The organism is Nocardioides luteus, assembly GCF_000960475.2.
Classification (GTDB): Bacteria; Actinomycetota; Actinomycetes; order Propionibacteriales; family Nocardioidaceae; genus Nocardioides; species Nocardioides luteus_A.
Window position 1 is genome coordinate 54,724 of the sequence record NZ_JZDQ02000014.1, and the last position, 55,140, is coordinate 109,863.

General features: G+C 70.1%; 55 protein-coding genes and 1 riboswitch (2 of these 56 cut by a window edge). Of the genes, 26 read left to right on the plus strand and 29 right to left on the minus strand.

Annotated elements, in window-relative coordinates; translation table 11 throughout:
* Positions 1 to 423 carry the 5' portion of a cell division ATP-binding protein FtsE gene (gene ftsE, locus UG56_RS11610; protein WP_045548285.1) on the minus strand. Its footprint begins 267 nt before the window's first position, so 423 of the gene's 690 nt are visible here — the first part of the coding sequence; the start codon lies at positions 421 to 423; its stop codon lies beyond the left edge, outside the window.
* Positions 424 to 497: 74 nt separating this feature from the next.
* On the opposite strand from ftsE, the gene UG56_RS11615 reads away from it, so the two are divergent.
* A complete protein-coding gene (locus UG56_RS11615) occupies positions 498 to 1,115 on the plus strand; it encodes a hypothetical protein (RefSeq protein WP_045548286.1) in 618 nt (205 codons plus the stop codon).
* Between the two features lie 213 nt (positions 1,116 to 1,328).
* Here the strand turns inward: UG56_RS11615 and UG56_RS11620 are convergent, their stop codons facing one another.
* The 7 genes from UG56_RS11620 to UG56_RS11650 form a co-directional block, all read right to left on the minus strand.
* Positions 1,329 to 2,030, minus strand: coding sequence for an alpha/beta fold hydrolase (locus UG56_RS11620; RefSeq protein WP_045548287.1), 702 nt, complete (start codon positions 2,028 to 2,030; stop codon positions 1,329 to 1,331).
* 4 nt (positions 2,031 to 2,034) lie between these two features.
* Positions 2,035 to 3,153 carry a peptide chain release factor 2 gene (gene prfB, locus UG56_RS11625; protein ID WP_045548288.1) on the minus strand — a complete coding sequence of 373 codons (1,119 nt, stop codon included), beginning with the start codon at positions 3,151 to 3,153 and terminating at the stop codon, positions 2,035 to 2,037.
* Positions 3,154 to 3,297: 144 nt separating this feature from the next.
* Positions 3,298 to 4,113, minus strand: coding sequence for a C40 family peptidase (locus tag UG56_RS29030; RefSeq protein ID WP_052693434.1), 816 nt, complete (start codon positions 4,111 to 4,113; stop codon positions 3,298 to 3,300).
* A gap of 2 nt (positions 4,114 to 4,115) precedes the next feature.
* Positions 4,116 to 4,290, minus strand: a riboswitch (cyclic di-AMP (ydaO/yuaA leader).
* 270 nt (positions 4,291 to 4,560) lie between these two features.
* Positions 4,561 to 5,241, minus strand: coding sequence for a response regulator transcription factor (locus tag UG56_RS11635; RefSeq protein ID WP_045548289.1), 681 nt, complete (start codon positions 5,239 to 5,241; stop codon positions 4,561 to 4,563).
* A gap of 14 nt (positions 5,242 to 5,255) precedes the next feature.
* Complete coding sequence (gene ligD / locus UG56_RS11640; RefSeq protein WP_045548290.1) at positions 5,256 to 6,173, minus strand: non-homologous end-joining DNA ligase; 918 nt, start codon at positions 6,171 to 6,173, stop codon at positions 5,256 to 5,258.
* Positions 6,173 to 7,153, minus strand: a complete 981-nt coding sequence (locus tag UG56_RS11645) for an ATP-dependent DNA ligase (protein WP_045548291.1) — start codon at positions 7,151 to 7,153, stop codon at positions 6,173 to 6,175. The genes ligD and UG56_RS11645 overlap by 1 nt, the downstream gene beginning before the upstream one ends.
* Before the next feature lie 54 nt (positions 7,154 to 7,207).
* Positions 7,208 to 7,714, minus strand: a complete 507-nt coding sequence (locus tag UG56_RS11650) for a hypothetical protein (protein ID WP_045548292.1) — start codon at positions 7,712 to 7,714, stop codon at positions 7,208 to 7,210.
* 292 nt (positions 7,715 to 8,006) lie between these two features.
* Between UG56_RS11650 and ku the strand changes: the two genes are divergently transcribed.
* From ku to kynA, 7 genes are all read left to right on the plus strand, one after another.
* A complete protein-coding gene (gene ku, locus UG56_RS11655; protein WP_045548293.1) occupies positions 8,007 to 8,852 on the plus strand; it encodes a non-homologous end joining protein Ku in 846 nt (281 codons plus the stop codon).
* 138 nt (positions 8,853 to 8,990) lie between these two features.
* The gene (locus tag UG56_RS11660) at positions 8,991 to 9,350 is read left to right on the plus strand and encodes a YciI family protein (RefSeq protein ID WP_045548294.1); all 360 of its coding nucleotides are present in this window, start codon (positions 8,991 to 8,993) and stop codon (positions 9,348 to 9,350) included.
* The gene (locus UG56_RS11665) at positions 9,347 to 10,651 is read left to right on the plus strand and encodes an RNA polymerase sigma factor (protein ID WP_045548295.1); all 1,305 of its coding nucleotides are present in this window, start codon (positions 9,347 to 9,349) and stop codon (positions 10,649 to 10,651) included. Before UG56_RS11660 ends, UG56_RS11665 begins: the two co-directional genes overlap by 4 nt.
* An 8-nt stretch (positions 10,652 to 10,659) precedes the next feature.
* A complete protein-coding gene (locus UG56_RS11670; RefSeq protein WP_045548312.1) occupies positions 10,660 to 11,475 on the plus strand; it encodes an alpha/beta fold hydrolase in 816 nt (271 codons plus the stop codon).
* A 160-nt stretch (positions 11,476 to 11,635) separates the two neighbouring features.
* A complete protein-coding gene (kynB, locus tag UG56_RS11675; protein WP_045548296.1) occupies positions 11,636 to 12,268 on the plus strand; it encodes an arylformamidase in 633 nt (210 codons plus the stop codon).
* Positions 12,265 to 13,521 (plus strand): kynureninase, encoded by a 1,257-nt coding sequence (kynU, locus tag UG56_RS11680; RefSeq protein ID WP_045548297.1) that lies wholly within the window; start codon positions 12,265 to 12,267, stop codon positions 13,519 to 13,521. Before kynB ends, kynU begins: the two co-directional genes overlap by 4 nt.
* A complete protein-coding gene (kynA, locus tag UG56_RS11685) occupies positions 13,518 to 14,318 on the plus strand; it encodes a tryptophan 2,3-dioxygenase (RefSeq protein ID WP_045548298.1) in 801 nt (266 codons plus the stop codon). The genes kynU and kynA overlap by 4 nt, the downstream gene beginning before the upstream one ends.
* A 111-nt stretch (positions 14,319 to 14,429) precedes the next feature.
* Here the strand turns inward: kynA and UG56_RS11690 are convergent, their stop codons facing one another.
* The 3 genes from UG56_RS11690 to UG56_RS11700 form a co-directional block, all read right to left on the minus strand.
* Positions 14,430 to 15,350 carry a methylenetetrahydrofolate reductase gene (locus UG56_RS11690; protein WP_045548299.1) on the minus strand — a complete coding sequence of 307 codons (921 nt, stop codon included), beginning with the start codon at positions 15,348 to 15,350 and terminating at the stop codon, positions 14,430 to 14,432.
* Between the two features lie 207 nt (positions 15,351 to 15,557).
* Positions 15,558 to 16,466, minus strand: coding sequence for an HpcH/HpaI aldolase/citrate lyase family protein (locus UG56_RS11695; RefSeq protein ID WP_045548300.1), 909 nt, complete (start codon positions 16,464 to 16,466; stop codon positions 15,558 to 15,560).
* 130 nt (positions 16,467 to 16,596) lie between these two features.
* The gene (locus UG56_RS11700; RefSeq protein ID WP_045548301.1) at positions 16,597 to 17,175 is read right to left on the minus strand and encodes an ArsR/SmtB family transcription factor; all 579 of its coding nucleotides are present in this window, start codon (positions 17,173 to 17,175) and stop codon (positions 16,597 to 16,599) included.
* A gap of 82 nt (positions 17,176 to 17,257) precedes the next feature.
* On the opposite strand from UG56_RS11700, the gene UG56_RS11705 reads away from it, so the two are divergent.
* Both UG56_RS11705 and UG56_RS11710 read left to right on the plus strand, forming a co-directional pair.
* Positions 17,258 to 18,559 (plus strand): MFS transporter, encoded by a 1,302-nt coding sequence (locus UG56_RS11705; RefSeq protein WP_045548302.1) that lies wholly within the window; start codon positions 17,258 to 17,260, stop codon positions 18,557 to 18,559.
* A 55-nt stretch (positions 18,560 to 18,614) separates the two neighbouring features.
* On the plus strand, positions 18,615 to 20,678 hold the full coding sequence (locus UG56_RS11710) for an MSCRAMM family protein (RefSeq protein WP_052693437.1): 2,064 nt from the start codon (positions 18,615 to 18,617) through the stop codon (positions 20,676 to 20,678).
* Here UG56_RS11710 and UG56_RS11715 read toward each other — a convergent pair.
* Positions 20,638 to 24,588 (minus strand): NAD-glutamate dehydrogenase, encoded by a 3,951-nt coding sequence (locus UG56_RS11715; RefSeq protein WP_256206571.1) that lies wholly within the window; start codon positions 24,586 to 24,588, stop codon positions 20,638 to 20,640. The two genes, UG56_RS11710 and UG56_RS11715, sit on opposite strands and share 41 nt — an antisense overlap.
* A gap of 184 nt (positions 24,589 to 24,772) precedes the next feature.
* On the opposite strand from UG56_RS11715, the gene UG56_RS11720 reads away from it, so the two are divergent.
* From UG56_RS11720 to UG56_RS11730, 3 genes are all read left to right on the plus strand, one after another.
* Entirely contained in the window at positions 24,773 to 25,246 is a 474-nt protein-coding gene (locus tag UG56_RS11720; protein ID WP_045548303.1) for a DUF2505 domain-containing protein, read from the plus strand.
* A gap of 50 nt (positions 25,247 to 25,296) precedes the next feature.
* Complete coding sequence (locus UG56_RS11725; RefSeq protein ID WP_045548304.1) at positions 25,297 to 25,773, plus strand: DUF2505 domain-containing protein; 477 nt, start codon at positions 25,297 to 25,299, stop codon at positions 25,771 to 25,773.
* Between the two features lie 127 nt (positions 25,774 to 25,900).
* Positions 25,901 to 27,487 (plus strand): lysyl oxidase family protein, encoded by a 1,587-nt coding sequence (locus UG56_RS11730; protein ID WP_045548305.1) that lies wholly within the window; start codon positions 25,901 to 25,903, stop codon positions 27,485 to 27,487.
* A gap of 24 nt (positions 27,488 to 27,511) precedes the next feature.
* Here the strand turns inward: UG56_RS11730 and UG56_RS11735 are convergent, their stop codons facing one another.
* Together UG56_RS11735 and UG56_RS11740 are read right to left on the minus strand one after the other, a co-directional pair.
* Positions 27,512 to 27,853 (minus strand): DUF6912 family protein, encoded by a 342-nt coding sequence (locus UG56_RS11735; protein WP_045548306.1) that lies wholly within the window; start codon positions 27,851 to 27,853, stop codon positions 27,512 to 27,514.
* A 4-nt stretch (positions 27,854 to 27,857) separates the two neighbouring features.
* Entirely contained in the window at positions 27,858 to 29,324 is a 1,467-nt protein-coding gene (locus UG56_RS11740) for a wax ester/triacylglycerol synthase family O-acyltransferase (RefSeq protein WP_045548307.1), read from the minus strand.
* A gap of 78 nt (positions 29,325 to 29,402) precedes the next feature.
* On the opposite strand from UG56_RS11740, the gene UG56_RS11745 reads away from it, so the two are divergent.
* From UG56_RS11745 to UG56_RS11755, 3 genes are all read left to right on the plus strand, one after another.
* Positions 29,403 to 29,777 carry a hypothetical protein gene (locus UG56_RS11745; protein WP_052693441.1) on the plus strand — a complete coding sequence of 125 codons (375 nt, stop codon included), beginning with the start codon at positions 29,403 to 29,405 and terminating at the stop codon, positions 29,775 to 29,777.
* Positions 29,774 to 31,102 (plus strand): hypothetical protein, encoded by a 1,329-nt coding sequence (locus UG56_RS11750; RefSeq protein ID WP_045548308.1) that lies wholly within the window; start codon positions 29,774 to 29,776, stop codon positions 31,100 to 31,102. Before UG56_RS11745 ends, UG56_RS11750 begins: the two co-directional genes overlap by 4 nt.
* A 123-nt stretch (positions 31,103 to 31,225) precedes the next feature.
* Complete coding sequence (locus UG56_RS11755) at positions 31,226 to 31,486, plus strand: helix-turn-helix domain-containing protein (protein WP_045548309.1); 261 nt, start codon at positions 31,226 to 31,228, stop codon at positions 31,484 to 31,486.
* 127 nt (positions 31,487 to 31,613) lie between these two features.
* Here the strand turns inward: UG56_RS11755 and UG56_RS11760 are convergent, their stop codons facing one another.
* The 3 genes from UG56_RS11760 to sigE all read right to left on the minus strand — a co-directional run bounded on the left by UG56_RS11760 (position 31,614) and on the right by sigE (position 34,169).
* A complete protein-coding gene (locus tag UG56_RS11760) occupies positions 31,614 to 32,939 on the minus strand; it encodes a S1C family serine protease (RefSeq protein WP_143055005.1) in 1,326 nt (441 codons plus the stop codon).
* A 175-nt stretch (positions 32,940 to 33,114) separates the two neighbouring features.
* The gene (locus tag UG56_RS11765; protein WP_052694229.1) at positions 33,115 to 33,573 is read right to left on the minus strand and encodes a hypothetical protein; all 459 of its coding nucleotides are present in this window, start codon (positions 33,571 to 33,573) and stop codon (positions 33,115 to 33,117) included.
* A complete protein-coding gene (gene sigE / locus UG56_RS11770) occupies positions 33,570 to 34,169 on the minus strand; it encodes an RNA polymerase sigma factor SigE (RefSeq protein ID WP_045551873.1) in 600 nt (199 codons plus the stop codon). The genes UG56_RS11765 and sigE overlap by 4 nt, the downstream gene beginning before the upstream one ends.
* Before the next feature lie 175 nt (positions 34,170 to 34,344).
* Between sigE and UG56_RS11775 the strand changes: the two genes are divergently transcribed.
* On the plus strand, positions 34,345 to 34,980 hold the full coding sequence (locus UG56_RS11775; RefSeq protein ID WP_045551874.1) for an O-methyltransferase: 636 nt from the start codon (positions 34,345 to 34,347) through the stop codon (positions 34,978 to 34,980).
* A 153-nt stretch (positions 34,981 to 35,133) separates the two neighbouring features.
* Here the strand turns inward: UG56_RS11775 and UG56_RS11780 are convergent, their stop codons facing one another.
* The 6 genes from UG56_RS11780 to dapE all read right to left on the minus strand — a co-directional run bounded on the left by UG56_RS11780 (position 35,134) and on the right by dapE (position 40,914).
* Entirely contained in the window at positions 35,134 to 36,666 is a 1,533-nt protein-coding gene (locus tag UG56_RS11780; protein ID WP_045551875.1) for a leucyl aminopeptidase family protein, read from the minus strand.
* A complete protein-coding gene (locus tag UG56_RS11785) occupies positions 36,667 to 36,840 on the minus strand; it encodes a DUF3117 domain-containing protein (RefSeq protein ID WP_008358749.1) in 174 nt (57 codons plus the stop codon).
* Between the two features lie 145 nt (positions 36,841 to 36,985).
* Complete coding sequence (locus UG56_RS11790) at positions 36,986 to 38,755, minus strand: hypothetical protein (protein WP_071327039.1); 1,770 nt, start codon at positions 38,753 to 38,755, stop codon at positions 36,986 to 36,988.
* Between the two features lie 15 nt (positions 38,756 to 38,770).
* Positions 38,771 to 39,109, minus strand: coding sequence for a DivIVA domain-containing protein (locus tag UG56_RS11795; protein WP_052693368.1), 339 nt, complete (start codon positions 39,107 to 39,109; stop codon positions 38,771 to 38,773).
* Positions 39,110 to 39,112: 3 nt separating this feature from the next.
* On the minus strand, positions 39,113 to 39,832 hold the full coding sequence (locus UG56_RS11800) for a TIGR00730 family Rossman fold protein (RefSeq protein WP_045548016.1): 720 nt from the start codon (positions 39,830 to 39,832) through the stop codon (positions 39,113 to 39,115).
* Positions 39,829 to 40,914 (minus strand): succinyl-diaminopimelate desuccinylase, encoded by a 1,086-nt coding sequence (gene dapE, locus UG56_RS11805; RefSeq protein ID WP_084100965.1) that lies wholly within the window; start codon positions 40,912 to 40,914, stop codon positions 39,829 to 39,831. The genes UG56_RS11800 and dapE overlap by 4 nt, the downstream gene beginning before the upstream one ends.
* Before the next feature lie 122 nt (positions 40,915 to 41,036).
* Between dapE and metX the strand changes: the two genes are divergently transcribed.
* The 6 genes from metX to UG56_RS11835 all read left to right on the plus strand — a co-directional run bounded on the left by metX (position 41,037) and on the right by UG56_RS11835 (position 46,334).
* On the plus strand, positions 41,037 to 42,116 hold the full coding sequence (metX, locus tag UG56_RS11810) for a homoserine O-acetyltransferase MetX (RefSeq protein ID WP_045548015.1): 1,080 nt from the start codon (positions 41,037 to 41,039) through the stop codon (positions 42,114 to 42,116).
* The gene (locus tag UG56_RS11815; protein ID WP_045548014.1) at positions 42,109 to 43,401 is read left to right on the plus strand and encodes an O-acetylhomoserine aminocarboxypropyltransferase/cysteine synthase family protein; all 1,293 of its coding nucleotides are present in this window, start codon (positions 42,109 to 42,111) and stop codon (positions 43,399 to 43,401) included. The genes metX and UG56_RS11815 overlap by 8 nt, the downstream gene beginning before the upstream one ends.
* Complete coding sequence (locus tag UG56_RS11820; RefSeq protein ID WP_045548013.1) at positions 43,401 to 43,895, plus strand: CoA-binding protein; 495 nt, start codon at positions 43,401 to 43,403, stop codon at positions 43,893 to 43,895. Before UG56_RS11815 ends, UG56_RS11820 begins: the two co-directional genes overlap by 1 nt.
* A gap of 72 nt (positions 43,896 to 43,967) precedes the next feature.
* A complete protein-coding gene (locus UG56_RS11825; RefSeq protein WP_045548012.1) occupies positions 43,968 to 44,489 on the plus strand; it encodes an OsmC family protein in 522 nt (173 codons plus the stop codon).
* A gap of 49 nt (positions 44,490 to 44,538) precedes the next feature.
* Positions 44,539 to 45,093, plus strand: coding sequence for an OsmC family protein (locus tag UG56_RS11830; protein WP_045548011.1), 555 nt, complete (start codon positions 44,539 to 44,541; stop codon positions 45,091 to 45,093).
* Positions 45,093 to 46,334 carry an NAD(P)-binding domain-containing protein gene (locus UG56_RS11835; RefSeq protein WP_045548010.1) on the plus strand — a complete coding sequence of 414 codons (1,242 nt, stop codon included), beginning with the start codon at positions 45,093 to 45,095 and terminating at the stop codon, positions 46,332 to 46,334. The genes UG56_RS11830 and UG56_RS11835 overlap by 1 nt, the downstream gene beginning before the upstream one ends.
* A gap of 107 nt (positions 46,335 to 46,441) precedes the next feature.
* On the opposite strand, the gene UG56_RS11840 is transcribed toward UG56_RS11835, so the two are convergent.
* The gene (locus UG56_RS11840) at positions 46,442 to 47,212 is read right to left on the minus strand and encodes a TetR/AcrR family transcriptional regulator (protein ID WP_045548009.1); all 771 of its coding nucleotides are present in this window, start codon (positions 47,210 to 47,212) and stop codon (positions 46,442 to 46,444) included.
* A 99-nt stretch (positions 47,213 to 47,311) separates the two neighbouring features.
* Here UG56_RS11840 and UG56_RS11845 point away from each other — a divergent pair, with 99 nt between their 5' ends.
* Genes UG56_RS11845 through UG56_RS11855 form a run of 3 tightly spaced genes read left to right on the plus strand, consistent with a single transcriptional unit; the run spans position 47,312 to position 49,505 of the window.
* Positions 47,312 to 47,767 (plus strand): nitroreductase/quinone reductase family protein, encoded by a 456-nt coding sequence (locus UG56_RS11845; RefSeq protein ID WP_045548008.1) that lies wholly within the window; start codon positions 47,312 to 47,314, stop codon positions 47,765 to 47,767.
* Positions 47,764 to 48,708, plus strand: coding sequence for a daunorubicin resistance protein DrrA family ABC transporter ATP-binding protein (locus tag UG56_RS11850; RefSeq protein WP_045548007.1), 945 nt, complete (start codon positions 47,764 to 47,766; stop codon positions 48,706 to 48,708). Before UG56_RS11845 ends, UG56_RS11850 begins: the two co-directional genes overlap by 4 nt.
* Positions 48,705 to 49,505, plus strand: coding sequence for an ABC transporter permease (locus tag UG56_RS11855; RefSeq protein WP_045548006.1), 801 nt, complete (start codon positions 48,705 to 48,707; stop codon positions 49,503 to 49,505). Before UG56_RS11850 ends, UG56_RS11855 begins: the two co-directional genes overlap by 4 nt.
* A gap of 63 nt (positions 49,506 to 49,568) precedes the next feature.
* Here the strand turns inward: UG56_RS11855 and UG56_RS11860 are convergent, their stop codons facing one another.
* From UG56_RS11860 to UG56_RS11880, 5 genes are all read right to left on the minus strand, one after another.
* Positions 49,569 to 50,045 carry a hypothetical protein gene (locus UG56_RS11860; protein WP_045548005.1) on the minus strand — a complete coding sequence of 159 codons (477 nt, stop codon included), beginning with the start codon at positions 50,043 to 50,045 and terminating at the stop codon, positions 49,569 to 49,571.
* An 81-nt stretch (positions 50,046 to 50,126) separates the two neighbouring features.
* Positions 50,127 to 50,807 (minus strand): class I SAM-dependent methyltransferase, encoded by a 681-nt coding sequence (locus UG56_RS11865; protein ID WP_045548004.1) that lies wholly within the window; start codon positions 50,805 to 50,807, stop codon positions 50,127 to 50,129.
* Between the two features lie 87 nt (positions 50,808 to 50,894).
* On the minus strand, positions 50,895 to 51,188 hold the full coding sequence (locus tag UG56_RS11870; RefSeq protein ID WP_045548003.1) for a hypothetical protein: 294 nt from the start codon (positions 51,186 to 51,188) through the stop codon (positions 50,895 to 50,897).
* Positions 51,189 to 51,283: 95 nt separating this feature from the next.
* Positions 51,284 to 54,607 (minus strand): isoleucine--tRNA ligase, encoded by a 3,324-nt coding sequence (gene ileS / locus UG56_RS11875; RefSeq protein ID WP_442756963.1) that lies wholly within the window; start codon positions 54,605 to 54,607, stop codon positions 51,284 to 51,286.
* Between the two features lie 149 nt (positions 54,608 to 54,756).
* Positions 54,757 to 55,140 carry the 3' portion of a GNAT family N-acetyltransferase gene (locus tag UG56_RS11880; RefSeq protein ID WP_045548001.1) on the minus strand. 78 nt of this gene lie beyond the right edge of the window, so 384 of the gene's 462 nt are visible here — the last part of the coding sequence; its start codon lies beyond the right edge, outside the window; the stop codon is at positions 54,757 to 54,759.

Sequence of the window (55,140 nt, forward strand, 5' to 3'; positions counted from 1 at the left end):
GCCGGAGAGCTCGTCGGGCATCCGGTCGCCCTTGCCGTCGAGGCCGACCAGCTCGAGCGTCTCCGGGACACGCTGCCGGATCTCGCGGTTGGAGTGGCCGGTCACCTGCATCGCGAAGGCGACGTTCTCGGCGACGGTCTTGTTGGCCAGGAGGCGGAAGTCCTGGAAGATCGTGCCGACCTGGCGGCGCAGCCGCGGCACCTTCCAGCCGGCGAGCCGGTTGATCTCCTTGCCCGCGACATAGACGCGACCGGTGGTCGGCCGCTGCTCGCGCAGCATCAGCTTGAGGGCGGTCGACTTCCCCGAGCCGGACTGGCCCACGAGGAAGACGAACTCCCCCTTCTGGATGTCGATCGAAAGGCTGTTGAGGGCGGGTCGCGCCTGCCCTGGATAGGCCTTGCTGACCTTCTCGAAGCGGATCACCGGACCGAGGGTAGTGCAACGGTGGTGGGCTCAGCACTTCGGCTCGGAGATACCTGCCCCTGTACTCTGACGGCGTGCGCTCTGCTGTCCGGATCCTCATCGGTGCCGTAGTCCTCACCGCGATCGCGGTCGGGGTCGGCGTGCTCACCCTGAAAGACGACAAGCCGGAGACGCCCAAGGTCAAGGGCGACCTGAGCACCGCTGACACCACCACGATGCACGTACGCCGCGGCGCATTCTGCGACCGGGTCCCGACCGCGGACGCGACCGAGGCGCTCGGCGGCGCGGCGAGCGAGAAGAAGGCCTACGGCGACGGAGACCAGACCGCCATCTCGAGCGGGGTCAGCGACGTCGCCCAGGAGTACGGCTGCATCTGGACCGGGCCGGAGGGCTCGGCCACCTCCGCCCGCGCCTGGGTCTTCGCCCCGCCGGTCACCCTCGACTGGGCCACCCAGATGACCAAGAGCGTGCCCAAGGGCTGCAAGGCCGCGCCGACCCCGGCGTACGGGAAGCCGTCGGTCGCCCTCACCTGCACCGACGCGAAGAAGCAGCCGAAGGTGGCCTTCCGTGGACTCTTCGGTGACGCCTGGCTCTCCTGCGAGCTCACCGGCAAGGTCGGCGAGGCGACCGCGACGCTCCAGAAGCGTGCCTCCCGCTGGTGCCTGGTGGCCGTCACCGCGGCCGGCGCCTGACGCCCGCCGACGTCGGCTCGAGCCTGGACCCGGCGCGTCATTTGCACCGACGCAAAGTCTAGTGCTTTAATCGACTTAGTCGCTCGGGTTGGGTAGGCACCTCACCGGGCGGCGCGCGCCGCCGCGGGCACTGAGTCAGAGCAGAGCCGGCTGGCGAGAGCGGGTGGGGTCCTTAGGGATGGGGATCCCACCCGCGACGCGGACGCGTCGCATTCAGCACAGCGACGCGAGCCACGCGAGGACGGTGTCGGCGAACTCCTGCGGCTGGTTGCGGTGCACGAAGTGGCCGACGTCGAAGTGGACCAGGTCCGCCTCCGGGATCCGGAGGGCGGCCTTCTCGAGGTCGGCCCGCGGGATGTGGCTGTTGCCGCCGCCGGCCACGATCAGGGTCGGCATGGACAGCAGCTCGAGCTGCTCCCACATCCAGGCGTCGTACGTCGTGGCCTCGACGAGCAGGGTGGCGATGCACTCCCAGTCGTGGGGCATCGGCCGGGCCGGGTGCCCGGGCCGCCTGCGGCTGCGGGGCGCGGGCGGCACGACGTCCTCGATGACCAGCCGGGAGACCAGGTCGGGCCGGTGCATCGCGACCAGGAGAGCGACGTTGCCGCCCGTCGAGTGCCCGACGAGCACGGCGCCGGAGATCTCGAGCGCGTCCATCGCGACGATGACGTCGTCGGCGATCAGCCGGTGGGAGTAGTCCGAGGCCCAGTCCGAGTCCCCGTGGCCACGCAGGTCGAAGGCGTGGACCCGGTGGTCGACCGCGAACGGCGGGACCACCCCCTGCCACCCCTTCGCGCTGCCTCCGAGCTCGTGCAACAGCACCATCGGCACCCCGTCCTCGGGGCCGTGGACGTCATAGGCGTACGCCGCCCCGCGGCCCGGGAGTGGAAGCCTGGTGCGCGTCCGCGCAACCATCGGCTCAGTTCTGCTCGGCCTTCTCGGCCCCACGGCGCCAACGGATGCCGGCCTCCAGGAAACCGTCGATGTCGCCGTCGAAGACCGCCTGCGGGTTGCCGACCTCGTAGCTCGTACGCAGGTCCTTGACGATCTGGTAGGGGTTGAGGACGTAGTTGCGCATCTGGTCGCCCCAGGACGCGGCGACGTCGCCCTTGAGCTCCTTGAGCTGCGCCTCCTCCTCGGCCTTCTTCAGCGCGAGCAGCTTGGCCTTGAGGACGATCATCGCGGCGGCCTTGTTCTGCAGCTGCGACTTCTCGTTCTGGCAGGAGACGACGGTGCCGGTGGGGATGTGGGTCAGCCGGACCGCCGAGTCGGTGGTGTTGACGGACTGACCGCCGGGGCCCGAGGAGCGGTAGACGTCGACCTTGATGTCGTTCTCGTCGATCTCGATCTCGTCGGTCTGCTCCAGCACGGGCACGACCTCGACCGCGGCGAAGGAGGTCTGCCGGCGGCCCTGGTTGTCGAAGGGGCTGATCCGCACCAGGCGGTGGGTGCCGGCCTCGACGGAGAGGGTGCCGTAGGCGTAGGGGGCGTGGATCGCGAAGGTGGCGGACTTGAGCCCGGCCTCCTCGGCGTAGGAGGTGTCGAAGACCTCGACCGGGTACTTGTTGCGCTCGGCCCAGCGGACGTACATCCGCATCAGCATCTCGGCGAAGTCGGCGGCGTCGACGCCACCGGCGCCGGAGCGGATCGTGACCAGGGCCTCGCGGGAGTCGTACTCCCCCGAGAGCAGGGTGCGGATCTCCAGGCTCTCGACGGCCTTCTTGACCCGGCCCAGCTCGGCCTCGGACTCGGCGAGCGTGTCGGCGTCGCCCTCCTCCTGGGCCATTTCGACCATCAGCTCGAGGTCCTCGATGCGGGTGTGGAGCTCGGTGAACTTGTTGAGCTCACCCTGCAGGAGGGAGAGACGTCCGGTGACCCGGGTGGCGTTGTCCTGATCGTCCCAGAGGTCGGGCGCGGCGACCTGCTCGCCGAGGTCGGCGATCTCCTTGCGCATCGCGTCCAGGTCCAGCACCTGGCCGATGGTCTGCATCGTTGCCTGGAGCTGCTTGATCTCGGTGTCGAATTCGGGGCCTGCCACGTCTTACAGGTTACTTGACCGATGGTGCGCCACCCGATTCGCCGACCCCCTCCAGATATGCGCTCGCCCTCCGGCGGGGGTACCGGAGGGCGAGCGCCAGGGGGATATGTGGGGGTCAGCCCGCCGGAGCGGGCCCCGAGAACCTCAGGCCTGGTGAGTCGAGCCGGCGAACCAGCCGTCCCAGGCAGCCTCTTCGCGGACGCTTGCGCCCGGCTTGGGGGCGTGCAGCATGATCGCCTGACCGTTCTCCCAGCGCAAGAAGATGCCGACGTGGTAGACGGGGCTACCGAAGAACATCAGGTCGCCGCGCTGGATCTGGTCGTTCGGGATCGTCGGCAGCGCAGCGGCCTGGTCCCGCGAGACCCGCGGAAGCTCGATGCCGGCGGCGGCGAAGGCGTACTGCGTCAGGCCGGAGCAGTCGAACGCGCTCGGGCCGGTGGCACCCCAGACGTACGGGTCGCCGATCTGCTGCGAGGCGACGCTGATCGCCCGGTCGATCTTGCCCTGCCGGCTCGCGGCGTAGGCCCTGGCCTCTGCCTCGGCCTTCTTCTTCGCCTCGGCGGCCTTCTTGGCGGCGATCGCGGCCTTGCGCTTCGCCTCGGCCGCTCTGAGGGCCGCCGCGGCCTTGCGCTGCTGCACCTCGACAGCCGTCTCCAGTTGCTTGATGTCGGTGAGCATCGCCGCAGGGGTGGCCGAGACCTCCAGGGTCGGAGCCTCCACCACGGTGGCCGCCTCGACGGTCGACTCGACGGTGGTCGTCTCGTGGGAGACGGGAGCGGCGTTGGCGGCGGGGACCGCCACCAGGGCCCCGGCGGCGATGCCACCGGCGAGGGTGATGCGGCCGGCGAGCTTGCCGTGGCCGCTGAGCGATCCTGCGATCGTCCGGACGATGGAGACGTTCGGCGCCCGGAACGGACGCGCCGTGCCTCGATGGGCAGGACGGGATACGGACTTGGACATGCGTGAGTTCCTTCCCACGCCTGCGAGGTGAGCTGTCGGGTTCGGGCTAGAAGGTTGCCCGGCCATCGAGCGATGGCTTCACCCCAAGCGACCGTCCGAGTTAGTCGCGTGGAACTTGGGTCCCCCGCTCCTGTCCCATACGTACTGCTGAGTGTGAGGGGTAAGGGGGTTCAGTAGTAGGGGCCGGCGTCCGGAGGGACAGGATTCGGCGTGTACCGGGGCCGGTCGTGCGTTGTGCACAGCTCAACCAAGGTGACATGCGAGCTGGGACGGATCCAATCCCGAATGCCCGCATCTCGAGCACATTCCGCGTGGTTACGCGTGTTTTTGCCGTCGTTTGTGAGTCATCTCACGCAATGAACGGCCGGATTTCGCCGTGTCGGACTTGCGGTTAGGCCCCCGCTTCGAGTCGGCGGTGCCTACTCCCCGGCTTCCAGCCGGCTGTGCCTACTCTCCGGCTTCCAGCCGGAACCCGACGCCACGGACCGCGACGACCTTCTCCTGCACACCGGCGGCCTCGAGCTTCTGGCGCAGGCGGCCGACGGTGACGTCGAGGGTCTTGGTCGATCCGTACCAGTTCTCGTCCCAGACCTCGGCCATCAGTCGGTCACGGGAGACGACCTTGTCGCGGGAGGCGGCCAGGACGGCGAGGAGCGCGAACTCCTTGCCGGTCAGCGTGACCTCGCGCTCGCCGGCGTAGACCCGGTGGGCCGCGACGTCGATGCGCAGCGCGTCGTCGTCGGCGCCGGCCTCGACCGGACCCGAGCGGCGCAGCAGGGCGCGGACCCGGGCCTGGAGGACGGCCAGTGCGAACGGCTTGGCCAGGTAGTCGTCGGCACCCGCGTCGAGCCCGACCACCAGGTCGATCTCGGCGTCACGGGCGGTGAGGATCATGATCCCGCCCTCGTAGCCGTTGTCACGCGCGGCCTTGCAGACCTCGAGCCCGTCCATGTCGGGAAGGCCCAGGTCGAGCAGCACGAGCTCGGCCTCGTACGGGGGCGCGAGCAGCTCCAGCGCCTTCTTGCCGGAGTCGACCCAGGTGACGTCGTAACCCTCTCGCTGGAGCGTGCGCACCAGCGGGGCGGCGATGTCCTCTTGGTCTTCTACGACGAGCACGGAGTTAGACATGGAGAGAACAATAGTTAGAGGCCTGTAGCCCTTGTGAAGAGATCCCCCGATTCTGACACCCGCGTGACCACATCGTTAGGTCCGAGCTGATCGATCCCGAGCGGATCCTCGGCTCCCTCCTCGACCTCCTCCCAGGTGACCGGGGCCGCGACCTTCGGGATGTCCTTGCCCCGCAGCGAGTAGGGGCAGATGGTCGTCTTCGACCCCGAGTTCTGCGACCAGTCCAGGAAAACCTTGCCTGACCTGCGGCTTTTGGTCATCGTCGCGGTCACCTTGCTCGGGTTGGCCTTCTGGAGGCTCTCGGCGATCTCCTTGGCCAGGGCCGTGGCGACGTCGGGCTCGACGGGCTCGGGAAGCGGGGCGTACATGTGCAGGCCCTTGCTGCCGCTGAGCACCGGCGCTGCGGCCAGGCCGTGCTCGCCCAGCGCGTCGCGCACCAGCAGTGCCACCTGGCAGCACTCCTGGAGCCCGGCCGGCTCGCCGGGGTCGAGGTCGATCACGATCCGGTTCGCGCCGGCCGGGGTGCCGTCGGCACCGACGGTCCACTGGTGGACGTGCAGCTCCAGCGCGGAGAGGTTGGCGGCCCAGGTGAGCGCCGCGAGGCCGTCGAGGATGGGAAAGGTGAGGGTGCCTTCCCGGTGCTCGGCCGTGCGCGACCCGGTGGTCGGGACGGTGACCGTGCGGACCCAGCTCGGGGTGCCGGCCGGGGCGTTCTTCTCGAAGAACGACATGTCGCCGACGCCATGGGGCCAGCGGATCCTCGTCACCGCGCGGTCCTGGAGCTGCGGGAGCAGCACCGGTGCGACCTGGGCGTAGTAGTTGAGCACCTCCCCCTTCGTCATGCCGGTGCGCGGATAGAGGACCTTGCTGAGGCTGGTCAGGGTCAGGACCCGGCCGTCCACCTCGACGCGTACCTCTTCTCGTTCGACCATCACAGATCCTTCGGCTCGATGTCCTCGCGGATGCCGATGAAGCTCGGCTGCCGCAGCCGGCCCTTGTAGCTCGCTGCCGCGACCGCGGTGCCGTGGGTCTCCACCTCGACGACGAGGAGGGGGTCGACCCAGTGCGTGCCGCGCGCGTCCAGCGACGGCACTCCCCCGTCGGGGTCGACGTCGGGCCCGGCGAAGGGGTTCCGGCCGGTCTCGCGGAGCAGCTCCCCGAGCCGCTGGGCCCGCTTGCCGGTGATGCCGCTGCCGACCCGGCCGCGATAGATCAGCCCGTCGGGCGTCGGCTGCCCGACGAGCAGCGCGCCGAGACGCTCGGTGCCGCCCTCGGTGCCGACCTCCGGTCGCCAGCCGCCGACCACGAGCGAGGCCCGGTAGCGATGGGCCAGCTTCACCCAGTCCTTGCTCCGCTCCCCCGGCCGGTAGCGGCTGTTGCGGCGCTTCGACACGATCCCCTCCAGCCCCTGAGCGCGGGTCACCTCGTGGAGCATCCGGCCGTCGTCGTACGTCGGGGGCACCTGCCAGCTCGCGAGCTCGCCGCTCTCGAAGAGGTCCTCGAGGATCCGGCGTCGTGAGGCCCACGGCTCCTCGATGAGCAGGTCGCCGTCGAGCCGGAGGAGATCAAAGACCATGTACGTCGCCGGGATCCGCTCCGCGAACCGCGCCGCCCGGCGGACGTCGCGGTTGTGCATCCGGTCCATGAGCACCCGGAAGTCGGGCAGGCCGGCGTCGTTGAGCGCGATCACCTCGCCGTCCACGACGATGTCCCGCTCGGGGCCCGTCGCGATCTCGGGCCAGGCGGGGGTGGCGTCGTTGTCGTTGCGCGTGGTCAGCCGGGTCTGCGTACGTCCCTGCTCGGACTCCCCGATGAGCCGGATGCCGTCCCACTTGACCTCATGGACCCACTCGTCCCCCGGTGGCACGTGGGTGCCGGGGGTGGCCAGCATGGGCCGCAGCATCGAGGGCATGGACCCCATCCTGCCCCTACCGAGACCGTGAGCCGGGCAGATCCAGCCCGATCATCACGGCCAGTCGACGTCCACACGGCATGCTCGTGGGGCGTGCGGAAGCGTCAGCACCGCACCGTAGTCCCACCCGTAGGTGGTCAGCTCCAGACGGACCAGGTCGTCACCGGACCCCCTGAGCAGAACGGCCTCCATCCGGCTCGGCTCGACCTCATCGGAGCCTTCGACGAGACCCTCTGACCTGACCCGCCAGCCGATCGTCTCGAGGCGATCGACCAGGTGCCCGAACTCCGAGCGCGCCACCTTGCCGGGCCCGTTCTCGGCGGCAGCAGGGTCATACGGCCCGTCCCAGTAGATGCCTGCCTCCGGTTGATGAACCGTCTGTACCGAGTCGTCATAGAGGCAACCGAGGACTCCGGAATCCTCGGTGAGCGTGGTGCCCACCGGCGCCTGAACCGCCATCACCTGGTCAGACCACGGCTCCAGGTCCTTCATCACCTGCTTCTCCACGGCCTGATCGACCAGATACTCCCTCGGCGCGATCAGCCACGAGATCGCAGCCACTGCTCCCACCATCAACGCGCAGTAGGCGACCCCGACGACAACGACGACGATTACGACGCTCCGGACAGTCACGAGGACAACTTCATCGGCCACTCCCCCGCATGTGCGCGGAAGTGGCAGAGCATTTCGTCGATGACGACGTCAGATCCGCACATGTGCACCGTTCTCGCGACCTTCAACCGGATCGTGCCCGTCGCGGGGCAGCGGCCTCGTCCCGGGGGAATGATCTTCCCCAAATTCGGATACCGGCAGATACTGGCTTATCAGATGCCATTTGATGAGGGGATTCACGATGCGTGCGATCTGGAAGGGCGCGGTCTCGTTCGGGCTGGTCAGCGTGCCCGTGAAGCTCTACTCGGCCACGGAGTCCCACGACGTCTCGTTCCGTCAGGTGCACAAGGCCGACGGCGGCCGGATCCGCTATCAGCGGATCTGCTCGATCGACGGCGAGGAGGTGCCCTACTCCGAGATCGCGAAGGGCTACGAGACCGAGGACGGCGAGATGGTCGTGCTCACCGACGACGACTTCGCCAACCTGCCGACGACCTCCTCGCGCGAGATCGCGGTGGAGAAGTTCGTGCCGAGCGACCAGATCGACCCGATGCTCTTCGAGAAGAGCTACTACCTCGAGCCGGAGAACACCGGGATCAAGCCCTACGCCCTGCTGCGCCAGGCGCTGCTCGAGGCCGATCGGGTCGCCCTGGTCACCGTCGCGCTGCGCCAGCGCACCACGGTCGCGGCGCTGCGCGTGCGGCCGACCGAGAACGGTGACGTGATCGTCCTGCAGACGATGATGTGGCCCGACGAGATCCGCGTGCCCGACTTCAAGGTCGAGGCCGGCGAGATCAAGGACTCCGAGATCAAGATGGCCAACATGCTCGTCGAGACGCTCGCGGGCGACTTCCATCCGGAGGAGTTCTCCGACGACTACGCCGACGCCGTCGAGGAGATGGTGAAGGCCAAGATCGAGGGTGGCGAGGTCGAGCGGACGCCCACCTCCACGAAGACCTCCGGCGAGGTCGTCGACCTGCTCGCCGCCCTGCAGCGCTCCGTCGCCGCGGCGAAGAAGTCGCGCGGCGAGGAGGTCCCCGAGGAGGCCGAGGAGAAGAAGCCGAAGAAGAAGTCCAAGGCGTCCTAGGCGACCGGAGCGAGGACGACGGCCGCTGCGACACGTACGGAAATATTCTGGTGCGGCCGTGTCGAAAGCGGCAGGCTCTTCTCGACGCGTAGGCGACGACGCGCAACGGACGCGCCGCCGACCCGCTAGGAGAAGCAGATGCGCTACATGATGTTCGTGAAGATGGCCCCCGACGCCGGACCGCCCCCGGCGGCCCTGATCGAGGCGGTGGAGGCCGAGATCAAGCAGCAGTACGCCGACGGCATCCTGCTCGACGCCGACGGGCTCGGTCCCGCCGTGGAGATCCGGCTGACCGCCGGCGAGGTGACCCACATCGATGGGCCCTTCGCCGAGGCGAAGGAGGTCGCGGGCGGGTTCTCGCTCTTCGAGGTCCGCTCGCAGGACGAGGCGATCGAGCTCGGGCGCCGGATGATCCAGCTCCACGAGGAGCTCTGGCCCGGCCAGGACGTGGCCGTGGAGATGCGGCCGCTGTTCGGGCCGCCGACGCCGGCTGAATGACCTCGACGACCGAAGACGCGATCGTCGCGGTCTGGCGCAACGAGTCCGTACGTCTCCTCGCCGGCCTGGCGCGGATGACGCACGACCTCGACCTGGCCGAGGACCTCGCTCAAGATGCCCTCGTCGCGGCCCTGGAGCAGTGGCCGCACGAGGGCATCCCTCGCAACCCCGGAGCATGGCTGATGTCGATCGCGAAGCGGCGCGCGATCGACGGGTTCCGCCGCGACGAGGTGCTGCGCCGCAAGGTCGCGCTGCTCGGACACGAACTGGAGGAGGGTGAGATGCCTGACCTGGCTGCCGCGGTCGATCACATCGAGGACGATGTGCTCCGACTGATGTTCCTCTCCTGCCATCCGACGCTCGCCCCCGACTCCCGCACGGTGCTGACGCTGCGGCTCGTGGGCGGGCTGACGACCGCCGAGATCGCCCGGGCCTACTTCGCCAAGGAGTCGGCCGTCGGGCAGCGGATCTCGCGGGCCAAGCGCACCCTGGCCGAGGTCGGGGCGTCGTTCGAGCTTCCCGTGGGCGAGGAGCGGGCAGCTCGGATGCGCGAGGTGATGCAGACGATCTATCTGGTCTTCAACGAGGGCTACGCGGCGACCTCGGGACCGTCGTGGACCCGCCCCGAGCTGTGCCTGGAGGCGATGCGGCTGGCCCGGATGCTGGCCGCGCAGGCCCCGGGCGACCCCGAGGCGCAGGCCCTGCAGGGGCTGCTGGAGATCCAGGGATCGCGGCTCGCGGCCCGGGCCGACGCCGACGGTCACCCGGTGCTGCTCGAGGACCAGGACCGGACCCGTTGGGACCAGCTGCTGCTCCGACGCGGTCTGGCCGCGGTCGATCGCGCCACCGCGCTGGCCTCCTCCGGCACTCCCGGCGGGAGCTATCTGGTGCAGGCGATGATCGCCGCCTGCCACGGTCGTGCCCGGCGGGCCGAGGACACCGACTGGGCCGAGATCGCGCGCCTCTACGACATGCTCGCCTCCGGGGTGCCGGGGCCGGTGATCGAGGTCAACCGGGCCGTCGCGCACGGGCGTGCCTTCGGTCCCGACGCCGGGCTGGCGATCCTCACGGCCATCCCCGAGGGCGCGCTGCCCGGGTCGCACCTGCGTGCCGGCGTACGGGGTGACCTGCTGGAGCGCGCCGGCCGACACCTCGAGGCCGCGGCAGCGTTCGACGAGGCGGCCTCGCTGACCGGCAACGCCGGGGAACGTGAGCTTCTCGAGAAACGTGCGGCCGCGTGTCGAAGAGCCGAGGCCTCGTCCGACGCGTCAGTATCTCGACGACCACCGCGACAGAAGTGAGCGACACGATGACCAAGACCACCACCTCCGCCGACGGCACCACGATCGCCTACGACGTCACCGGCAGCGGCCCTGCGCTGATCCTGGTCGACGGTGCGATGTGCTACCGCGACTTCGGGCCGTCGAAGGAGCTGGCCGACGCGCTCTCGGACCGCTTCACCGTCTACCGCTACGACCGCCGCGGCCGAGGCGACAGCAACATCGCCAAGCCCGCGGCCGCCGGCACGACGGAGGCGGTCGAGCAGGAGGTCGCCGACCTCGGTGCGGTGATCGAGGCGGCCGGCGGGCACGCCCACCTGCTGGGCCAGAGCTCGGGCGCGTTCCTCGCGCTGGAGGCCGCGCGGGCCGGGCTGCCGATCGACAAGATCGTCGCCTACGAGGCTCCGCTCATCCTCGACGACACCCACCGTCCCAACGACGCCGACCTGGCCCAGCAGGTCGAGAAGCTGGTCGAGAAGGGCAAGCGGGCCGCCGCGGTCGAGCTCTTCCTGCGCACCGTCGGGATGCCGCTGGTCGCGGTCAAGATCATGCGCCTGACCCCGGCCTTCAAGAAGCTCACCCCGGTCGCGCACACGCTGGCCTACGACCTCGGCATGTGCGTGCCGTTCCAGCAGGGAGTCCCCCTGCCGGGCGGCTACTTCAAGAACGTGTCGGTGCCCGTGCTGTCGGCGGCGGGCAGCAAGAGCCCGGCCTACATGACCAACGCTCAACAGGCGATCGCCAAGGCCGTCCCGGACGGCCGCTACGTCGTCCTCGACGGGCAGAACCACATGGTCAAGGCGTCGGCCCTGGCGCCGGTCGCGGCGGAGTTCTTCACCGCCTGACCTCCGCCGAGTCGGCGCATCCTGACCTGATCCAGCGCCGAGCCGGCTCGTCATGACGCGCCGACTCGGCAGGATGATCGGTCACGATGCGCCGACTCGACGGGATGTCTTGTCACGACGCGCCGAGTCGACGGAAAATCGGGTCATCTAGGCTCGGAGCATGGCGCAACTGTGGGACATCTCACCACCCGTACACGCGGCCTCGCCGGTCTTCCCCGGCGACCACGCGACCGAGGTCGGCTGGACGTTCCGGATCGGACCGGGCTGCCCGGTCAACGTCGCCGAGTTCTCGGTGTCGGCCCACGTCGGCGCGCATGCGGACGCGCCGCTGCACTTCACCGACGGCGGCACCCCGGCCGGCGAGATGCCGCTGGAGCCGTTCCTCGGTCCGTGCCGGGTGATCGACGTGTCCGGGGTGCGCCCGCTGGTCACCGTCGACCACGTCGACGTCACCGACCTGCCGCCGCGCGTGCTCTTCCGGACGTACGCCACCCAGCCGACGACGTGGGACGACGACTTCTGCGCCATCGACCCTGCGCTGATCGAGCTCCTGGCCGCGCACGGGGTCCGGCTGGTCGGCACCGACGCTGCCAGCCTCGACCCGTCCACCTCCAAGGATCTGCCGGCACACTTCGCGACCCACCGTCACGACGTACGCATCCTGGAGAACCTGCTGCTCGACGAGGTGCCCGCGGGCGACTACGAGCTGATCGCCCTCCCCCTCAAGCTCACCACCGCCGACGCCGCGCCCGTACGGGCCGTGCTGAGGCCGATCAAGGAGATCAACGCATGAACCGCGACGACGCCGTCGCTCTCGACCAGGCCGACCCGCTGGCCCCGCTGCGGGACCTCTTCGACCTGCCGGAGGGGACGATCTACCTCGACGGCAACTCGCTCGGGGCGCTCCCCCGCGCCACCGCCGGCCGGGTGGCCGAGGTGGTCACCCAGGAGTGGGGCCAGGGGCTGATCGAGTCGTGGAACACCGCCTCCTGGATCACCCTGCCCCAGCGCGTCGGCGACAAGATCGCCCGGATCATCGGGGCGGGCGACGGCGAGGTCGTGGTCGCCGACTCGACCTCGCTCAACGTCTACAAGGTGCTCGCCTCGGCCCTCTCGATCGCCGCTGCCGACTCCCCCGGCCGCCGGATCGTGGTCAGCGAGCGCAGCAACTTCCCGACCGACCTCTACATCGCCTCCTCGCTGTGCCGCGACCGCGGCTACGAGCTGGTGCTGGTCGACTCCCCGTCCGAGATCGAGGGGCTGCTGGATCGGACCGCCGTGCTGATGTTGACCGAGGTCAACTACCGCACCGGGTTCCTGCACGACATGGCCGCGGTGACGGCCGGCGCCCACGAGCACGGTGTGCTGGCGGTCTGGGACCTGTGCCACTCCGCAGGCGCGGTGCCCGTCGACCTTCGTGGCGCCGATGCCGACTTCGCGATCGGCTGTGGCTACAAGTTCCTCAACGGCGGCCCCGGCTCGCCGGCGTTCCTGTGGGTCAACCCGCGCCACGTCGACCGGTTCGAGCAGCCGCTGTCGGGCTGGATGGGGCACGCGGCGCCCTTCGAGATGTCGCCGGGCTACCGGCCGGCCGAGGGAGTCTCGCGCTATCTGTCCGGCACCCCGGCCGTCATCGGCATCTCCGCCCTGGAGTGCGGGGTCGACACGCTGCTGGCGTCCGAGGCGTACGGCGGGATCGAGGCGCTCCGGGAGAAGTCGCTCGCGCTGACCCGGCTCTTCGCCGACCTCGTCGCCTCCCGGCTTCCCGGGTTCACGATCGAGTCGCCGCTCGACGACGCCCGGCGCGGCAGCCAGCTGTCGCTCAGCTTCGGCGAGGACGGTGCGTACGCGATCGTGCAGGCGCTCATCGAACGCGGTGTCGTGGGCGACTTCCGCGCAGGAGAGCCGGACATCCTGCGCTTCGGCGTCACCCCGCTCTACACCCGCTATGTCGACGTGTGGGATGCCGTCGACCACCTGGTCTCGGTGATGGACGACGACGAATGGCGCGACGAGCGCTTCTGGACCCGAGGAGCAGTGACATGAGCACCACGCACGATCTTCCGATGGACTACTCCGACTACCTCCACCTGCCGGAGGTGCTCGGCGCGCAGCACCCGCTCTCGGGCGACCACAACGAGATGCTCTTCATCGTGCAGCACCAGGCGATGGAGCTGTGGATGCGGCTCGCGCTGCACGAGCTGACCGAGGCGCAGCGGCTGCTCGCCGAGGACGCCGTACGTCCCGCGTTCAAGGGCCTGGCCCGGGTCTCCCGGATCATGGAGCAGCTCGTGCACGCCTGGGACGTCCTCTCGACGCTGACCCCGACCGAGTACGACAAGTTCCGCCCCTACCTGGCCACCGGCTCGGGCTTCCAGTCGTGGCAGTACCGCTGCATCGAGTTCGCCCTCGGCAACAAGGCCGCCTACACGCTCCGGGTGCACGAGGGACGGCCGCACGAGCAGGACGTGCTGGCTGCGTACGGGCGTCCGTCGCTCTACGACGAGTCGCTGCGGCTGCTGGCCCGGCGCGGCTTCGACATCCCGGCCGACCATCTCGACCGGGACTGGAAGCAGGAGTACGCCGCCTCCGAGGCCGTCGAGGCCGCCTGGGGCGAGGTCTACCGCGACCCCGAGAAGCACTGGGACCTCTACGAGCTCGGCGAGGAGCTCACCGACCTGGAGACCGCCTTCCGGGTCTGGCGGTTCCGGCACGTGACCACCGTCGAGCGGATCATCGGCTTCAAGCCCGGCACCGGCGGGACCTCGGGGGTCTCCTACCTGCGCAAGCAGCTCGACATCATCCTGTTCCCCGAGCTGTGGGCGATGCGTACGGGGCTGTGAGTCGGGGTGGATGCTCACCGAGGTAACTCGGCGAGCGCGCACTGCCCTCGCGGAACTCCACGAGAGCAGTGACTGTTGACCGAGGTAACTCGGTCAGCATCCCGCCCGCCCTCAGCGCTCCAGCTTGTCGCGGAGCCGTTCGGCGAGACGTACGGAGGCCTCGATCTCGACCTTGCGGATCGAGACGGACTCGATGTTGATGCCGAACGGCACGCCAAGCTGGCGGCAGAAGGACATCAGCTCGATCGCGGTCGCCTCGGCCTGCTCGAGCGAGGCGTCGAGGGTGTCGGTGGCGTGGCGCAGCTCGTTCTCGATCCAGCGCGGCACGTCGACGCCGAGCCAGCGGAGGAACTCCAGCGTCTTCATCGACCCGCACACCGAGAAGGTGAACACGATCGGCACCGGCTGCAGGCCGCGGGTCTCGCACTCGTAGCGGTAGTCGGAGACGAGGTTCTTGGCGGCGTTGACGTCGTAGACCACCTGGCTCACGAAGTAGGAGCAGCCCGCCTCCTGCTTGGCGATCAGCCGAAGGTGCTCGTCGCCCTTGGCCGTGTGCCGCTCGGGGATCGCGACGGCGCCGAGGAGCAGGTCGGGGTTGGTCTCCCGCCGGATCTCCTGGGCGCGGCGCAGGCTGGTGGCGACCCGCTTCTCGCCCGAGGAGGCACCGACGAAGACCGAGAGCGCCTTGGCCGGGTCCTGGGTCTTGACCCAGTCACGCAGCGTCGGCTCCTCGTACTTCCCGGTGGCGCGGTAGACCACGGCCGGCACGTCGAGGCCGGCGAGGTTGCGCTCCAGGAACTCGGCGGGATCGAGGGTGCGTACGAACGGGAACGGCCGCTCCTCGGGATTGCGGTCGGACTCGTCGTCGATGTCGTAGAGGATCAGCCCGTCGACCTCGAGCGGCCGGATCCGCTCGAGCGTGACCTCCGCGATCTGCTGCACCCGCTCCGGGTCCGTCGTCACCCGCGGCGGGGTGACCGCGAAAAGCAGAATCTCACCGGCACGGTCCCTGATGCGCTGCTGCAGATCCACGGTCTCAACGCTAGCCGAGGGTGCGGTGACCCGGCGCGCCTGTCCAGCACAACGCCGAGCCGGCGCAGATGTCCCAGCTCAGAACGCCGAGTCGGCGCATCTGCCCCAACGGCATGGGACAGATGCGCCGGCTGGGCCTGATCTTGCGGGACATCAGCGCCGACTCGGCGCGGATATCTGGGGCAGACGTGCCGAGTCGGCGTCAGATCAGTAGACGCTCGGGCCCGAGGCGGGGGCGTCGTAGCTCTCGGTGTCCGGCTTGATCTTGAACAGCTCCGCACGGCGCTTGATCGTCTCGGCGCGAGCCAGGCGCGGCTTGTCGCTGCCGTCACGGATGACGCGGCCGCCCTCCTCGAACTTGTGCAGGAACTCGTAGGCCCAGGTCACGTCCGACGGGGACGGGCTGAACGACTCGTTGATCACCGCGGGCTGCTCGAGGTCGAGGCAGAGCTTGCCGGTCATCCCCATCGCGACGCCGTCGGCACCCTGCTCGCGGAGCAGCGGGTGGCTGCTGCCGACCGTCGGGCCGTCGATCGGGCCGGGCAGGTTGCCGATCCGCGAGGCCAGGACGAGCTTGGTGCGCGGGTAGGCCATCGCGAGCGGGTCGTTCTCCGCGCCGGTGTCGCGGCGGTAGTCGCCGGAGCCGAACGCGAGCCGGTAGGCACCGCGGGCGCGGGCGATCGTGGCGGCGTCCTCGATGCCGAGCGCCGACTCGAGCAGCGGGATCACCGGGGTCGACCCGCCGAGCCGCTGGAAGGTGTCGGTCACCTGGTCGGGCGACTCGGTCTTCGCGAGCATCACGCCGGCGAGCGTCTCGATCCCGGCGAGCGCCGCGAGGTCCTCGCTCCAGTCCTCGGTGGTCCAGTCGTTGATGCGTACCCAGGCGCGGCCGCCGCCCTTGAGCCAGGCGGTCACGTTCTCGCGCGCCTGCCCCTTGAGCGAGGTGTCGATCGCGTCCTCCATGTCGAGGATGATCTGGTCGGCGCGGCTCAGCTGTGCGTCGTCGAAGATCTCCGTACGCATCGCGGAGACCAGCAGCCAGGACCTGGCGTTGTGACCTTCGACTCGGTTGGCTTCGCGCACCTCGCGCTTCTCGGCGATCTGGCTCGTGCTCATCGTTCGTCTATCTCCCTACTGGCGTCCTGGGCTGGGCGCGATTTGGACGGTAAACCAACGCGCTGGTGACTCGCGAGTAGGAAGCCTGCGGGCGGAGGGGGTTGAGACGAAACCCACATCCGGCCTGGTCCTAGGCCGGGTCGTCCTCGTCGGCGAGCGCCGGCATCGGCTGGATGATCTGGTAGACGGAGTAGAGCTCCATGTCCTCCTCGGCGGCCTGTCTGCCGGCGTCCCGATAGCGGGCGACGACCTCGTTCAGGTCGCGCTGCAGCTGCTCGGCATCGTCCTTGCTGAGCCGCAGGGACGACTCGGAGACGATCCTCTTGGCCGGGTCGTCCGCCTCCCGCGAGATCTGGAAGGCCTGGTCGACCAGGAGATGGCCCCAGGCGACCGAGCTGCGCTGGAACACCGTGTAGGCGGCCTCTCCTCCGGGCTGCTCGACGATCTGCCGGGGGCTGAAGGTGATGTCGTCGTCGACGAGCCGCCAGACGCGGTCGCGCTTGTCGCGGCCGGCATCGGGAGCGACCTCGACCAGGCCGTACTTCGCGAGCTGGCGCAGGTGGAAGCTGGCCTGGTTGGCCGGGATGCCGGTGCGCTGGGCGATGTCCGCGGCACGGAGGGAGCCGGCTGCCGACAGTTCGTGCAGCACGCGGTTGCGGGTCGGGTGGGCGATCGCGCGCAGGATCCGCGGGTCGTCGTACGTGGCCATGGCACCACCCTAGCCGAATCGCGCACCATCTAGTGCGCAAGAACTATTGCGCAATATATGTTGCGCATTCTACGGTGCTGCCATGACCTCCTACCGCGCCCTCGCCCGCAACCATGACTTCACCGCCCTGTGGGTCGGTGCCACCGTCGCCGAGCTCGGGACGCGGGTGAGCATCTTCGCGATGCCGCTGGTGGCGTACGTGATGACCGGATCGGCCTTCTGGGCGGCCACGGCCGAGGCGGCCCATCTCGTCGGCATGGTCGGCATGCTGCTGCCCGCCGGGGTGATCGCCGACCGGCGCCACCGGCTGCGGATCATGCGGTTCGCGCACGGATCGGGCGCGGCGCTGTACGCCTCGCTCGCGGTCGCCGGGCTGCTCGGGTCGCTCACCCTCCCCCACCTGCTGCTCGTCGCGCTGCTCACCGGAGTGCTCAACGGTCTCTTCGTGCCCGCCGAGAACTCGGCGATCAGATCGGTGGTCCCGGCCGAGGACCTGACCACGGCGCTCTCCCAGCAGCAGGCCCGTCAGCACATCGCCGGACTGCTCGGCGGCCCGCTGGGAGGGGTCCTGCTCGGCCTGTCCCGATGGGCGCCGTTCGCCGGGAACGCCCTCGCGTACGCCGCCGGGTGGCTGCTGCTCGCCCGGGTCCGCGCCGACCTCTCGGCGTCCCCGGCCCCGGTGCGAGACGCCGGGCGGAAGCCGCTGGCCGACCTCCTCGCGGGACTGGGCTACAGCTGGCGACAGCCGTTCCTGCGTACGCTGCTCTTCTTCGGTCCGGCCGCCAACCTCACCATCAACGCGCTCTTCTTCCTCGCGCTGCTGCGGCTGGTCGAGGCCGGCTTCCCTGCCTGGCAGATCGGGCTGGCCGAAGCCGCCATCGGCGCCTGCGGGATCCTCGGAGCGCTGGCCGCGCCCTGGCTGATCGACCGGCTGCCGACCGGGCGTCTCACCATCCTCGTCGCCTGGAGCTTCGTCCCGCTCTCGATCCCGCTGGCCTTCTGGACGCACCCGGCGGTGATGGCGCTGGCCGCGTCGGTGGGGCTCTTCCTGAACCCCGCGGGCAACGCCGGCGTGGCCGCCTACCGGATGGCGACGACCCCGCAGGAGCTGATCGGACGTGTCCAGGCGGCCGCGCAGTTCGTCTCGATGCTCACGATCCCGCTCGCGCCCGCACTCGCCGGGGCCGCGCTCGCCCTCGTCGACGGCACCACCGCGGTCCTGACCGTGACGGCGATGACCGCCGCGGCGGCCCTGATCCCCACCCTGGCCCGATCGGTCCGCTCGATCCCGCGCCCCGCGCAGTGGCGGTCCGAGACGCCGAACGACGCCGAACTCCGCCACACGGACGCCACGGAGCACAAAAGCAGGGTTCCGCTCGGATAGCCTTCCTAGGTCCCCCAACGCAACGTTTGCTCCTCGGAAGCAAAGGATCCCCGCCATGTTCAACCGGGCCTGCCTGGCGTTGGCACTTCTGGCCGGAGTGTTCGCCACGGTGCTGTCGCCGGCACCAGCTCACGCGATGACCGACTCCTGGGCCGAGTGGGCGCCCATCTCCGGAACGTCGAACGACTACTCCACGACGATGACCCAGCGGTCGGCCGGCTTCCCGAAGGCGCAGATGGCCAGCGACTCGCGCGTCAACGTCGCCCTCCCCAGCGGCGCCTCCACCTTCCTCGACGCGGGCACGCCGCCAGGGGCGAAGTACGGCTCGAGCCGGGGCTCGGCCTACATCAACCTGCGCCCGAAGGCCGACACCCCGAGCGGCGCCTCGACCACGACGTACGCCTTCGAGAACCCCACGCCCGACACCGGCTGGGCGTTCGTGCTCGGTGACATCGACTCCGACCAGGTCCAGGTCCAGGCGACCGACGAGAACGGTGACCCCGTCTCGGCCGCGGAGATCTCCTCGTGGTTCCAGGGGTCCTTCAACTACGCCGGCGGCACCGACCAGCCGACCTGGAACCCCGCCACCTCGACGCTGACCGGCAACCCGACCGCCACTGACACCAACGGCGCCAGCGGCTGGTACGAGCCCGACATCCGGCTCACCAGCCTCTCCTTCGTCTTCACCCGCCGTGCCGGTTTCCCGGTCTACCAGACGTGGTTCGTGAGCCGGGCCCGGCCGATCGGCGGCACGGTCGCCGACGTGTCCACCTCCGGGTCGTGCCCGGTCGAGGACTCGGTGCTCACCCTCGTCTCGCCCTACGGGGAGGAGCTGGCGACCACGAGCCCCTCCCCCGACGGCTCCTACTCCTTCGGCGAGTTCGCCACCCAGGACGGCTACATCGTCCGCCTGACCAAGCCGGACGGGTGTGCCACGGTCGGGCAGACCGAGGCGACCGTCAGCAATCGCGGCAACGACGGTGACCCCGCCTCGCGCGCAGACTTCGAGGTGCGGCAGATCATCCCGCAGCCCATCAGCGGCACCGTACGCGACGACGCCGGCACCCCGGTGCCCGGCGCGACCGTGACCCTGACCCGGCCGGACGGGACCACCGCGACCACGACCACCGCTGCCGACGGCAGCTATCTCTTCGACGACAACTTCCCCGGCACGGGCTACTCGGTGACGCTGACGGTTCCCGACGGCTACACCCCCGGTCCGGACGGGACGACCCGCCCCGACATCACCGTCGACGACACCGCGATCACCGACCAGGACTTCGTGGTGAACCAGCTGGCAGCCGTCTCGGGGACGGTCACCGGCGGCGGCCAGGGTCTCGGCGGCGTCCAGGTGCGCCTGGTCCCCGCAGACGGCGGTGAGCCGATCACCACCGTCACCGACGGCGACGGCAACTATGTGATCGACGGCGTGCCGCCGGGCGACTACACCGCCGAGATCGACGCGCCCGAGGGCTACACGGGTCCGACCACGCGGCCCGTCACCGTGTCCACGAGCGACGTGACCGGGGTCGACTTCGACCTCACCCGCCCCGGAGCGATCGGCGGGCGGGTCACCGACGCCGCCACCGGGGACCCGGTCGCCGGCGTCACCATCACCGTCGACGGGCCCGACGGCCCGGTCACCGCCACCACCGACGACGCGGGCGGCTACTTCGTCGAGGACCTCCCGCCGGGCGACTACACCATCACCGTCACCGCGCCCGACGGGATGCGCGTGGTGGGTGAGAGCTCGCGTACGGTCACGATCACCTCGGCCGGCGAGATCCGGGGCGGACAGGACTTCAAGGTCGAGAAGGTCGCCTCCCCGACCCCGACTCCCACGCCGACCCCCACGCCGACACCGGACCCGACCCCGACGCCGGACCCCACCCCGACGCCGGATCCGACCCCGGATCCCACCGTCGCACCGGCCCCGGGCGGAGACGAGAATCCGCCGGCGGCCCCGGACCCGGGACCGCCGACGGAGACCTCATCTCAGAGCTCGCTGCCCGAGACCGGCGGCCCGTCGTGGGTCTTCGCCGCGCTCGGCGTCTCGCTCATGCTCGCTGGCACCGTGCTCACCGTGACGGCGCGTCGAGCCGCCCGAAGGCGAGGTTGACCTCTTCGTTGACCACCGAGGTCGCCCAGATCTCCCGCCGCAGCGGGTGATCCACGATGGCCTCGGGGAACCGCTCGCGGATCGCGGTCGGGAAGTAGGCCACCAGACGCTGCGTCATCTCCGGATCCGTGGCCGGGTCGGGCAGACCCTCCGCGACCAGCTCGCGACGGCGCTCGATCTTGGTCCAGGCGAGCACGACGGCGAGCTCGGGAGCGGTGAGCCCCTCCCCCGCCTCCAGTCGGCGGGCGACCTCGGTCGGGGACGGCAGGCCCTCCACCTCACGGTCGAGCACGCCGGCGGTGACCCACTCCGCGATCTGACGCTCGTGAGCCTCCAGGAGCTGCGGCGCCGAGGCCACCGCCCGGGTCAGGGTCACGTTGTGGGCCTCGTTGTCGGCGAGGACCAGCGCGGCGACCTCGTCGGTCATCTCCTCGAGGAGCTCGTCACGCGCAGCCAGCGTCAGCGAGCCGGCGCGTACCTCTCGATCCAGCAGGATCTTGAGGTTGACCTCGTGGTCGGAGGTGTCGACACCGGCGGAGTTGTCGATCGCGTCGGTGTTGATCAGCCCACCCTTGCGGGCGAACTCCACGCGGCCGGCCTGGGTGATGCCCAGGTTGCCGCCCTCACCGACGACCCGCACCCGCAGCTCGGCGGCGTCCACCCGGACGCCGTCGTTGGCGTGGTCACCGGCGTCGGCGTCGGTCTCGCTGGACGCCTTGACGTACGTCCCGATCCCGCCGTTCCACAGCAGGTCGACCGGCGCCCGCAGGATCGCGCTGATCAGCTCCTGTGGGGTCATCCGCTTGACGTCGGTCGCCAGACCGAGCGCCGCGCGCACCTCGGGGCTGATCGGCACCCACTTCAGCTGCCGCGACCACACGCCGCCACCCGCCGAGATCAGTGAGGTGTCGTAGGACTCCCAGGTCGACCGGGGCATCTCGAAGAGCCGCTTCCGCTCCTGGAAGCCCGTGGCCGCGTCGGGCGTGGGGTCGATGAAGATGTGCCGGTGGTCGAAGGCGGCGACCAGCCGGATGCGGTCCGAGCGCAGCATGCCGTTGCCGAAGACGTCACCGGACATGTCGCCGACGCCGACCGCGGTGATCTCGTCGACCTGCGGGTCGATGCCCAGCCGCTTGAAGTGGTGCTGCACCGAGACCCAGGCGCCACGCGAGGTGATGCCCATCGCCTTGTGGTCGTAGCCCGCCGAACCGCCGGAGGCGAACGCGTCGCCGAGCCAGAAGTCGTACTCCGCCGCGACCGAGTTGGCCAGGTCGGAGAAGGTCGCGGTGCCCTTGTCGGCGGCGACGACCAGGTAGGAGTCGTCGCCGTCGTGGCGCACCACGTCGGCCGGCGGGACCACCCGGCCGTCCACCCGGTTGTCGGTGACGTCGAGGAGACCACGCAGGAACGTGACGTAGGCGTCCGGGCCGGCCACGCCCTTGGGGACGAAGCCACCCTTCGCGCCACCCGGCACGATCACGGTGTTCTTGACCTGCTGCGCCTTCGCCAGGCCGAGCACCTCGGTGCGGAAGTCGTCGCGCCGGTCGCTCCAGCGCAGACCGCCGCGGGCCACCGCGTCGAAGCGCAGGTGCACGCCCTCGACGTCGGGCGAGTAGACGAAGATCTCGTACGCCGGCCGCGGCAGCGGCAGGTCGGGCAGCTGCTGCGGGTCGAACTTGAACGAGAGGTAGTTCCGCCCGCGGTAGTAGTTCGTCCGCGTCGTCGCCAGGATCGCGGTGACGTAGCTGCGCAGGATCCGGTCCTGGTCCAGGCTGGCCACGTCGTCGAGGGCCTCGATGATCGCCTCGGCCCGCTTCGTCTCGTCACGCGTCGTGAGCGAGGGGTCGAACCGGGTCTCGAACAGCTCCACGATCTGCCGGGCGATGCCCGGGTTCGTGCACAGCGCGTTGCCGATCGAGAAGAACGAGCTCGGGGTGCCGGTCTGGCGCAGGTAGCGGGCGTAGGCACGCAGCATCGTGACCTGACCGTGGTCGAGTCCCGCCAGGACGAGGGCGTTCAGCCCGTCGATCTCGCTGCGCCCGGACCAGGCCTGGTGGAGCGCGGCGACCAGCTGGGTGGGCGTGCCGACCGGGGTGCCGGAGTAGGCGAGGCCGAAGTCGTAGATGAACCACTCCTCCGACCCGGACGTGCCGACGCCCTCGAGGTCGTAGGGCCGCTCGTCGGTGACCTCGAAGCCGAACGAGGACAGGATCGGGAGCATCAGGGACAGCGAGAGCGGGCCGCCGGTGCGGAAGATCTTGATCCGGAAGCCGCCGGGGCTCTCCGGGTCCTTGTAGAAGGAGAAGTCGACCGCCTCACCCTGGTGCGAGAGCAGCTCCAGGCGGGTCAGATCGGCGGCGCCGGTGTCGGCGTCGAAGTCCTCCTTGTAGGCCTCCGGGAACGCGTCGAGCACGTGCGAGAGCCGGGCCGCGCCGTCCTCACCGGCGTGAGCGATGACCGCGCTCACCAGGTCGTCGCGCCAGCTCCGGGCGGCCTTGCGCAGCCGCGACTCGAGGCTGTCGACGAGACCCGGAGTGTCCAGGGCCTTCCCCAGCGACTCGGTGGTGCCGTGCACCACGAAGTGCACCCGGGCGGTGGTCGACTCGCTGATGCGTACGGTGAACTCCAGGTCGGTGCCGCCGAGGGCCTCGAGGAGCACCTTCGAGAACCGCTCGCGGACCGTCGTGTTGTAGCGGTCACGCGGCAGCGAGACGAGCACCGAGACGTAGCGACCGTACGTGTCCGGCCGGACGGCCACGCGCAGGATGCGGCGCTCGATCGCTCCGAGCGCGGCCTCGGCGAGGTCCATCAGCTCCTCGGTGGAGGCGTGGAAGAGCTCCTCGCGCGGGTAGGTCTCCAGCGCGTCGAGCATGGCCTTGCCGGTGTGGCTGCGGCGGTCGTAGCCGGTGTGGTCGAGGACCGCGGCGACCTTGCCGCGGACGACCGGGATCCGGGTCACCGACTCCCGGGCCGCCTTCGTGGTGAAGAGACCGAGGAAACGGTGCTCGCCGACCACCTCTCCGGCGCCGTTGAAGATCTTGATGCCGACGTGGTCGAGGTAGGCAGGCTCCCCGACGGTCGAGCGGGAGTTGGCCTTGGCCAGGACGAGCATGACCTTGTCGCGAGCGTGGGCGGCGACCTTCGGCGGCATCTTGCCGTGGTCGGGGGCCTGCGGCGGGTCGGCGCGCAGGATGCCGAGGCCGGTGCCGGAGCGGCCGCGCAGGTAGTCGCCGTCGAGGCGGTACTCGCGGTAGCCGGTCAGCAGGAAGTGGTCCTCGGCGAGCCAGGCCAGCAGCTCGGCGGCCTCGGCGGCCTCCTCGCGCGGCACGCTGTTGGGCGGGGTGTAGCGCAGGCCGGCCGCGATCTCGGCCAGCCGGCGGTGCAGCCGCGGCTCGTCCTCGACGACCTCGCGTACGTCCTCGAGGACGCCCTCGAGACCCGCGACGATCTCCTTGGCCGCGTCGGGGGCGATCCGGTCGATCTCGATGTGCATCCAGGACTCGCGGATGTCTCCTTCGTTCACCCCCTCGAGCGCACCGGTCACGTCACGGGCGACCTCGATGACGGGGTGGACGACCAGATGGACGTCGAGGCCGCGGCGGTAGAGCTCGGTCTTGACCGAGTCCACGAGGTAGGGCATGTCGTCGACGACGATCTCGACGACGCTGCGGCCTCCGGCGGACCAACCGTCTGCGGCGGTGGTCGGGGTGAGGATGCGCACGGCGGCGGTGCCTTGCGGGCGGCTCGCGGCGAGCGCGAGATGCGATCCCACCGCGCCGGCGAGGTCGGCCTCGCTGCGGCCGGTGAGCTCCTCGGGGGCTACGTGGCGGAAGTAGGTGGCACTCGGCAGGCGGTTCTGCAGGACGTTCTGCGGAGCTTGGACAGGTTTGATATGCGTCTCCGTTGACACACCTCTCACGGTATCCCGGGAGGGCTCCGGATAGGCGGCCGCGTCCAAAGGAATCGCCGATGTGAGTCATAGGCTGATGGCCGGCCCGCGACCCCACGGTAAAGAGCATACTCAAAGAATGTGTCGGTTCTCTCGGCGCCATCACTGGTGACTCTGGCCGACCTAGGCGTCATGATGTGTGGTCATGAGCAAAAAGCTGTCGGTCGACCTCGCCTACGACGCTCCGATCGCAGCCGTCTCCGGGATGCTCGCCGACGCGGCGTTCCGCGAGCAGGTCTGCGACGCCCAGCACGCGCTGTCCAAGAGCGTCGCGATCACCGGGTCGACGGTGAGCATCCGCTACGCCCAGGCCGTCAGCGGCGTGCCCGGGTTCGCGAAGAAGTTCGTCGGCGACACGATCGAGGTGCACCAGGACGAGATCTGGTCGGCCGACTTCACCTCCGGCGACCTCAAGCTCACCCTGCCGGGCAAGCCGGGCTCGCTCGCCGGCACCGCCCGGCTGGCCGAGAACGGCACGAAGACGATCGAGACGGTCACCCTGACGGCTACCGTGAATGTGCCCCTGGTCAGCGGAAAGCTGGAGGATCTCATCCTCTCGATCTTCAAGAAGGGACTCGAGAAGGAGCACGAGGTGGGCACCCGCTGGCTCGCCGGCTGAGCCTCCTCCTTCCCCGTCCCACCAGCAGAAGAGCCCCAAAGGATTCGGCAATGACGACGACCCTTCAGCACGAGCTCGTCTACGACGCCCGCATGGGTGAGGTGTCCGCGATGCTCGCCGATCCGGGTTTCCGCGAGCGGGTCGCCGACGCCCAGGGCGCGCTCCGTCGCCGGGTGACCATCGGCGGTGCGCCGCGCGAGGTCCGGATCGACCGGGTGCAGTCGACCGTCGGCGTACCCTCCTTCGCGAAGCGCATCGTGAGCGGCGACCTCACGGTCCACCAGAACGAGGTCTGGTCCTCCGACACCGTCGCGGTCGTCGACATCACCGTTCCCGGCGGCCTGGCCACCCTGCGCGGCAACATCTCGCTGTCCGAGTCCGACGGGCGCACCATCGAGAGCGTGCGGCTCAACATCAAGGTGCCGGTGCCGCTGGTCGGGGCCAAGCTCGAGGAGTACGTCGAGCAGCTGATGCTCAAGGCCTTCGACCTCGAGCAGGCGGTCGGTGCGGCGTACCTGTCGCGCTGAAAAATCTCACCGATTCGGTGCAACCGAACTGAAAAGTCAGTCGTCCCCTTAGGTGCTCGGCAATAAGTTGCCGGGATCCAGGTCTCGGATCAGGAGGGATTCGGGCCACTCATGAGGGGGCATCTCGATGGTAAAACCTCGTACTCGCACGCGGCAGCTGGTCTCGGCCGGCATCGGGCTGGTGGCGGCCGCGCTCGTCGTCACCACGACGGTGGCGACGAACTCCGGTCCCGCGAGCGGCACCACCGGCAAGGGAACACTGAAGCTCGTCGCCGCAGCCGACACCGTCCAGGTCGAGGCCTGGGACGGGAACGCGTACGTCCAGCCGTCGGTCTGGCTGGCGGCGTACGACGCGGCCTTCGAGTTCCGGGCCAGCCACGCGGCCTATGACGAGCCGGTGAAGCTGACCAAGACCGTCATCCGGGGCAAGAAACGCAGCACCACGACCGCACCGGCGTCGATCGTCGACGGAATGAAGGGCTTCAAGGACGGCCTCCGGGTCACGCTGAAGAACAAGGCCGGCAAGGTGATCCTCGACGGCAAGCGGCCGCTGTGTCCCGGTGGCTACGACCGGCAGCGGGTGCAGACCGACGGCGCCACCGGTCCGGTCTACCCGGAGTTCTGCGGTGGCAACTGGTTCACCAAGGGCGTCCTGTACGGGATCGAGCGGGGCATGGCGGTCCCGGCCGTCTCCGACCTCGAGTTCGCGACCAAGGGCGAGACCGAGCTCACCATGACGATGAGCATCAGCAAGCCGGTCGCCGACTTCCTCGGTCTGCCGGACGCCAGCCGCACCGCCAAGCAGAAGCTGATCATCGTCGACGGCTGCCCCGATGGTGGCTGCGAGGGCGAGGGTGAGGGTGAGATGGGCATCATGGCGGCCCATGGCGCCGATGACGACCAGGCCGCTCGCACCGTGGTGCCTCGCGAGACCCTCGAAGGCGGCGAGAACGGCCGCGGCCGGCTCCCGCTGGGTGGCGGGCTCGGCATCATCAAGCCCGGCAAGCCGAGGAAGGACACCCTGCCCGACCTGGTCTCGCTGCCTGCGTGGCAGATCTCGACCGAGGTCGACGAGGGCGGCACCGACCGCCTCAACTTCGCCGCCAACGAGTGGAACGCCGGCCCCGCACCGATGGTCGTGGAGGGCTTTCGCCGCGGCACCTCACCGGTGATGGACGCCTACCAGATGTTCTACCGCGACGGCGAGCAGGTCGGGATCAAGAAGACCGGCACCATGGAGTTCCACGAGGCTCCCGAGCACAACCACTGGCACTTCCTCGACTTCGCCAAGTACGAGCTGGTCGACGCCAAGGACAAGGTCGTCTCGACCAGCGGCAAGCAGTCCTGGTGCCTCGCGCCCACCGACCCGGTGGACCTGACCGTGCCCGGCGCGACCCTGCGGCCCAGCCAGACCGGTCTGGAGTCGGCCTGTGGCGAGAAGTCCGCGCTCTGGCTCCGCGAGAGCATGCCGACGGGCTGGGGCGACACCTACAGCCAGAACCAGACCCAGGCCTTCGACCTGAGCAAGGTCAAGAACGGCACCTACCGGATCAAGGTGACCGTCAACCCCGACGGCAACCTGTACGAGAAGACCCGGTCGAACAACGTCAGCTACCGCACCATCACCATCGGCGGCAAGGCCGGTGCCCGCACCGTCAAGGTCCCGCCCTACCAGGGTGTCGACACCGAGACGTGGTGGGGCGAGGAGGAGTGACGATCTAGACCAGGCTAGATCGGGCTAGATCAGGTCGGGGATCTCCTGGGTCGCGAACCAGCCCAGGTCCTCGTCGGGGTCCGCGTCGGCCGGGCGATCTGCCAGGTCGGCGTGGACCGCGGCGACGAGCTTGAACGGCACCACCTGATCGCCGAGAGCCGCCGGCGCGTCGACGACGACCACGACCCGGCGCCCGGGACCGGCCAGGAGCGCCGCCGAGTCGTCGGCGGCGCTCATCAGGGCGGCGTACTCGGCCTCTTCGCTGTCGTCGGGGGCCGCGTAGCCGTCCGCGGTGCCGGGCAGCTCGCCCTGGGCGTACCAGTCAGCGAGGAGCTCGAGCGTGGCGGGTACGTAGATGCGGGTCACGCCTCTATTCTCCCGTGTTCTTGACGACGCGCAGACCTCGGGGCGCCCGGAAGCGACGTCCGGAGGCGGTGTCGAGCAGCTCGTCGAGGGCCTCGCTGATGCACTGTCCGACCAACGACGCGTCGGGCACGAGATCACGGTCGGCGGTGATCGCGAAGAAGACCTGCCCGTCGTAGGAGGTCACCCCGATCGCGAGGGTGTGCCCATCGGCCAGCGGGTGGATGGGATAGGAGGCCACCAGCCGGGACCCGGCCGCATAGCGGGGCTCCTGCGGGCCGGGCACGTTGCACACCGAGAGCAGGTAGTCGTGCTCGCTCTCGGCGGCCACGCGGGAGCCGACCATGTGGAACGTGGCCGGGGCGAAGCCGCTGATCCCGGCCAGTCGCTGTGCACTGACCGTGCGGGCGTTGGCCTTGTGCTGCTCGAAGGAGTAGGAGACCTGGTGGAGGCGCACCACCGGCGACGGCTCCGCGACCGGGAGCACCACGAAGTGGGGCGCGACCGCCGACCCGAGCTGGGTCGGGTCGAGCTCCTCGTCGATCACCGAGACCGGCACCAGCGCCGGCACCTGGCGTACGCCGGCCAGGGACTGCTGCCGGGTCATCAGCCAGGCACGCAGACCGCCGGTGACGGCCGCGAGGATAACGTCGTTGACGGTGCCACCGTGGGTGTCCCGGATGCGGCGGAAGTCGGCCAGGTCGGCCTGCAGCGTGACCACGAGCCGCTGCTGGGAGAGCACCCCCTTGAGCGGTGTCGGCCGCTCCGGAGCCCGGCCGGTGAGGGCCCGGGCGATGCCCGCACCCGCATTCTGGAAGTCCTTGGCGACGCCGGTGACCCGTCCGAGCGCGAAGCCGCCCAGGCTGCGCGCGGTGCCGGTCAGGCCGCTGACCGAGGTGACCGCGTCGAAGACCGCCCCCGCGACCAGCCGCGCGCTCGACTGCGGCTCCGGCGGCTCCCACAGGTCGGGCACGACCGGCCCGACCTCGGGCTTGTCGTCGAGCAGCAGCTGGACCAGGTCGACGGTCTCGGCGCCGTCCACCAGCGCCTGGTGGGTCTTGGTGACCAGCGCGACCCGGTCGCCGGCCAGCCCCTCGATGACATAGAGCTCCCACAACGGGCGGGAGCGGTCCAGGGGCCGCGAGACGATCCGACCGGCCAGGTCGAGGAGCTGGTCCATCGAGCCCGGGCGGGGCAGCGCGGAGCGGCGTACGTGGTAGGTGAGGTCGAAGCGGTCGTCGTCCGCCCAGACCGGGTAGGCGATCCGGCCCGGCACGACACGCACCCGTTGGCGGTAGCGGGGCACGAAGGCCAGCCGGTCCTCGACGTGCTCGAGGAACGCACCGTAGTCGAACCCCTCCGACCTGGGCTGGATCAGCTCGATGCTCGCCACCTGGTGCGGCACCGCCAGCGTCTCCCCGTCGAGGTACGCCACCTCACGTGGCCGAAGCCGGTCTCGCTGCCGCTCGCTCATGCCTCTCAGCCCCCTCTTTGGTTCATGTGCGATTGTGGCAGACGCCAGCTCGAACTTAGCCCACGAAACGGGGGAGTAATGCGCCTCACGGCCCGGATCATCGCGGTCGTGGCAGCAATCTGCGGGATCGCGTCCATCGCGACCGCCTGCGGAAACGACGTCGCCACCGAACCCAGCAAAGACAGCGACCCGGTGGTCGTCGAGATCAACTTCTCCGGTGACTCGGTCGATCCCCACGGAAGCCAGATCGACGTCCCGGTCGGCCACCGCGTCGAGCTCGACGTGACCGCCGACGCCGCCGGCGAGATCCACGTGCACTCCGACCCGGAGCAGTCCGCCGCCTACGGCGTGGGCACGACGCGGATCAGCCTGGGTGCGTTCGAGATCCCTGGTCAGTACGAGGTGGAGTCACACACCCTCGGCAAGACCATCGTCACCCTCGAAGTCAAGTGATCCTCACCCACGGCGTGGGCGGTCGCCAGGACCTCCCACTGCCGCTCGAGTACGTCATCGCGGGCGCTGTCCTCGCCCTCCTCGTGTCCTTCGGGCTGCTGGTGCTGACCACCCGGCGGGCCGCCGAGGGTGAGGTCGTCGGCCCACGGAATCCGCGCGGCTGGCCGCTGCCGCGTCTCGGGCGTGTCGTCGACTCCCCCGCCTGGACCGCGCTGTGGCGCGTCGTCGGCCTGCTGATCTTCGCCTACTTCGTGCTGGTCGCCTTCGCCGGCGCCGACAACGCCCTCAACCCCATCTTCGGGATGACGTACGTCTGGCTGTGGGTCGGCATCGTCCCGTTCTCGCTGCTGTTCGGACCGGTCTGGAAGGCGATCAGCCCGGCCCGCACGGTCGTGGCCGGGCTGACCTGGCTGCGCGGCCCCGGCGATCCGCCGCTCCACCTGTCCGCGCGCCTCGGCTACTGGCCCGCGGCGTTCACGCTGCTCGCCTTCGCCTGGCTCGAGCTGGTCTACCCGGACAACAACTACCTCGGCCCCGTACGCCTCTGGCTGGCCGTCTACCTGGCCGTGATGATCCTCGGCGGCGTGCTCTTCGGCGAGGAGTTCCTGGAGCGCTGCGACCCGTTCGAGGTCTACTCGTCGATGGTCGCGAAGCTGTCGGTGTGGGGACGCACCCAGGCCGGCAACCTGGTCCTGCGGACCCCGCTCGGCAACCTCGACACCCTGCGGCCGGCCCCGGGCATGGTCGCGGTGGTCTCGGTCCTCTTCGGCACCATCGTCTACGACTCCTACCGGGAGTCGCCGCCGTGGCTCCAGCTCGTGCAGAGCCCGGAGATCTCCGGCAGCACCGCCTACCTGATCAGCAACCTCGCCCTCATCTCGTTCCCCCTGCTCATGGCCGGGTTCTACTGTGTCGGCACGATGCTGACCGGGGTCGGCGACGTGCCGCGCCGGGCCCTGCCCGCCGAGCTGGCGCCCTCGATCGTGCCGATCATCGTCGGCTACGTCGTGGCCCACTACCTCAGCTACTTCTGGGAGAGCGGGCTGGCAACGCTGCGCAACGCGTCGGATCCGTTCGGAAACGGAAGCGACTGGTTCGGGACCGCGGACATGCCGGTCTCCTACTTCTTCGCCTTCCATGCCACGCTGCTGGCCGTCATCAAGGTGGCCGCGGTGATCATCGGGCACGTGCTCGGGGTGTGGTCGGCCCACATCCGGGCGCTCCAGGTGCTTCCGAAGAAGCATCTGGTGACCGGTCAGGTTCCCCTGCTGCTCACGATGGTCGGCTTCACGGTCGGTGGGTTGTACCTGCTGTTCGCTGCATAGCGCGTCTCTGCTTCACGGTTCACCCACCACGCATCCACAAAGTGGCGCATCCCTACCTAATGCGGACTAACAGGTTGGCGCCATTGTTTACGGCCGCTTGCAGAGTCTGGGAGACTGATCCTTATGTCTGGTACCCCCCGCTTCCTGACTCTTGCCGACGTGGCCGAGGTGCTCAACACCTCGAGCGCACAGGTCTATGCCCTTGTCCGCCGTGGTGAGCTCCCCGCCATCAAGATCGGCGGACGCGGCCAGTGGCGCGTCGAGTCCAGTGTCCTCGAGAAGTTCATCGATGACATGTACTCGCAGACCAAGGCCTTTGTGGCCGACCACCCGTTCGTCGAGGCCGAGGGCGCTGCGCCCGCCGCCACGCCGGACGCTTCTTGAGTCACAGCAACCTCAAACCCCCACAACTAAACCTTCCCCACAACAACGCGAAGAGCTGCCGGGCACAGCGCCCAGCAGCTCTTCGCGTCTTTTTTCGTCCTCCGGCGTCGCCGCGTGGCCGCGTCGGTCAGGCGAGGTTCTCGGTCTGCGCCTCCAGCTTGATCTTGAGCTGGTGACGGGCACCGTTGCGCATCACGGTGAACTCGATCGTCTCCCCCGGCTGGTGGGCCCGGATGGCGACGATCATGCCGATCCCGTCGGTGACGATGACGTCTCCGACCTTGGTGACCCGGTCGCCGTCCTTGAGGCCGCCGGCGGCCGCCGGCGAACCCGCCTCGACCACCGAGATCAGCGCTCCGTTGTGGTCGACCGCCTGGACGTCCACGGAGGCGCCCACGATCGGGTACGTCGCCTTGCCGGTCTTCAGGATCTGCGCGGCGGTGACCTTGACCTGGTCGATCGGGATCGCGAAGCCGACACCGATGCTGCCGCCCTCTCCACCCTCTCCGCCGCCGGCGGTCGCGATGGCCGAGTTGACCCCGATGACCTGGCCGACGAGGTTGACCAGCGGGCCACCGGAGTTGCCGGGGTTGATCGCCGCGTCGGTCTGGACGGCGTTGATGTAGGAGGTGTCGTCCTTGGACTGGCCGGTGCTCACCGGGCGCTGCAGCGCGCTGACGATGCCCGAGGTCACCGTGGAGCTGAGTCCCAGCGGCGACCCGATGGCGACGACCCCTTCGCCGATCCGCAGCCGTGACGTGCTGCCGAGCGAGGCCGGCTCGAGCTCCTTGACCTCGGGGACGTCGAGGACCGCGAGGTCGTAGACCGCGCTGCGCCCGACCACGTCGGCCTTGTAGCGGCGACCCTTGTGGTCGACCACCTCGATGCTGCCCTTGGCCTTGGCCGCGTCGGCGACCACGTGGTTGTTGGTGACCACGTGGCCGTTCCGGTCGAAGACGAAGCCGGAGCCGGTCGCGGCGTCGTCCACGCCCTGGTATTCGGCGAAGATCTGGACGGTCGAGGGCAGCAGCGTCGCGGCCACCTTCACGATGCTGGCGTCGTCGCCCGCCAACGGCGCGTCGGTCTCGATCGAGCCCGGGTCGAGCCCGCCGCCGGCCAGGCTGGACATGTCGTCCTGATCCTCGAGCACGCCACCCGCATAGCCGCCGAGCACCCCGAGCAGGAACGCGACCGCCGCCGCGAGCGCCCAGATCGGTCCGGGGACGCGCCGGCGCGTCGAGGAGTCGTCGCGGGCGTACGACGGCGGTGGCGGTGATGGCGGCCCGTCGAAACCGGGCAGCGATGCGCCGGGCGGAGGCGGCACCACGGGCGGCTCCGCGGGCGGAACCACGGGCGGCAGTGGCGCGGTGCCGGCGGCCGGAGCCGGCGCGACGGCGGCTCCCGGCATGCCCGGCAACGGCACCTCGGCCGTGTCGCGCTCGATGTCGTCCATGTCGTCAGGGGACGACTGTCCGGCCGGGGGCACGTCGGGCGCACTCGAGGGTGGTGCCCAACGTGAGATCCGCCGCGACTGGTCGTCTTGTGGTTCCTGCGTCACGACACCCATTCTTCCCACTGGCCCCAACAATGGGCAGCCCGGGTCTCGTGTCGCGTCGGTGGGCGCTCGGTCAGCGGCGTACGTGGGCGACGATCGGGGCACCCGGGACCTGGGTCACCGAGGTGACCGGGAGGTTCCTGGGGACCGGCGCGTCGGCGGGCGCCGCGGCGAAGGTGAACATGCTGAACACGGCGGCACCGACAGCACCGCCACCGGCGGCGACCATCACCAACGTACGCCGCATCGACCGGGGGTCGGAGTAGCTCTCGCCGAGATCGTCGGTGGGCCACACCGAGGCGGCCATGGCGCCGCCGAGGAGCGACCCTTTGAGGTCGGCCGGGGCCGATACGCCGGGATCGACGCTGAGCCCGGCCAGACGTCGCTTGAGCCAGCCCTCACGCTCGACCAGACGGCGGCAGGCGCAGCACTCGTGGACGTGGGCCCAGGCCCGCTCCTCCTCCGCTGCGGGGAGCTGGCCGTCGAGAAGCGCGCTGGTCCGCGCGCCGAGATGGTTACCCAGAAGACTCATGAAGCCCCGCCCCACAACACCTTGGGCCCGGAGTGCCGCAGTCGTCCGCCGCGCGGGGCACGGTGGGCGAGAGCGTCACGGAGCATCGCCCGGCCGCGGTGGATCCGCGAACGGACGGTGCCGAGCTTGGCACCGAGGATCTCGGAGATCTCCTCGTAGGAGAGCCCCTCCACGTCACAGAGCACGACCGCGGCCCGGAAGTCGGGCGGCAGCGTGGCCAGCGCGCGCTCGATGTCGTCGTCGAAGCGCTGGTCGGTGTAGGCCAGGTCCGGCGTCGGCCCACTGCTCGTCAGGCGCGAGGCGCGCTCGTCGGAGAGGGCATCGAAGCGGATCCGCTGCTTGCGGCGGGCCTGGTCGAGGAAGAGGTTGGTGGTGATCCGGTGCAGCCAGCCCTCGAAGGTGCCGGGGCTGTAGGTGTCGAGAGAGCGGAACACGCGCACGAAGACCTCTTGGGTGAGGTCCTCCGCATCGGGGCGGTTGCCGGTCAAACGGTAAGCAAGCCGGTAGACCCGGTCGGAGTGCTTCTCCACGATCTCGTCCCACGACGGCACACCCGGCTCTGCAGTCGGGGTCTCGCTCGCGGGGTTCGCGGTCATGGTGCTCCTGCCTGTCTCGCTGATCGCTGACATCTCCTACGGTAGATCGCCTGGACCGGGAAGGGCTGAGAGTTGCCTGTGAGGCTCCTATTTTTCCTCTTCCTGTCACCGTCTAACGCACAAGTTGGATCAGGCGTTCCCGCACCGTTGAGCGAAACAGGTTAGGTTTTGCGGTGTGACCAGCCCTGTCTCGACCGCAAGTTGGACCTACGCCGACGAGTTCGTCGCGGAGGACGACCTCCTCGCTGCCGCCCGTTCCCGGGCCGAGGAGGTCGGTGTCGCGCCGATCGGGCCTGGCGGCGGAGCCACGCTGCGCTTCCTCGCCTCGGTCCTCGACGCCAAGAACGTCGTCGAGGTCGGCACCGGCACCGGTGTCTCCGGGCTGTGGCTGCTGCGTGGCATGCGCCCCGACGGGGTCCTGACCACCGTCGACATCGAGACCGAGCACCAGCGGCTGGCCCGCCAGAGCTTCACCGAGGCCGGCTTCGGCCAGCGGCAGGCGCGGTGCATCGCCGGCGCCGCCCTCGACGTGCTCCCCCGGCTCACCGACAACCACTACGACATCGTCTTCGTCGACGGCGACAAGACCGAGTACGCGGCCTATCTCAAGGAGGCCCTGCGCCTGCTCCGCTCCGGCGGCGTCGTCGCCTTCGACAACGCCCTGTGGCACGACCGCGTGGCCGACCCGTCCGTACGCGACGAGGAGACCGCCACCATCCGCGAGCTCAACCAGCAGGTCGCCGACAACGACGACCTCATCCCGCTGCTCCTCCCGGTCGGCGACGGCCTCCTGCTCGCCCGCAAGTCCTAGCCGGGACGACCGGAGCGACCGCGCGAAGCGTCACCCCATCGGCCGAAGCGTCACCCCCGTCGGCCGAATGGTCACATAGGTGCCAACTCGGCCGACGCGAGTGACTTCTCGACCAGCGGGGGTGACCTCTCGGCCGACGGGGGTGACTTCTCGTCAGAGGCCGGCCAGGGGGTCGGCACCGGCGAGCCAGGTGAGCAGGACCCGGGCACCGAAGCCGGTGGGGCCGGGGGTGAGCTCGTGGACGTCGGCGTAGGCGTCGCCGCAGGCCACATCGAGGTGGGCCCACGGTACGTCACCGGTGAAGTGGTGCAGGAAGAGCGCAGCCGTGATGGCGCCCGGTCCACCGGGGGCGTTGTCGGCGTCGGCGACCTTCGAGGACAGCTTGTCCTCGTAGTCGGCGACCAGCGGCATCCGCCACAGCGTCTCACCGGAGACGTCGGAGGCCTCAGCCAGCAACGTCGCCAGCGCCTCGTCGTCGGCGAAGTAGCCGGCCATCGTCTGCCCCAGCGCCACGCGCATCGCACCGGTCAGGGTGGCGATGTCGACCAGGGCGGCCGGTTTGATCTTCTCCACGGCGTACGCCATCGCGTCGGCCAGGACGAGGCGGCCCTCGGCGTCGGTGTTGGTGACCTCGGAGGTGCGGCCGCCGTAGTGGGTGACCACGTCGCCGGGGCGTAGCGCCGAGCCGGAGATGGCGTTCTCCGCGGAGGCGATGAGGCCGACCACCTTGACCGGGCAGCCGACCTCGGCCAGCGCCGACATCACCGCGAGCACCACTGCGCCCCCGGTCATGTCGCGCTTCATGTTGACCATGCCGTCACCGGGCTTGATGTTGAGCCCGCCGGTGTCGAAGGTGATGCCCTTGCCGACCAGCACCACCGTCGGGGCCGTCTTCAACGAGCCCAGCCGGCCGGACCTGCGGGGCGTGTAGTCGAGCCGGATCAGCCGCGGCGGGGTCGCCGACCCCTGACCGACGGCGACGATGCCCCCGAAACCCTCCGCGGCGAGCTGTTCCTCGTCCCAGACGGTGACCTTCAGACCGGTCTCCGCCCCCAGCGAGGTGGCCTGCTCGGCGAGCCAGGCAGGGTTCTTGAGGTTGCTCGGGACCGAGGAGAAGAACCGCGCGCGCCAGCCGGCGCGCGCGATCGCCTGAGCCCGGTCCAACGCTGCCGCCTGGTCATCGCCGAGGTCGGCCAGAGTGATCGTCTCCACCGGCGTCCACGGCGCACCCTCGGAGCGCCAGTGGAAGAGGAAGGACCCGAGGGTCGCGCCGGCCACGAACGGCTCCAGCCCGACCTCGGGGTCGACTGCCGGGATCGTCGTGACCACATCGGTCCGGTCCCGTACGGCCCGGGCCAGCGCGGCGCCCGCCCGCCGGAAGTCGTCGCGCCGCTGCGCGCCGACACCGATCAGGAGGATCTGACGCAGAGGGCCGGAGCCGGTGACGACGTACGTCGTCACCTCACCGGCACTGCCGGTGGCACCTTCGAACTCGAGGTGACCCAGAAGGTCATGGCGGTCGCCCAGGTCGGCGGCCCCAGGACCGACGACCAGCGCATCGTCGCCAGGGACGACAGGCAGCGCGATGATCTCGGCATCGAGGCTCTCCGGACCGAGCGGGCTGAGCGTGAAGGTGGGTGGCGTGACCTGGGACGGCAGAGCCGGTGACGGCAGCGTGGTGGTCATCTACGCGTTCAGCCCAAGACCCTTGATCTCTTCGCCGAGCGCAGCGGCCTCTTCGGCGTTCAGTTCGACGACCAACCGGCCACCACCCTCGAGCGGGACGCGCATCACGATGCCCCGACCTTCCTTGGTGACCTCCAGCGGACCGTCTCCCGTCCGCGGCTTCATCGCCGCCATGCGGCACCTTCTTCCGTGTCTCGCGTGTCGGCGCTCACCTGCCGGATGGCCTCGGAGCGCGCATTGCGAGTCCATTATCCCTCATCAGGTCAGCAGACCTGACGGCAAGGTGGGAGTTTCGGCGGGTTGACCTGCCTTTGGACTGTCAGATGACCGAGGTTCCGTAGGCCCAGGTCAGCCAGATCGCCAGGATCACCAGCGTGATGTGCACCACGATCGCGGCACCGGAGGCCTCGAAGAAGCCGCCCTCTCGCTCACCACGGGCGCCTCCGACGGACCGGTCGTAGGCCTCGTCGTAACGCTCGTCGTAGCCGTTGTCGTAGCTGTCGTCATAGCCGCGGTCGTAGGCCTGGTCGTAGTCGTGGCCCTGGGCGTACGCCTGGTCGTAACCCTGGTCGTAGCCGTGCTCGTAGCCCGGGTAGGACTGCTCGTCGTAACCCGGCTCCTGCCGCCGGCGACGCGGCTGCGCCTGGGGCGCTCGCGGGGCCCGTGCAGGGGGCTCGATCCGGTCCCGGTCGCGCGGTCCGTAGGAGTCGAAGGAGTAGGGATCGTACGTCTCGGGCTGCTGCTCCGCCCGCCGGCCCGACTGCGGGCTCGGCGCGGGCGCCGGCGGCGGCGCGGGCGCGGGCTGGGGTGCCGGTCGCGGCCCGGGACGGGGTGCCGGGCCGGGTGCGGGGCGGGGTGCGCGGGGCGGGCTCGGCTGCTGCTGAGCCGGGTAGTCGTAGCTGCTGTCGCGCCGGTATCGGCGGTCGGCGAACTCGTCGTGGCCCTCGTTGCGGCGGTCGTCATAGCGACCGTCGAAGCCACGGGACCGTCGCTGCGGCGGCTCCTGGCGGCGACCCCACGGATCCTGGCCGCCCGGGGCCCGGCCCGGCGTGGCCTGGCCCGGCTGAGCCTGCCCAGGCTGAGGCTGGCCCGGCTGAGGCTGCTCGGGCGCCGACCGCTGAGGGGTCGGACGCTGGGGTGCCGGACGCGGAGGGGCAGGCTGCTCCGGCGCTCGCCGCTCCTGGGCGGGTCGCGCGGGCGCCGGGCGCTCCGAGCGCTCCGGGCGCTCCGGGCGCTCCGGGTGGGGCTGCTCCGGACGCGACTGCTCCTGCCGCGGACGGGCGGGAGCCTCCGGGGCGGGCGGCGGGGGCACGGGCTGGTGGCGTACGGGCTGCTGAGGCGCCGGCGGCTGAGGGGCGGGCCGCTGGGCGGAGCGCTGCGGCGCGGAAGACTGCTGCGGTGCGGGCGGCGGCGGTGTCTGTCGCCCTGCCACCCGGCGACCGACCTGCCCGTCCCGCGCAGGGGCGGGAGCAGGCGCCGGCGGCGGCGAGGGCTCACGCTCGATCGGCGCCATCACGGCGGTCTCCTCGACGCCCGCTGCGGCCCGACGAGGCTCGGGCCGACGCTCGGCCGGGCGCCCCGGCTGAGCAACGGGCTGAGCGAGGGGCTGGGCGACCGGCTGGGCGACCGACTGAGCCTGGGCCGCCCGGCGCGGGTCGGCGTAGCCCGCCCGGTCATCGACCTCGGCGTAGTCGTCGTAGCCGGCCTCGGCATAACCCGGCTCGTCGTAGCCGTAACCGTCCTCGGCGTACTCCTCGTCGTAGCCCTCGTCGTAGCCGTAGTCGTCGTGGCCGGCCCCGGCGCGATGCTCCTTGAGCCGCCGCGCGAGCAGGTAGAGACCGGCGATCGCGGCGAGCCAGATCCCGAAGAGCCCGATCACGCCCGGAACGTCACCGCCGAGGAAGAACGAGGACGGCGAGGCGAGGAAGAGGATCCAGACCAGCAGGCCGGCGACACCGGCGTAGAGGTGGACCCGGGGCGGCAGCCCGGCCTCCTGCGGCTGCAGGAGATGCGGCTTGAGATAGGTGAGCGCGACGATCACCGCGACCAGGGCGGTCACGGCGTAGACGAGTACGGCAGCGAAGCTCACGGCAGCGATTCTGTCCTAGACGTCGGGCGAGCCCGAATCGGGCTCGGGCGTTTGTGATGTGAGTCCCCCGACTCCGACCTCGGCACCGGCATCCCCGGCGGCGGTCGACTCACGCCATTCTGCCTCCTCGGCAAGGCGTGCGATCAGAGCGTCCACCTCGTCCATCCGGTAGCCGCGGAGGGCCACCGAGAACCGTACGCGACGCAGGTCTGCCGCCTCCAGGACGCGATCGCGGGGCACCAGGGCGTCGGGCTGGTCGCCGTACTCCTCCCCCATCGGCGCGCCCGACCCGGCGGCGACGAGGGCGACTCCGCCGAGAGCGAGCACGATCAGTGCCGCGAAGATCCAACCCATCCTTCAGTCACGCGCCTTCAGCATCAGCTCGACCGCCTCGTCCACGTCGTCGGTGAGAGTGATCATGTCCAGGTCGCTCTGCTTGATCCGGCCGTCGGCCAGCATCGTCTCCCGCATCCAGTCCAGCAGGCCCTCCCAGTGCTTCACGCCCATCAGGACGATCGGGAACTGGGTGATCTTCTTGGTCTGGGAGAGCGTCATCGCCTCGAAGAGCTCGTCCATGGTGCCGAGGCCGCCCGGCATGACGACGTAGCCCTGGGAGTACTTGACGAACATCATCTTCCGCACGAAGAAGTAGCGGAAGTTGAGCCCGAAGCTGACGTAGTCGTTGAGCCGGGCCTCGAAGGGCAGCTCGATGCCGAGGCCGATCGACTCGCCGCCGGCCTCGAGGGCGCCCTTGTTGGCCGCCTCCATCGTGCCGGGGCCACCACCGGTGATCACCACGAAGCCCGCCTCGGCCAGACCCCGGCCGATCGCCTCGGCCTGGGCGTAGGTCGGGTGGTCCTGAGGCGTGCGCGCGGACCCGAAGACGCTGATCGCCGGGCCGATCTCGGAGAGGTCGTTGAACCCCTCGACGAACTCGGCCTGGATCTTCATGACCCGCCACGGGTCGGTGTGGACCCAGTCACCGTGGCCGGAGCTGTCGAGCAGTCGCTGGTCGGTGGTGCTGCCGGCGGGGCGTCCCTTGGTGGGGCGTGGGCCGGAGCCGCTGCGTCGGGTCATGCGGTCAACCAATCACGAAGGGCCTGCTCGCACGTGGTGATCTCGGAGATCCGCACGTGCTCGTCGGCCTTGTGGGCGAACATCGGGTCACCTGGACCATAGTTGACCGCCGGTATGCCGAGAACGGTGAACCGCGCCACATCCGTCCAGCCGAACTTCGGCCCCACCTCGCCACCGACCGCCTCGATGAACGCCTTGGCCGCCGGGCGGTCCAGGCCGGGCAGCGCGCCCGGTGCCGAGTCGGTCAGGGTGACGTCGTAGCCGTCGAAGAACTCGGTCACGAAGGCCAGCGCCTCCTCCTCGCTCCGGTCCGGCGCAAAGCGGTAGTTGACCGTGACCACGCATTCGTCGGGGATCACGTTGCCGGCGACTCCCCCGGAGACGAAGACCGCGTTGAGACCCTCGTGGTACTCCAGCCCGTCGATGACCGGCTTGCGCGGGACGTACGCCTCCAGGCGGCGCAGCACCTCGCCGGCCTTGTGGATCGCGTTGACGCCGCGCCAGGAGCGGGCGCTGTGGGAGCGCTCGCCGGTGGTGCGCACCTCGACCCGCAGCGTGCCCTGGCAGCCGGCCTCGACGCCGGCGTTGGAGGGCTCCATCAGGATCGCGAAGTCCCCGGCGAGGAGGTCGGGCTCGCTCGCCGCGAGCTTGCCGAGACCGTTGTGGACGGCCTCGATCTCCTCGGCGTCGTAGAAGACGTACGTCACGTCGCGGTTGGGCGCGTCCAGGGTGGCGGCGAGCTTGAGGATGACCGCGTCGCCGGACTTCATGTCGCAGGCACCGAGGCCGTGCAGGATGCCGGCCGCCTCATCGAGGCGGCTCGGGAAGTTGCCGTTGACCGGCACGGTGTCGAGGTGGCCGGCGATGACCACGCGCTCGGGGAGGCCGAGGTCGGTGCGCGCCACGATCGAGTTGCCCCGCCGCTCGACGACGAGGTGGTCGTAGGCGGCCAGCGCGTGCTCGACGGCGTCGGCCAGCTCCAGCTCGTTGAGGCTCACCGAGTTGATGTCCATCAGCTGGCGGGTCAGCGTCACCACGTCGGTCGTCAGGTCGATCTCGGGAGTGTCAGGACTGGTCGTCACAGGCGCTAGTCAACCAGCCCGCCATGAGGACTCGGCGCCTGGATCCCGGACATCCGTCCTCGCGTGCGACTCACGCGGTAGATTCTAGAGTTAATGACTCGACTTAATGAAGAGAGGGGTTGATGAGCACCGTGCCGCGTACGATCCTCTTCGACGGGCCCGACCCGCTGCACCTCTCCGGCGGCGGCACGCTGGCGCCCGTCGAGGTCGCCTATGCGACCTACGGCGAGCTGGCACCCGGCCGGGACAACGCCGTCTTCATCGCCCACGCACTCACCGGCGACGCCGAGGCCGCACAGTGGTGGCCGACGATGGTGGGGCCCGGAAGGCCAGTCGACACGGACCGGTTCTTCGTCGTCTGCGCCAACCTCCTCGGCGGCTGCCGCGGCACCACCGGGCCCTCCTCGACCGACCCCGCGACCGGCCGGGCCTGGGGGCTCGACTTCCCACTGATCTCGGTCGCCGACCTGGTCACCGTCCACCGCCGGCTGCTGGCCCACCTCGGCATCGAGAGGCTCCACGCCGCCGTCGGCGGATCGCTCGGCGGCATGCAGGTCCTGCAGTGGGCCGCCGACGCCCCCGGCCAGATCGAGCGGGCGGTCCTGGTGGCCGCCTCCGCCCGGCTGAGCACCCAGAACATCGCGCTCTCGAACATCGCCCGGCAGGCGATCCTGCGCGACCCCGACTTCCGCGGCGGGCGCTACCCGGACCACGGCATCGTTCCCGTCAACGGGCTCTCGGTGGCGCGGATGCTCGGCCACGTCACGTACGTCTCCGAGCCCGGGCTGGAGGCGAAGTTCGGCCGCTCGCGGCGCGACGGATCGACGCCCGGGTTCGGGATCGACTTCGAGATCGAGAGCTATCTCGACCACCAGGCGAGCACGTTCGTCGACCGCTTCGACGCCCTCTCCTACCTCTACCTCTCCCGTCTCCTGGACTACTTCGACCCCTTCGCCGACGACGCCTTCGCGGCAGCGATCCGGGACACCCGGTTCCAGCTGATCTCCTTCGACTCCGACTGGCGATTCGGGACCTCCCACTCGGTCCTGATCGAGAAGGAGCTGCGGCGCGCGGGGGTCGACGTCGAGCGCCACGAGATCGCCTCGACCTGGGGCCACGACTCGTTCCTGCTCGACCCACCCGGCTACCTCGACCTCGTCGAGGGCTTCCTCAACGATCGAACTGGAGTTGTTCATGACTGACCACGCGTACGGCTTCAGCACCCGTGCGATCCACGCCGGCAACATCCCCGACGCCGCCCAGGGCGCCCGGGCCCTGCCGATCTACCAGTCCGCCTCGTTCGTCTTCGACGACACCGCCGACGCCGCGGCGCGCTTCGCGCTGCAGAAGTACGGCAACATCTACACCCGCGTCGGCAACCCGACCGTGGCCGCGTTCGAGGAGCGCATCGCCTCCCTGGAAGGCGGCATCGGGGCGGTCGCGACCGCGTCGGGGCTCTCCGCCGAGTTCGTCACCTTCGCCTCCCTGGCCGGCGCCGGCGACCACATCGTCGCCTCGGCCCAGCTCTACGGCGGCTCGGTCACCCAGCTCGACGTCACCCTGCGTCGCTTCGGCGTTTCCACGACCTTCGTGAGCTCGACCGACCCGGAGGCGTACGCCGCAGCCATCCGCCCCGAGACCAAGCTGCTCTTCGCCGAGACCGTCGCCAACCCGTCGGGCGACATCGCCGACCTGGCCGGGCTGGCCGACGTGGCGCACGCGCACGGGGTGCCGTTCGTGGTGGACTCGACGATCCCCACGCCCTACCTGTCGCGGCCGATCGAGTGGGGCGCCGACATCGTGGTCCACTCGGCGACCAAGTTCCTCGGCGGCCACGGGACGACGCTCGGCGGCGTGGTCGTCGAGTCCGGCCGCTTCGAGTACTCGCCCGAGCGGTTCCCGCTTTTCCACGAGCCGGTCGAGCACTACGGCGGGCTCTCGTGGTGGGGCAACTTCGGCGAGTACGCCTTCCTCACCCGGCTCCGCGCCGAGCACCTGCGCAACGTCGGCGCGACCTTGTCGCCGCAGTCGGCATGGCAGCTCGCCCTGGGCGTCGAGACGCTGGCCCTGCGGGTCCAGCGGCACGTCGAGAACGCGCGGATCGTCGCCGAATGGCTCGATGCCGACCCCCGGGTCGAGCACGTACGCTGGGCCGGACTGCCCTCCCATCCGGACCATGCCCGGGCGCAGAAGTATCTGCCCCAGGGCCCGGGCAGCGTGTTCTCCTTCGACATCGCGGGCGGCCGGGCGGCCGGGGAGCGGTTCATCGAGTCGGTCGAGCTCGCCAGCCACCTGGCCAACATCGGCGACGCCAAGACCCTGGTCATCCACCCCGCCTCGACCACCCACCGCCAGCTCAGCGAGACGCGGCTGGCCGAGGCCGGCGTCGCCCCCGGCCTGGTGCGGATCAGCGTCGGCATCGAGGACGCCGACGACATCATCTTCGACCTCGACCAGGCGCTCACCGCCGCCACGAAGGAACTCTGATGACCATCGCGCAGATTCCCCATGAGCCGACCGCACGCGAGCGCCAGGGGCTGCTCCGAGCGGCGACGTCGATCGCGATCGTCGGCTTCTCCCCCAACACCGCCCGGTCGAGCTACTACGTGGCGACCTACCTCGCCCAGGACACCGACTTCCGGCTCTACTTCATCAACCCCAACGCCGCCGGCCGGGAGGTGCTCGGCCGCACGGTCCACGCCAGCCTGGCCGACCTCCCGGAGACGCCCGACATCGTCGACGTCTTCCGGCGGGCGAGCGACCTGCCCGCGGTCGTCGACGAGGTGGTCGCGCTGGGCTCGCCGGTGGTCTGGTTCCAGCTCGGGCTGACCAACGACGACGCCGCGGCGACCGCGCGCGCCGCCGGGCTGACCGTCGTCCAGAACCGCTGCCTCAAGATCGAGCACGCCCGGTTCCACGGCGGCCTGCACCTGGCCGGGTTCGACACCGGCGTGATCTCGGCACGCCGGACCGCACGGTGAGATCCATCCTTTAGTCGAGTTATTTAGTCTACTATCTCGTATAACCAGTCTCCTCGACCACGGAGTGTTCCCATGAGCATCGATTCCACGACACAGCTCAACGACGTCGACCTCGCCGCCGTCGGCAACCTCGTCCAGGCGATCCAGGACGACCCCGCCAAGGCGCGCACCACCTGGGCCGCCCACGTGACCTGGAAGGGCGCCTTCGCCTCCGAGGCGAAGGTCCGCTCCTTCGAGCCCACCCCGTCCGACGAGCCCGCCGGTCTCGGCGGCGGCGACACCGCCGCCAACCCCGTCGAGCAGCTTCTCGGCGCCCTGGGCAACTGCCTCGCCGTCGGCTACGCCGCCAACGCCTCGGTCGCCGGGATCGAGCTCGACGACCTGCGCATCGACCTCAAGGGCGACGTCGACCTCACCGTCTTCCTCGGCCTCGCCGAGGGCCACGCCGGCTTCGACGCGATCGACGCCGTGGTCACCATCGCGTCCGAGGCATCCCGCGAGGAGCTCGAGACGCTCCACGCCAAGGTGCTCGCCAGCTCGCCCGTGGGCCACACGCTCCGCAACGCGGTCCCGGTCAACGTCTCGCTCGCCTGACCACGGTCCCCACACCCCCATCCGCATCCATCGAAACGAGGAACCACCGATGACAGAGACCACTGTCGACAACGGCGTCAACGTCGAGGCCCTGCTCGGCGCGCGCGCCGCCCTCCAGGAGACCCCGGAGGCCGCCAAGTTCACCTGGCGCGCCACCAACACCTGGGTGAAGGGCACCCACTCCAAGAGCAAGGTCGAGGGCTTCTTCGGCCTCGGCGAGGAGCAGGAGGCCGGGCGCTCCTTCGAGTCCGACGGCGACCACCCGCCGCAGTTCGCCGCCGACAACCAAGGCCCCACGCCGGTCGAGACCGTCCTGGTCGCCCTCGGCGGCTGCCTGACCGCCGGCGTCGCCGCCGTCGCCCAGCAGCGCGGCATCCAGCTCAACTCGGTCACCGCGACCATCGAGGGTGACCACGACATCCGCGGCATCCTCGGCGCCGACGCCGACGTACGCAACGGCTTCACCGGCGTCCGCGTGAACTACTCGATCGACGCCGACGCCTCCCCCGAGGACATCGAGGCGCTGGTCGCGCAGTCGCAGAAGCGCTCGGCCGTCTTCGACATCCTCACCAACCCGACCGCGGTCAGCGTCTCGGTCTCGTGATGACGAGTGTCCCGTCTCGCCGCACCACGGTCGCGGTGATCGGGGCGGGGCACAGTGGCCTCGCAGTGAGCCACCGACTCGGTGCCGAGGGGATCGACCATGTCGTCCTCGAGCGCGGGCAGGTCGCTCACTCGTGGCGTACGCAGCGCTGGGACTCGCTCCGCCTCCTCACCCCGGGCTGGATGAACCGGCTGCCCGGGCTCGGCGACCCGCTGCTCGGCCCCGCCGAGGCCGACGAGTTCCTCACCGCCGCGCAGGTCGCCTCGCTCGTCGCCGGCTACGCCGACGTGATCGCGGCACCGGTGCACGAGAACGTCGAGGTCCACCGCGTCTCCCCCGGTCCGAACGGCTACCTCGTCGAGACCTCCGCGGGTCCCTGGTCGGCCGAGCACGTCGTGCTCGCCACCGGTTCCGTACGCGGCGTGCTGCCCGCCCTGGCCGCCGAGCTGCCGCCCGGTCTGCCGTCGGTGCACGCCATCGACTACCGGCGTCCCTCCCAGCTGCCACCCGGCGGCGTGCTGGTCGTCGGGGCGGCCGCGAGCGGCGTACAGATCGCGGCGGAGCTGCAGGCCTCGGGCCGCCAGGTCACCCTCGCGGTCGGCGAGCACGTCCGGGTGCCGCGCCGCTACCGAGGCCGTGACATCTTCGCCTGGATCGAGGAGGCCGGCATCCTCGACGAGCGCTGGGACGAGCTCGACGACATCACCCGTGCCCGGCGACTCTCCTCGTTCCAGCTCGTCGGCGGCACCACCACGCTCGACCTCAACACGCTGCAGGAGGCGGGCGTCCGGGTGGTCGGCAAGCTGGCCGGGCTGCGCGACGGCGCCGCGCTCTTCTCGGGCTCGCTGGCCAACATGGCGGCGCTGGCCGACCTCAAGGCCAACCGGCTCCTGAGCGGCATCGACCAGACCTTCGGCGGCTCCGGCGAGCGGCTCGAGCCGACCCGGGTCCCCGAGCCGCTGCTGTCGCTCTCGCTGACCTCCGGCGAGATCGGCTCGGTCGTCTGGGCGACCGGCATCAAGCCCGACCACGCTTTCCTCGACGCCGACGTCTTCGACCGCAAGGGCGCGATCCGCCACGACGGCGGCGTCACCGACCTCCCCGGCCTCTACGTCACCGGCCTCCCGGTCCTCCGCCGCCGCCGATCGACCTACATCGACGGGGCCCGCGACGACTCCGCCGACCTGGTCGCCCACCTCTCCCAACGCCTGGCCTCCCCCACCCGCCGCACCGCCGGCTGACCCACCCCAGACGCCGAGTCGGCTCGTTCTGACTCAGATCAACGCCGAGTCGGCTCGTCATGACGAGCCGACTCGGCGGCGTCTTCTGTCAGGACGAGCCGGCTCGGCTAGCGGCCGACGTGCGCGAGGACGCCGTCGATGATCCGGGCCAGCCCGTAGTCGAGCTCGCGCGCAGGGTCGGTGGCGGCCTGGTAGGCCTCGCCTGCAGCGGTGCCGACCCGCGCTGCCAGCGGATAGTCGCTGCCCTCCATGACCTCGTTGAGCGTCTCGTAGTTGGCGGCCCACCACTGCGACTCGGTCATCCCGGTGACCTGCTCGGCACGGCGTTTCATCAGCTCGCTGCGGGCGATGTTGCCGGCGAACCCGACCAGCACGGCGACCGTCTGGTCCATCTCCAGATCGGTCAGCCCGAGGCCGTCGACGGCGCGCAGCTGCCACTCGTAGCGGTCGCTCATGTTGGGCCCTAGCCAGGGGCGTACGTCCTGCACCTCGAGCAGCCAGGGGTGGGCCCGCAGCTCGTCGTGCTGGAGGTTGGCGACCAGCTCGAGACGCTTGCGCGGGTCCTCGGGGAGGTCGGGCAGCTCGGTGCGGCCGGTCACCTGGTCGGCCATGAGCACCAGCAGCGCGTCGCGGTTGGGCACATAGGAGTAGAGCGTCATGGCCCCCAGACCGAATCGCTGGGCGATCGCGCGCATCGTCACCGCGGCCAGGCCCTCGGCGTCGGCGAGGTCGATCGCGGCGTCGACGATCTCGTCGACGCTCACCTTCTGCTTCGGCCCCCGCTTCGCCTTCGGCTCCTCGCGCGCCCCGGTCCGATGGCGCCAGAGCAGGCGCAGGGACGGGTCCGACTGGTCTCTCTGCTCCGGCACGTGGCTCATCGTAACCTCCCCCGAAAGAATTTCGTACGCCGTACGGAACAAATGCTACAGTCGCTCCGTTGTCATCTTCGTACAGCGTACGAAATTGGAGGAACGTGCATGCCGAACGATGCGAGACCGGTGCCGCCGCGCTGGCTCAAGCCGATGAACAAGGTCTTCATGACCCTGTCGAGGACCGGGCTCGGGATGAAAGAGCTGCCCGTGCTCACCGTGCCGGGCCGCACCAGCGGCAAGCCCCGCAGCACCCCGCTCTCGGTACTGGACCTGGACGGGCGGCGCTACCTGCTCGAGGGTTTCCCGGGGGCCGACTGGGCCCGCAACGTACGCGCCGCCTCCGGGCGTGCGACGCTCCGCGTCGGGCGGACCACCGAGGAGGTCCACCTCGTCGAGGTCGACGGGGACGAGGCCCTGAACGTGCTCCGGCTGTGGCCGGAACGGATGGCGGACGGGGCGAAGATCATGCTGGACGCCGGAGTGGTCACCGCGGTGACGCCGGAGGCCTTCGAGGCGGTCGCCGGACGCTGTGGCGTCTTCCGGATCGAGGTGGGCCGATGACGTCGACTCCCCTGTCCGCGCGCCACGTGCGCAAGCGCTACCGCGACACCCAGGCGCTCGACGGCCTCGACCTCGAGGTCACGACCGGCACCGTTCACGCCCTGCTCGGGCCCAACGGAGCCGGCAAGTCCACCGCGGTGAACGTCTTCGCGACGCTCACCCGGCCCGATGCCGGTGAGGTGCGCGTCGGCGGTCACGATGCCGTACGCCACCCTGCCCGGGTCCGCTCCGCGATCGGCCTGGTCGGGCAGAGCGCCGCGCTCGACGAGGCCCTCCACGGCCGGGAGAACCTGGTGATGTTCGGCCGCCTGCACGGCCTCTCGAAGACCTCTGCCGTACGCCGCGCCGGCGAGCTCCTCGACGCCTTCGGCCTTGCCGAGGCAGGCGACCGGAAGGTCTCGGGCTACTCCGGCGGGATGCGGCGCCGGCTCGACATCGCCGCCGGCCTGGTCACCCGCCCACAGCTCCTCTTCCTCGACGAGCCGACCACCGGGCTGGACCCGCGCGCCCGGCACGAGGTCTGGGAGATGGTGCGGCAGGTGGTTGCCGACGGCACGACGGTGCTGCTGACCACGCAGTACCTCGACGAGGCCGACCAGCTCGCCGACATGGTCACCGTGCTCGGCGCCGGCCGGGTGATCGCCGAGGGCACCCCGTCGGCGCTCAAGAGCGATCTGGGCGGCGACCGCGTCATCATCACCGCGTCCCGGCCCGACGACCTCGCCCGGATGACCGGCGTCCTCGGCTCGGCGGCCGCCGTCGATCCCGACCGGCTCGAGGTCACCGTCGAGGCCGGCCCGGCCGGCGGCGGCGCCGCCGTCGTCGAGGCCGTACGCAGCCTCGACTCCGCAGGCATCACGGTCGACGACGTGCTGCTGCGCAGACCGACGCTCGACGAGGTGTTCCTGCACCTGACCGCACCCGAAGGAGCCGCCCGATGACTGATCTAACCCCAGGACTCACCTCCACCCTGCGACAGACCTGGGTGATCACGCTCCGCGACCTCAAGCACTGGCAGCGCGAGCCGTGGGGGCCGGTGTTCGGCATCCTGTTCGCGATCATGATGCTGCTGATCTTCGGCTACCTGTTCGGCGGTGCGATCGAGATGCCGGGCGGCGGGACCTACCTGCCCTATCTGCTCCCCGGCGTGCTCGCGCTGACGATGATGTTCGGGATCGACGGCACCATGGCCGTGGTCACCGAGGACACCAAGCGCGGGGTCACCGACCGATTCCGGTCGCTGCCGATGAGCGGCCTCGCGGTGCCACTGGGACGGGCGGTCGCCGACCTCGGCAACTCGGCGGTCCAGCTGGGCGTACTCATGCTCGGCGGGCTGCTGATCGGCTGGCGGATCGAGGGCTCGTTCCTCGAGGCGGCCGTTGCGGTCGGGCTCCTGCTGTGGCTGCGACTGGCGATGCTGTGGCTCGGCATCTTCCTCGGGCTCACCCTGCGGATGGAGGGCGCCCTGACGATGGTGCAGGTGCTGGTGTGGCCGCTGGGATTCTGCTCGAGCCTGTTCGTCTCGCCCGAGACGATGCCCGGATGGCTCGGCTTCCTGGCCGCGTGGAACCCGGTCTCGGCGACCGCGACCGCCTGCCGCGACCTCTTCGGCAACCCGACCGGGATCACCTCCGGGATGCTCGCCGACCACGCCGTGCTCGTGGCACTGGCCTGGCCGGCGGTCCTGCTGGCGGTCTTCGTGCCGCTCTCGGTGCGCGCGTTCCGGCGCCTCGGCTGAAAAGGAGGAACGGGCCCGGGAAGGGCGATGCCTTCCCGGGCCCGTCGGCGGATGGATGTGGGGTCAGGCCGTGGCCGGCTCGAGGCCGTCGGCCTTCTCTGGGGTCTTCCCCTTCGGGGGGACGACTGCACGGGTCAACGACCCGAGCGCGAAGGCGACGAACAGCAGCACCACGCCCAGGCCCGCGACCAGCGCCGAGAGCCCGAACGCGGTGACCGCGGTCAGCAGCGAGGCGCGTACGAACGACGACTCCGCCGCGACCGCGCGGATCGGGTCCTTCTGGTCCAGCTCGGCGTACGTCTTGCCGTTGGTGATCCCCAGGGCATGCTTCTCGACGGTGGCCGCCTGCGAGTAGGCAGAGAACGGCCCGTCGACCGTGTCTCCGGCGAGGAACGAGGCGTCGTCGGCGACGGTGATCCCCTGCGCCTTCAGCTGGGTGTGGGCCAGGTAGTAGCTGGCAGCGCCACTGGCGATGAACAGGAGGCCGAACAGCCCGATCAGGGGGCTCAGCAGCTTCGCGATCCGAGGTTTGCGGGTCATGCCGACTAAGGCTCACCTAACCTGGCCCCGCAGGGAAGCCCTGGCGGGTGTGATCTTCGCCCTGTGCGCGCCCCGGCACCGTCAGCCCGCTGGCCGGCGGGCGATGATCAGCTCGCCGACACCGGGCATCGGCGTCGTCTCGACCGCGAACCCGGCGGCGTCCAGGTCGGCGAGGAGCGCCGGCCGCGGATGGGTGCGGTAGTACATCACGAACCTCGGCCGCCACACCGCGTTGCGCACCCGCATCGCCAGGTCGAAGCCGGAGAGCAACCAGTACGCCGGCTGGGTCCGCCGCGGCGCCCGGCTCATCGGCAGCGCGAACACCCCACCCGGCCGCAGCGCCCGAAAGATGCCGTCGAACAGCTGCGGCCGCTCGTCAGGCAGGAAGTGCCCCAGCGCCCCGAAGCTCACCACGAGGTCGTACGCAGCGTCGAACGGCAGCGCGCGAGCATCCGCCCGCACCAGGTCGGCGCCCGGGTGAGCGGCCCTGGCCTGCTCCAGCATCCCGGCGCTGAAGTCGACCCCCGTCGGCGGCTCCGCGGTCGCCTCCTCGAGCATCTCCAGCCCCGCCCCGGTGCCGGTGCACACGTCCAGCCCCCGCTCGAACGGCCCGTACTCCCGCAACGCCGTGATCGTCGCGGCCAGCATCCAGTCCGGCGTCCGGAACGGCGTCGCGTCGAACTTCGGCGCCAGCAGGTCATAGCCGCGCTCGACCGACGACAGCGCCTGGACGGCGAGCTCCTTGAGCGTGGGCCTCTCCACACCTCAACGATAGAGGCGGCCGACCGTTCACGCCGTCGTTCTCGACGACCCTAGGAGACCTGGTCACGCCACATGTGATCAAGTCTCCTAGGGTTGCCGCCCGATCCCGAGGAGATGGTTCGAGAGGTCCTGCTCGGCGACCGGGTCGATGAGCGTGACGTGGTGACCGGCACCTGCGAGCGCCTCGGCATGAACCCCAGTGGCACCACCGACATCGGCGATGCGTGAACCCGTTCGGATCCGCTCGAGGATGAGCTCCTGCGTACGCTCGAACTCCAGGCGCCCCTGAGCAGATCTCCCGGTCAGCCGAGCTGCTTCGTCCCAGCCGGACCGTCCGTAGTAGGCCTGGATGCGCCGATCGATGTCCTTCTGGCTGGCCACGACCGCACAGTACCGACGCAGAACCGCGACCAGGAGAGACCTGAGGAGGGTGAGTCACGCCTGGCGTGACTCACCCTCCTGGGGTTCGACGATCCTCAGGCCTTCGCGACCGCGATCTGAGCCTTTTCGCCATCGCCAAGGTCGACCGGGTTGCCCTCGAGCGAGTCGACGACGTCGTACGTCGTGGCGAGGGTCTCGCGGGCGATGAGGTCGGCGTGGGTGGTGGCTGCCCGGCGTACGACCTCGGAGCCGGTCACCGCGAGGGTGATGCGGTCCTCGACGTTGAGGCCGGAGTCCTTGCGGGCCTGCTGGACCGCGCGGACGAGGTCGCGGGCGAGGCCCTCGGCGGCGAGCTCGGGGGTGACGACGGTGTCCAGGACGATGAAGCCGCCCGGCAGCATGGTGACGGCGATGTCGTCGGAGGCGGCGCCGGCGACGGTCTCGAGGGTGTACTCCCCCTCGACCAGCGCCAGGCCACCGGCAACGACCTCACCGGACTCGGAGACCGACCAGTCGCCCGACTTCGAGCCCTTGATCGCCTTCTGGACGTCCTTGCCCAGGCGCGGGCCGGCGGCGCGGGCGTTGACGCTGAGCTTCTGCTCGATGCCGTACGTCCCCGCCTCCTCCGAGTCGGCCGCGAGCAGCCGGACGGACTTGACGTTGACCTCGTCGGCGACGATCTCCTCGAAGCCGGCGATGTCGGCACCGACGACCGTCAGGCCACCCAGCGGAAGGCGGTTGCGGAGCTTGCGCGCCTTGCGCAGGGCGGAGGTCGAGGAGCAGACCGCGCGGACCGCGTCCATCCGGGCGACCAGGTCGTCATCAGCGGGCAGATCCGAGACGACCGGGTAGTCGGCCAGGTGCACCGAGCGGCCACCGGTCAGACCACGCCAGATCTCCTCGGTGGTCAGCGGCAGCAGCGGCGCGACCAGGCGAGTCACCGTCTCCAGCACCGTGTAGAGCGTGTCGAAGGCGGCCTTGTCCTCGTTCCAGAACCGCTCGCGGCTGCGCCGGATGTACCAGTTCGTGAGCACGTCGATGAACCGCTGGGTCGCCTCGCACGCCTCGGCGACGTAGTAGTCGTCCATCGCCGTGGTCATCTCGGCGACGTAGTCGCGCAGCTTGGCCAGGACGTAGCGGTCCAGCGGGTCCGTGGACTCCGTCGAGCCGGTGGTCTCGACGTTGGCCGCGTTGGCGTAGAGCTGGAAGAAGTACCAGCTGTTCCACAGCGGGATCATCACCTGGCGTACGGAGTCCCGGATGCCCTGCTCGGTGACGACCAGGTTGCCGCCGCGCAGGATCGGCGAGGACATCAGGAACCAGCGCATCGCGTCGGCGCCGTCGCGGTCGAAGACCTCGTTGACGTCCGGATAGTTGCGAAGCGACTTGGACATCTTCTGCCCGTCCGAGCCCAGCACGATGCCGTGGCTGATGCAGGACTGGAAGGCCGGGCGGTCGAAGAGCGCGGTCGCCAGGATGTGCAGGGTGTAGAACCAGCCGCGGGTCTGGCCGATGTACTCGACGATGAAGTCGCCCGGGAAGTGGTGCGCGAACCACTCCTCGTTCTCGAACGGGACGTGGTTCTGGGCGAACGACATCGAACCCGAGTCGAACCAGACGTCGAGGACGTCGGCGACCCGGCGCATCATCGACCTGCCGGTCGGGTCGTCCGGGTTGGGGCGGACCAGGTCGTCGATGTAGGGACGGTGCAGGTCGGGGTTGCCCTCGGCGTCTTTCGGCAGGGTGCCGAAGTCGCGCTCCAGCTCGGCGAAGCTCCCGTAGACGTCGAGACGCGGGTAGGCCGGGTCGTCCGACTTCCACACCGGCACCGGGGATCCCCAGAAGCGGTTGCGGGTGATCGACCAGTCGCGGGCGTTCTCCAGCCACTTGCCGAACTGGCCGTCCTGGATGTGCTCGGGCACCCAGCGGATCTGCTGGTTGAGCTCGAGCATGCGGTCCTTGATCTTGGTGACCTCGACGAACCAGCTCGACACACCCTTGTAGATCAGCGGCTGACGGCAGCGCCAGCAGTGGGGGTAGGAGTGGTTGTAGGACTCGCGGCGCAGCAGGATCGTGCCGGGGCTCACCGACCCGCCCGCCTCGCCGCGGGTGACCGCCTTGAGGTGGTCGATGATCTGCAGGTTGGCGTCGAAGACCTGGACACCGGCGTAGTCGACCACCGGCGCGGTGAAGCGCCCGTCCTTGCCGACCGGCATGACCGCCTCGATGTTCTCGCGGTCGGTGACCTCCTTGTCGACCTCACCGAACGCGCCGGCGGTGTGGACGACCCCGGTGCCGTCGGTGGTGGTGACGGCGTCGTCGGCGGCGACCACGCGGAACGCGTTGGCGTGGCCGGCGTAGTAGGAGAACGGCGGCGTGTAGGTGCGGCCGAGCAGCTCGGTGCCCTTGTAGCGACCCAGGACCGTCGCCTCGTCGGCGTCCGGGAAGAGCTCCTTCTTGTACGCCGCGAGCCGAGCCTCCGCGAGGACGTACTTCGCCGTCTCGTCGGTGCCCGGGACCGGGCCCTCGACGACGACGTAGTCGATGTCGGAGCCCACCATCACGGCGAGGTTGGACGGCAGGGTCCACGGCGTGGTGGTCCAGATCAGGATGTGGGCGCCGTCGAGGACCTCGTCCTCACCGGTGGCGTCGAGCGCGTAGCCCACGGTCACCGCCGGGTCCTGGCGGTCCTTGTAGACGTCGTCGTCCATCCGCAGCTCGTGGTTGGACAGCGGGGTCTCGTCCTGCCAGCAGTAGGGCAGGACGCGGAAGCCCTCGTAGACCAGACCCTTGTCGTAGAGCGTCTTGAACGCCCAGATCACCGACTCCATGTAGTCGGGGTTGAGGGTCTTGTAGTCGTTGTCGAAGTCGACCCAGCGCGCCTGGCGGGTGACGTAGTCGCGCCACTCGCCGGTGTACTTGAGCACCGAGGCGCGGCAGGCCGCGTTGAACTTGTCGATGCCCATCTCGACGATCTCGTCGGTCGTCTTCAGGCCGTTGAGGCGCATCGCCTCGAGCTCGGCGGGGAGACCATGGGTGTCCCACCCGAAGCGCCGCTCGACCCGCTTGCCGCGCATCGTCTGGTAGCGCGGGACGATGTCCTTCACGTAGCCGGTCAGCAGGTGGCCGTAGTGCGGCAGACCGTTGGCGAACGGCGGGCCGTCGTAGAAGACGAACTCGTTCTCGCCGTTCGTGCCGGGGTCGCGGTTGTCGATGCTCGCCTGGAACGTCCCGTCCTTCTTCCAGTAGTCGAGAACCTGCTTCTCGATCTCCGGGAACCGTGGGCTGGCCGGGACTGCGCTCGTGTCGGCTGAGGTGACCTTCGGATAGGCCATCGGCGGCATCTCCTGCTGGGTGGTGTGTGGTTTGGTCTTCCACAGGGACGATCTTGCGACCGCGGTACCACCCTGCTTACCCATGCCTGGGCCACTTCATTTCGGCTGTGACGGGCCACTCCCGCCGGGTTCTACTCGCCTGGAGGCTTTCTTCCCGGAGCTCGCCGCTGATGACGGCTCAGACGCTGGTAAGGAAAGAGTACGCCGCCGGGAGCCCGCCGCGCGAACCCGATTCAGACGACGCGCCACATCCGCACGTGCGGCCCGATCTCGGGGTCGTCCCACGGCTCGCCGATCACCTGGAACCCGGCCTGCTCATAGAACCTCCTCGCCGGCGTACGCGCATTGCACCAGACCAGCCCACCACCACGCTCGGCCACATGCGCCAGCGCCGCCTCCAGCACCTGCGCACCCACGCCCTTCCCGCGCCACCCGTCCTCGGTCGCCATCCCCCGGATCCGCCACCCCTTCCCGGGGTGTCCGGGTAGGTCAGGGCAGGGTTCCGGGAACAACCCGACGCATCCGATCAAGCTCCCGTCCTCGTCGAGCGCCGCATAGGTCGCAACCTCCGGCCCGTCGTCCCCCGGCAACCTCGCCGCCTCCGGCGCGCCGCCGTT

Bases quoted from the DNA above. Each gene is read 5' to 3' on its own strand.
- UG56_RS11730 (WP_045548305.1), top strand. From the start codon at position 25,901: ATGGTAAAACCTCGTACTCGCACGCGGCAGCTGGTCTCGGCCGGCATC.
- UG56_RS11635 (WP_045548289.1), bottom strand. From the start codon at position 5,241: ATGTCTAACTCCGTGCTCGTCGTAGAAGACCAAGAGGACATCGCCGCC.
- kynA (WP_045548298.1), top strand. From the start codon at position 13,518: ATGAGCACCACGCACGATCTTCCGATGGACTACTCCGACTACCTCCAC.
- UG56_RS11760 (WP_143055005.1), bottom strand. From the start codon at position 32,939: ATGGACGACATCGAGCGCGACACGGCCGAGGTGCCGTTGCCGGGCATG.
- UG56_RS11840 (WP_045548009.1), bottom strand. From the start codon at position 47,212: ATGAGCCACGTGCCGGAGCAGAGAGACCAGTCGGACCCGTCCCTGCGC.
- UG56_RS11740 (WP_045548307.1), bottom strand. From the start codon at position 29,324: ATGAGCGAGCGGCAGCGAGACCGGCTTCGGCCACGTGAGGTGGCGTAC.
- metX (WP_045548015.1), top strand. From the start codon at position 41,037: ATGAGCACCGTGCCGCGTACGATCCTCTTCGACGGGCCCGACCCGCTG.
- UG56_RS11850 (WP_045548007.1), top strand. From the start codon at position 47,764: ATGACGTCGACTCCCCTGTCCGCGCGCCACGTGCGCAAGCGCTACCGC.
- UG56_RS11765 (WP_052694229.1), bottom strand. From the start codon at position 33,573: ATGAGTCTTCTGGGTAACCATCTCGGCGCGCGGACCAGCGCGCTTCTC.
- kynB (WP_045548296.1), top strand. From the start codon at position 11,636: ATGGCGCAACTGTGGGACATCTCACCACCCGTACACGCGGCCTCGCCG.
- UG56_RS11845 (WP_045548008.1), top strand. From the start codon at position 47,312: ATGCCGAACGATGCGAGACCGGTGCCGCCGCGCTGGCTCAAGCCGATG.
- ku (WP_045548293.1), top strand. From the start codon at position 8,007: ATGCGTGCGATCTGGAAGGGCGCGGTCTCGTTCGGGCTGGTCAGCGTG.
- UG56_RS11755 (WP_045548309.1), top strand. From the start codon at position 31,226: ATGTCTGGTACCCCCCGCTTCCTGACTCTTGCCGACGTGGCCGAGGTG.
- UG56_RS11720 (WP_045548303.1), top strand. From the start codon at position 24,773: ATGAGCAAAAAGCTGTCGGTCGACCTCGCCTACGACGCTCCGATCGCA.
- UG56_RS11855 (WP_045548006.1), top strand. From the start codon at position 48,705: ATGACTGATCTAACCCCAGGACTCACCTCCACCCTGCGACAGACCTGG.
- kynU (WP_045548297.1), top strand. From the start codon at position 12,265: ATGAACCGCGACGACGCCGTCGCTCTCGACCAGGCCGACCCGCTGGCC.
- UG56_RS11710 (WP_052693437.1), top strand. From the start codon at position 18,615: ATGTTCAACCGGGCCTGCCTGGCGTTGGCACTTCTGGCCGGAGTGTTC.
- sigE (WP_045551873.1), bottom strand. From the start codon at position 34,169: ATGACCGCGAACCCCGCGAGCGAGACCCCGACTGCAGAGCCGGGTGTG.
- UG56_RS11670 (WP_045548312.1), top strand. From the start codon at position 10,660: ATGACCAAGACCACCACCTCCGCCGACGGCACCACGATCGCCTACGAC.
- UG56_RS11820 (WP_045548013.1), top strand. From the start codon at position 43,401: ATGACCATCGCGCAGATTCCCCATGAGCCGACCGCACGCGAGCGCCAG.
- ligD (WP_045548290.1), bottom strand. From the start codon at position 6,173: ATGGTCGAACGAGAAGAGGTACGCGTCGAGGTGGACGGCCGGGTCCTG.
- UG56_RS11745 (WP_052693441.1), top strand. From the start codon at position 29,403: ATGCGCCTCACGGCCCGGATCATCGCGGTCGTGGCAGCAATCTGCGGG.
- UG56_RS11665 (WP_045548295.1), top strand. From the start codon at position 9,347: ATGACCTCGACGACCGAAGACGCGATCGTCGCGGTCTGGCGCAACGAG.
- UG56_RS11695 (WP_045548300.1), bottom strand. From the start codon at position 16,466: ATGAGCACGAGCCAGATCGCCGAGAAGCGCGAGGTGCGCGAAGCCAAC.
- UG56_RS11825 (WP_045548012.1), top strand. From the start codon at position 43,968: ATGAGCATCGATTCCACGACACAGCTCAACGACGTCGACCTCGCCGCC.
- UG56_RS11620 (WP_045548287.1), bottom strand. From the start codon at position 2,030: ATGGTTGCGCGGACGCGCACCAGGCTTCCACTCCCGGGCCGCGGGGCG.
- UG56_RS11660 (WP_045548294.1), top strand. From the start codon at position 8,991: ATGCGCTACATGATGTTCGTGAAGATGGCCCCCGACGCCGGACCGCCC.
- UG56_RS11830 (WP_045548011.1), top strand. From the start codon at position 44,539: ATGACAGAGACCACTGTCGACAACGGCGTCAACGTCGAGGCCCTGCTC.
- UG56_RS11645 (WP_045548291.1), bottom strand. From the start codon at position 7,153: ATGCCCTCGATGCTGCGGCCCATGCTGGCCACCCCCGGCACCCACGTG.
- UG56_RS11725 (WP_045548304.1), top strand. From the start codon at position 25,297: ATGACGACGACCCTTCAGCACGAGCTCGTCTACGACGCCCGCATGGGT.
- UG56_RS11800 (WP_045548016.1), bottom strand. From the start codon at position 39,832: ATGACCCGACGCAGCGGCTCCGGCCCACGCCCCACCAAGGGACGCCCC.
- UG56_RS11705 (WP_045548302.1), top strand. From the start codon at position 17,258: ATGACCTCCTACCGCGCCCTCGCCCGCAACCATGACTTCACCGCCCTG.
- UG56_RS11700 (WP_045548301.1), bottom strand. From the start codon at position 17,175: ATGGCCACGTACGACGACCCGCGGATCCTGCGCGCGATCGCCCACCCG.
- UG56_RS11785 (WP_008358749.1), bottom strand. From the start codon at position 36,840: ATGGCGGCGATGAAGCCGCGGACGGGAGACGGTCCGCTGGAGGTCACC.
- UG56_RS11780 (WP_045551875.1), bottom strand. From the start codon at position 36,666: ATGACCACCACGCTGCCGTCACCGGCTCTGCCGTCCCAGGTCACGCCA.
- UG56_RS11795 (WP_052693368.1), bottom strand. From the start codon at position 39,109: ATGGGTTGGATCTTCGCGGCACTGATCGTGCTCGCTCTCGGCGGAGTC.
- UG56_RS11815 (WP_045548014.1), top strand. From the start codon at position 42,109: ATGACTGACCACGCGTACGGCTTCAGCACCCGTGCGATCCACGCCGGC.
- UG56_RS29030 (WP_052693434.1), bottom strand. From the start codon at position 4,113: ATGTCCAAGTCCGTATCCCGTCCTGCCCATCGAGGCACGGCGCGTCCG.
- ileS (WP_442756963.1), bottom strand. From the start codon at position 54,607: ATGGGTAAGCAGGGTGGTACCGCGGTCGCAAGATCGTCCCTGTGGAAG.
- UG56_RS11835 (WP_045548010.1), top strand. From the start codon at position 45,093: ATGACGAGTGTCCCGTCTCGCCGCACCACGGTCGCGGTGATCGGGGCG.
- UG56_RS11860 (WP_045548005.1), bottom strand. From the start codon at position 50,045: ATGACCCGCAAACCTCGGATCGCGAAGCTGCTGAGCCCCCTGATCGGG.